This window comes from Microbacterium sp. NPDC089189, assembly GCF_040685095.1.
In the GTDB taxonomy this organism is placed as follows: domain Bacteria; phylum Actinomycetota; class Actinomycetes; order Actinomycetales; family Microbacteriaceae; genus Microbacterium.
Map to the genome: position 1 here is coordinate 1 of NZ_JBFBHG010000014.1, position 53,915 is coordinate 53,915.

Here is a 53,915-nt window from a genome sequence, read left to right on the forward strand (position 1 = left end):
GTTTAACCCACTGTGTCGGCGCGAAAGCGCTGTCTCGCGGTTCGGCGTCGGCGGGCGCGCGGAAGCGCGGGCGCCGACGGGGCGCGGAGGGAGGGCGGGTCAGGCGGTGCGACGGGCGCGACGGGCGGAGAGCTCGTCGGCGGGATCCGGCGTCTGGGCGTCGAAGTCGACGAGCGTCGACTCGACCTCGCGCAGCACCTTGCCGACGGCGATGCCGAAGACGCCCTGGCCGCGGCTGACGAGGTCGATGACCTCGTCGTTCGACGTGCACAGGTAGACCGAGGCACCGTCGCTCATGAGCGTCGTGCCGGTGAGGTCGCGGATGCCGGCGACACGGAGCTGCTCGACCGCGGTGCGGATCTGCTGCAGCGAGATGCCGGTGTCGAGCAAACGCTTCACAAGCTTGAGGACGAGGATGTCGCGGAAGCCGTACAGACGCTGCGACCCCGACCCGCTGGCACCGCGCACGGTCGGCTCGACGAGCTCGGTGCGGGCCCAGTAGTCGAGCTGCCGGTAGGTGATGCCGGCCGCACGGGCGGCGACCGCACCGCGGTAGCCGACCTCGTCGTCCATCTGGGGCAGACCGTCGGTGAAGAGGAGGTCGGCGGCGATCGGAATGTCGCCGAGTAGGTCGCCTGCGTTCATGCGGACGCCTCCCTTCGGGTGCGGTGTGCTTCCACGCTAGAGGAGCAAGAGGACTCGGGCAATGACATCGGCGTCGAGACGTCGGCGTGTCGGACGATCACGCGTCGAGCCGGTCGAGCGCGGCGCGGACGAGCGACTCCCGCACGTCGGAGATCCGACGTGCGAGCTCGGGTGCGATGTCGGCGGCACGGCCGCGGGATGCCGCGTCCGTGCGACGGCGCAGCGGCGCCAGGGCGGATTCGACGAGGGCGACGTCGCGCTCGGCGCTCTGCTTGAGGGCGCGCAGATGACGGGGGCCGATGCCGTGGCGATCCAGCGCGACGAGGGCGCGCAGCATCCCGAGCGCCTGGTCGTCGTACGTCTCGCCGCCGGTGATGAATCCGGTGCTCAGCGCGTCGTTGAGCAACTGCGTACCGGCTCCGGCCGCGCGCAGCAGCTCATCTCGCCGGTACCGCCGCGCGGCGGGCACGATCGAGCGCGGCACCGAGCCGCTCGGCGGAGCCGGGTCGCGTCCCGCGTCGAGATCGTCGAGATACTCGCGGATGACGAGCAGCGGGAGGTAGTGATCGCGCTGCAGCGTGAGCGCGAGACGCAGCCGCTCGAGATCGGCGGGGGTGAACTTGCGGTACCCGGTCTCGGTGCGGCTCGGCGTGACGATGCCCTGCACCTCGAGGAACCGGAGCTTGCTGGAGGTGAGAGCCGGGAACTCCGGGGTGAGCCGTGCCAGCACCTGACCGATGCTCAGCAGGCCCGCGGCCTCGCTGCGGCCACGGGCGGGGACAGCTGCCATCAGGCGTCGGCCGCGGCGAGGTCAGCGGGCGAGACGAAGAAGTTGAGACGGAACTTTCCGATGCGCACCTCGGCACCGTTCGCGAGCGTGGCGCGGTCGACGCGCTCGCCGTTCACGTAGGTGCCGTTGAGCGAGCGCTGATCGACGATCTCGAACGAGCTGCCCACGCGGGTGATCTCGGCGTGACGACGCGACACGGTCACGTCGTCGAAGAAGATGTCGGCGTCGGGGTGGCGGCCCACCGTCGTCACGTCGGTGTCGAGGAGGTACCGCGCTCCGGCCGCGGGGCCCGAGCGCACGATGAACAGCGCCGCACGGCTCGGAAGAGCTTCGATCGCCTCCATCTCGGCGTCGCTGAGCTCGCTCCCGAAGGGGATGAAGGAGAGGTCCGAGTCGTGCCCGAACGTCTGCGTCGTGTCGTGCGCGGGCAGTGCCGCATCGCCGTCGCGTCGGATACCGTCCGGCCGGTGTGTGTACTGCTCGTCCACGTGGTCCTCCCTGAGATCTCAGCCTAACGGATCGCTCGACCCGCCCGTCATCCCTCCGGCCCCATCCGTGCATCGCGATGCACTCAGGATGCCCCCGGTCGCACGGGTTTAGGCTCGGCCGGGTGAGCGCACAACAGCCCCTTCGCATCCCCCGCCGTCTCGCCGCCGCCGTGGCCGGTCTCGCCCTGGCCGCCGTGGGCGTCCTGACGGTCGCGGCCCCCGCATCCGCGCACGACGAGCTCGTCTCGACCGATCCGGTCGCCGGCTCCACGACCACGGGCCTGCCCGAGCAGCTCACGCTGACCTACAGCGCGGCTCTGCTCTCGGATGCCGGCGGCACCGTCGTGGAGGTGACGGATGCGGCCGGCACCTCCCTCGTCGACGGCGCCCCCGTCGTGGCGGAGAACGTCGTCACCCAGGCACTGACCGGCACCGCCGACGGGCAGGTGAACGTCGTCTGGCGCGTCGTGTCGAGCGACGGCCACCCGATCTCGGGCGAGTTCTCGTTCACCGCGACCCCCGAGGCGACCGCCGAGCCGTCGCCGTCGGTTCCGGCCGAGCCGACGCCCGAGGCGAGCACCGAGCCCAGCCCCGAGATGACGACGATGGCGCCGCCCGCCGACACGAGCGACGACGCGGCTCCCGCCGTCTGGCCGTGGGTCATCGGCGCCGTCGGCCTCGTCGTCCTCATCGCCCTGGTGGTGTGGCTGCTGGGCGCCCGGGCGCGCCAGCAGAAGCAGCTCGACCGCGACCGCACGGCCGGTCGGGGCGGCCCCGGCGAGCGATAGGCTGAAGACATGCCTCATTACGACGTCGTCATTCTCGGCGCCGGCCCCGGCGGGTACGTCGCGGCCGTCCGAAGCGCCCAGCTCGGCCTTTCCACCGCGATCATCGAGGAGAAGTACTGGGGCGGTGTGTGCCTGAACGTGGGCTGCATCCCCTCCAAGGCTCTGCTCCGCAACGCCGACCTGGCCCACACGTTCCACGCGCAGGCCGACCTGTTCGGCATCTCGGGCGACGTGTCGTTCGACTTCGGTGTCGCGTGGGATCGCAGCCGCAAGGTGGCGGATACCCACGTCAAGGGCATCCACTACCTGATGAAGAAGAACAAGGTCACCGAGTACGACGGCCGCGGCACCTTCCTCGACGCGAACACGATCGAGGTCGCCAAGGCCGACGGTGCGACCGAGAAGGTCACCTTCGACAACGCGATCATCTCGACCGGTTCGACGGTGCGTCTGCTCCCCGGCGTCCAGCTCAGCGAGAACGTCGTGACCTACGAGGAGCAGATCCTCAACCGCGACCTGCCCGAGACCCTCGTCATCGTCGGCGCCGGTGCGATCGGCATGGAATTCGCCTACATCATGAAGAACTACGGGGTGAAGGTCACGATCATCGAGTTCCTCGATCGTGCCCTCCCCAACGAGGACGTCGAGGTCTCCAAGGAGATCCAGAAGCAGTACAAGAAGCTGGGCGTCGAGATCCTCACCTCCACCAAGGTGGAGAGCGTCGTCGACGGCGGAGACAAGGTCACCGTCACCTACACGCCCAAGGACGGCGCGCAGGCCTCGATCGAGGCCGACCGCGTGCTGATGTCGATCGGCTTCGCCCCGCGCGTCGAGGGCTTCGGCCTGGACAAGACCGGTGTCGCGCTGACCGAGCGCGGTGCGATCGACATCGACGACCACATGCGCACCAACGTGCCGCACATCTACGCGATCGGCGATGTGACCGCGAAGCTGCAGCTGGCCCACGTGGCCGAAGCGCAGGGCGTCGTCGCCGCCGAGACGATCGGCAAGGCCGAGACGCAGACGCTGGGCGATTACCGGATGATGCCGCGTGCGACGTTCTGCAACCCGCAGGTCGCCAGCTTCGGTCTGACCGAGCAGCAGGCGCGCGACGCCGGCTACGACGTCAAGGTCGCGAAGTTCCCGTTCTCGGCCAACGGCAAGGCCAACGGCCTGGGCGAGCCCATCGGCTTCGTCAAGCTGATCGCCGACGCGGAGCACCTCGAGCTCCTCGGCGGGCACCTCATCGGACCCGACGTGTCGGAGCTGCTGCCGGAGCTCACGCTCGCGCAGAAGTGGGACCTCACGGCCCTCGAGGCCGCCCGCAACGTCCACACGCACCCGACGCTGTCGGAGGCGCTGCAGGAGGCCTTCCACGGTCTCGCGGGGCACATGATCAACATCTGATCCCGTTCGTACGAGAGAAGGGCCCCTCCGCGTCGGCGGAGGGGCCCTTCTCTCGTACGGTGTCGCGAGCGGTCAGCGCCCGAGGGCGCGTCCGAGCTTCGAGTCGGATGCGGCGGGTCGTCCGCCGGCCGCATCCACCAGCGCGGCGACCGCCGCGAAGAACGCGGCCCGCCACTGCGGATCGGCGGGGGCCGCGGGACCGAGTTCCACTTCCCACTCCCGCCACGCGGTGACCGCGCCGGTGCGCTCGGCGGTGGCCGTGACGTGGTCGTCGACGACCTCGGCGATCACTCCCCCGACGCCGGTCAGCGCGTACGCGATGCGCCGGTTGCGGATGCGGGCGAGCGCCGTGAAGGGCGGAGACGCCCACGGCTCGAGGGAGGCGACGACGGCATCCGGGACGTCGGCGGAGTCGCCGAGCGGCCACTGCCATTCGTGCCGGCCGTCGGCGGCCGAGCTCTTCACGTGCCACCCCTCATCCGGGCCGCCCGTGCGTCGTCGGAGCGCCACGCGGGCGCGCGCGAGCGCGAGGTCGTCGGTGTCGAGGTAGCGGGCGTCGAGCTCACGGACCTCGGGGGCACCCACCTCGTCGACGTCGGCGAGCTGCGTCCAGTCCGGCATCGACGCGTGTTCGTCGACGTCGAACTTCTCCTCGACCTCGACCGCGCGGGCAGGAGCGTCGGAGACGGCGTCGTCGCTCACGCGTCGGGGACGTCGTCCAGCTCTGCGGCGGTGACCGTCAGCGGCTCGGTGGACTCGACGTAGGCGAAGTTCGCCTCGGTCGGGCCGTCGGACGGGCCCGTGTTCACGTCGTCACCGACGCGGCGGTAGATGATCTGCCCTTCTCCGTAGGACGCGATGTAGTCGTCGCCCACGATGTCGTCAAGAGGAATGATCTGCCCGTCGAGCGGGCCTCCGGTCAGTCGTGCGATAGCCATGACGTCAGCCTAGACCCCGCCCCCGACCCGGCCGCGGGGCACCCGCGGTGACCTAGAATCCGGGGGTGAAGCCCTTCGTACTGCTCGCCACGCGCGCCGAGGACGTCCCCGCCGACGAGGAGTACGCCCTGATGCGCCGCTTCACCGGGCTCGCGGAGCAGGACCTCATCCGCATCCGGCTCGAGCAGGCTCCGATGCCTCCGCTCGACCTCGACGACCTCTCGGGGATCATCGTCGGAGGCGGGCCGTTCAACGCATCCGACACCGACGGCGCGAAGTCGCCCGTGCAGCACCGGGTGGAACGAGAGATCGGCGCACTGCTCGACCGTGTCGTCGAGGCGGACTTCCCGTTCCTGGGCGCCTGCTACGGCGTCGGGACGCTCGGAGTGCACCAGGGGGCGACGATCGACCGCACCTACGCGGAGCCGATCTCGGTCGTCCCGGTCTCGCTCACCGAGGCCGGCCGCGACGATCCGCTCTTCGCCGGGATGCCCGCGACATTCGATGCGTTCGTCGGGCACAAGGAGGCCGTCCGGGCCCTGCCCGCGCATCTGACCCTGCTGGCCGGCTCCCCCGCCTGCCCGGTGCAGGCCTTCCGCTCCGGGCGGAACGTGTACGCGACCCAGTTCCATCCCGAGCTGGATGTGGACGGCATCAGCACCCGCATCCGCGCCTACGCCGGCTACGGGTACTTCGCCCCCGACGAGCTCGACGCGACGCTCGCGGCCGTCCGGCGCGGGGCCGTCACGCATCCCTCGCGGATGCTGCGGACGTTCGCGGAACGCTACGCGCGCTGACGCTCGGCGGCCGCGGTGCGCTCCGCATCCACGGCCTCCTGCGCCGCCCGCAGCTCGTGCGTCGCCGCCTGCACGGCGTCTTCCGCGCGCTGCAGCCGGCGCTGCGGGAAGGTGAGGGCGCCGAATCGGCGCCGCACCCGATCGGTCGACTCCGCCGTCGCCGTCACGATGTAGGCGCTCGCGAGCAGGATGACCTGCGCCGAGAGGTTGAACCAGAGGAGCAGCGCGATGAGGGACGCGAACGTCGCGAGGAGCGGATTGGCCGAGGCGCCCCCGACGAAGAGTCCCGACAGCTGCTGGAGGACGGTGAGTCCGACGCCGCCGATGAGCGCCCCCGTCCACAGCGCCTTCTTGGGCGCCTTCACCCCCGACAGCACCACGAAGGCCAGCACGATGACCAGGACGTCGAGCGCGAAGACGGCGAGGATCGACACGGTCCGGGTCGCGACGACCGCCCCGGTGGAGTCCGCCGGGAGGCCGACCCATCCCATGAGCGTCTCGATGGATGCCGCTCCCAGGAAGCTCGCGGCGGCGGAGGCGATCAGCAGCACGCCGATCGCGATGGCGAGACCGAGGTTGCGCAGCAGCACCCAGATGAACAGGACGTCCTCGGTGAGGTTGTCCGCGATGCTCCGCAGGGCGTTGCGAAGCGACCCGATCGCACCGATCGCCGCTCCGATCAGACCGATGATCGAGATGACACCGGCGATCGTGAAGCCGGCGGGAGCATCGACCGCGGTGGGGTCGATCAGGCCGTCCTTGCCGACGAGCCCAGGGATGACCGCGTCGACCGAGGCGATGAGCGCGTTCCAGGCCGGCGGGTTGCCGGCCAGCCACAGCGCGGCGACCGAGAACCCGAGCAGCACGCCCGCGAACACGCTGAACAGCGTGCGGTACGTGATGCTGTCGGCGAGCTGCGGTCCCCGGTGCTCGGCGTAGAGAAGGTACGACCGCACGAGCCGGCGTTCGAGGGCCCAGGCGATCGCACGCGGCACGAAGCCCTGCGGCGCGCCGGACGGGGAGGTTTTCTCGGCCATTCCGCCAGGCTAATCGGCAGCGGGAGCCCGCACGCGCGCCTTGACACGGTGCGGGGTGCGGATCAGAGCACCGCGTGCGCGCCGATGGCCAGCCAGGCGCCGAGCAGCATCCACGGCCCGAACGGGATGGCGGTGCGGCGCGTGGCGCGGCGGGCGGAGAGCAGGAAGACGCTGTAGAGGCCACCGGAGAGGAACCCGGCGAGCACTCCCCAGAGCACCGCATCCCAGCCCAGGTACCCGAGGACGAGCCCGACGACGGCGGCCAGCTTCACGTCGCCGCCGCCCATGCCCCGCGGCTGCGCCCACCGCAGCAGGAGGAAGAACACGAACACCGCCACGCTCGCCAGCACGGCGGTGAGCAGCGCCGGATTCGTCCCGAGCGCGGCCGACGCCAGGACCAGGAGGAGCAGGAGGACCGGGTACGCGGGGAGCACGAGACGGTTCGGCAGCCGATGGGTGCGCGCATCGATGATCGCGAGCGCGACGCTCAGCACCGCGAACCCGGCATAGGCGAGGAGCACGGAAGCGTGCCCGAAGAGCGCGGCCCCCGACACCGGATCAGCCCTCCAGCACCTGCAGGTCCACCGACAGGGTGTCGCCGTCGCCCGCGTCTGCCGCATCACGGACCGCGCGCTTGACCGGCAGGATGTAGACGCCCTCGGAGGTGCTCGGGAAGATCGAGGTGCGCCAGGTGAGCCCCGCCGCGGACACCTCGACGCGGACCGCACCGAAACCGCGCGTCGGGCGCGGGATCTCGCGGATCATCTCGCTCGCGTCCTCCGGCAGCGACACGAAGAACCAGTCGGCGTCGCGGCGTGCCTCCCAGCGGAAGAGGACGGCGTCGAAGGCGAAGCGCATCCGCCCAGGGTAGACGGTCGTCGGGCCCGCGCGGGCGCCGTCCCCCGCGATCAGCCGGTGATGATCACCGGCGTCCCGAGCGGAAGTTGGGCCAACCGGTCGATGGCGGGTCCGTCCAGTCGCAGGCAGCCGTTCGAGATGGCTCCCGATCGGCTGTCGTGGTAGTGGAACGCGGTGACGGCGACATCCGCCCCGGCGAACCCGGCCAGCGTCGGGGATTGCACGCCCAGGTAGACCAGCGGATGCCCCCGGGTGTACCCGAACTCGGGCACGATCTGGGTGTGCATGATGAAGGTGCGCCCGAGCGGGGTCGGCGTGGCATCGGTGCCCCATCCGAAGTCGGACGCGACCGGCTCGACGCCCGACGGCGACACGATCGACACGGTGCGTGCCGACAGGCTCACCTCCACGCGCGTCTCATCGGGCACGAGCGCGACGTCGGCCACCCGCAGCCAGCCGCTCAGCTGCGCGGGGTCGCCCTCCGGCGGCACCCCTTGGCGGCCCGAGAGGAGGACCCGCACCCAGTGGGCGTGCTGTTCGACCACGGGCACCGTCGTGCCGCCGAACGTCAGCGTCTGCGGAAGACGGGCGACGGGGGCCTCGCCGGGCGCGGCGAACACCGGGATGTCGGCACTCAGCGGGGTGGCCAGCGCCCCGGCGGTCGGCGCGGTGGGGTCGGCGTCCACCGGCAGCTGCGGGATGACGGCGAAGACCTCGGCGGCCGGCAGCGCCGACACGTCGTAGACGGTGGCGTCGGCGGGCGGGCCGGTGGGGGTCGGTGTGGGCGTCGGGGTCGGGGTCGGCGTGACGCGGGGCGTCGCCGTGGGCGTGGATGCGGTGGGCTCGGCACGCTGCCCCGTGACCACGAACACGAGCACCAGCGCCACGATCACGACGGCGACCGTCGCGATCACGAACGGCAGCGCGCGGCGGAGCGTCACGGGGGCCATGGGTCCATGTTCTCCCGCCCGCGGCCCCGCGGCAATCCGGCGCCCTCCGCGCGTCGGCGTGCGACGCCGCGCACGAGGGCATCGACGACCGCCGCGGTCGCGCCCGCGAGCACGTAGATCACGAGGTCGCGGGCGTCGAACACCGTGCCGAGCACGAGCACGACCGGCGGGAACGAGGACGCCCACGCGAGCGGCCAGCCGGTGAGCTGGAAGAGCTCCACCAGCACGCACCAGCCGACGCCCACCCCACCCGCCACCCACGACGGCGCACGCGGCAGGACGACGACGGCCAGGAGCACGGTGAGCACCGCGTACAGCGCGTCGCCCGCGATGTCGCCGGCGGCGTTCTCGGGCGCCAGGCGGTGCACCGCGAGTCCTGCGGCGACGGTGAGCACCGCCACGAGGGCGGCGACGACCCGCCGCCCCGCGATCGGGCTCACCAGTGCGGGTGGATCGCGTCGTGCAGTCGGCGGGCGTACACGTCGCGGACGACCGCGTCGAAGGCGTCGAGGTCGAAACCGTCCTCGAGCAGGTCGGCGGCCGCCGCGTTGGCGCGGGCCTGCTCCGGCGTCCGCGCGCCGGGGATGACGCTCGTCACGCCCGGGAGGGCGGCGATCCAGGCGAGGGTCGCCGCGGGCAGCGTGACACCGTCGGGCAGCGCGTCCGCCAGCTCCCGCGCGGCGGCGAGACCGGTGTCGTAGTCGACGCCGGAGAAGGTCTCGCCGCGGTCGAAGGCCTCGCCGTTGCGGTTGTAGGAGCGGTGGTCGTTGGCGGCGAACGCCGTCTGCGCGGTGTAGCGGCCGGACAGCAGCCCCGAGGCGAGCGGCACGCGGGCGAACACCGCGACGCCGGCATCGGCCGCGGCGGGGAGCACCTCGTCGAGCGGCTTCAGCCGGAAGGGGTTGAGGATGATCTGCACGTTCGACGTGCCGGGGCGGGAGATCGCGGAGAGCGCCTGCGCGCACGTCTCGACCGAGACGCCGTAGGCCGCGATGGCGCCCTCGGCGACGAGCGCGTCGAGGGCCTCGTAGGTGGCCGGATCGTCGATGACCTCGCTCGGCGGGCAGTGCAGCTGCACGAGGTCGAGCGTGTCGACCCCGAGGTTCCGCCGGGACCGGTCGGTCCAGGCCGCGAAGTTCTCGGGCGTGTAGTTCGCCTTCTCCTGCGGCAGGCGGCGGCCCATCTTCGTCGCGACGGTGATGCCGTGGTCGGCTCGCCCGGAGAGGTATCCCCCGATGATCTGCTCGGAACGGCCGTCCCCGTAGACGTCCGCGGTGTCGAACAGGGTCGTTCCGGCGCTCGCCGCCGCGTCGAGCACCGCGTGCGCGGTGGCCTCGTCCACGTCGCCCCAGTCGGCGCCGAGCTGCCAGGTGCCCAGGCCCAACGCGGATACGGATCGGCCGGTCGCTGCCAACGGTCGCTGTTGCATGCCGCCAGCCTACGGCGTGCGACCGCGTCGGACGCGTGCCGACAGGACGGCGACGACGGTGCCGATCGCGACGCCGACGAGCGTATCGAGGATGCGGTCGCGGATGAGCAGCGCCGGGTCGGCCGGCACCGCGAGTTCGATCATGAGCAGCGCCAGCGGTGTCACGAACACCATCGCGATGCCGTAGTTGCGTCCGACGAACAGCTCGGCGCCGACCTGGAGAAGGACGGCGGCCGCGATGATCAGCAGCGGCGGCAGGTGGAGCGCCAGGAGCCCGGCGGCCAGCAGGATGCCGACGACGGTGCCGAGGAGCCGCTGGAATCCGCGGACGACGCGCGCCGTCACGCTCGCTCCCCCGAGCGCCGCGACGGCGGCGACCATCGCCCAGTACCAGTGCGTGCCGAGCAGGGCGAGTCCGGCGAGCCCCGCGAGCGCGCTTCCCGCACCGACGGCGATGGCCATCTCTACGGCGGTCGCGCCCAGTCGTGCCCGTGCGATCCTCCGGCCGTCGCGGAGCCCGCCGCGGAGGGCGGCGAGGGCGACCGTCAGGAGCAGGGCGAAGAGCGCGCCGGCGCCCGCGACGATCAGCACGGCGGCGAAGGATGCCGCGGTCGCCGGCAGCGTGGCGCACGCGCCGGCCGCGAAGACGGCGAACAGGGCCCCGGGCGGGTGCCAGCGGCCCGCGGCGGCGACCAGGGTGACCACGGCCGCGACGAGGGCGACGACCAGCACGCGGACGGCGGCAGGAGCCCCCACGACCGACAGTGCCGTGCCGATCAGCATCGCGCCGATCAAGGTCAGCGCCGCGGCCGCCTGCATCCGGATGCGGTCGCCGAACGCGTCGGCGCGACCGTAGAGCGCGGCGAACGCGCCGAAGCTGGCGTAGATGCTCAGATCGAGACGGCCGAGCCCCCACAGCACGAGGAGGGGGACGGCGATCGAGACGGCCGCGCGGAGGGCGACCCGGTGTGCGCCGCGGTGCGGGGCGACGGCGACGAGGCCGGCACCGAATGCCCGCAGTCGCTCACCCACTCCCCCAGGTTACGCCGCTCCCCGCGCCGGAACACTCGCCGCCGACCGCTCCAACGATGCCTCGATGCCGGGCAGCACCTTGCCGAGGAGGCGCGCGAGGGCGGCCTGCTCGTCGGCGTCGAGACGATTCGTCACGAGGTCGCGGATCTGCGCCACGTGGGCGGGCGCCGCTCCCCGCAGGATCTCGCGCCCCTCGTCGGTCAGCCGCGCCGACTGCGTGCGTCCGTCGCTGCCGCACGCCGAGCGGCACACCCATCCGCGCGCGACGAGCGCGTCGATCGCATGGCTGAGGCGGGACCGACTGAGCCCGGCGATGCGGGCGAGCTCGGTCATCGTGGGGCGCTCGACCTGGGCGAGGGTGATGAGGATCGCATAGTGGGCGTGGTTCAGACCCGAGGCATCGCGGAGCGTCCGGTCCAGGGTCTGCGGCAGCAGCTGCGCGGTGCGGATGAGGGGCAGCCACACCGCCATCTCGGCGTCGTCGAGGCGCCGCGGGTGGCGCTGTGCCTCGCCCGCTCCGGTCGTGCTCTCGTCGGTCATGCCGCCGGCAGGACGATGTCGTGGGCGGTGTGGTCGCGCTTGGCGGCCAGGTAGCGCGCGTTCGCCGGCGACAGGTGCACGGCCGTCCGCACCCGCTCGGCGACCGAGATCCCCAGCGCCTCGAGCTGCGTCGCCTTGTCGGGGTTGTTGCTGAGCAGGCGGATGCGGTCGGCTCCGACGGCCCGCAGCATCTGGGCGGCGACGGTGTAGTCGCGCTCGTCCTCGCCGCGCCCGAGGGCGACGTTGGCCTCGTAGGTGTCGAGACCGGCATCCTGCAGGGCGTAGGCGTCGAGCTTCGCGTAGAGGCCGATGCCGCGTCCCTCCTGGCGCAGGTAGAGCAGGAACCCTCCCTCGGCGGCGATCCGTTCGACCGCCTCCCGCAGCTGCGGCCCGCAGTCACAACGCTCGGAGCCGAACACGTCGCCGGTCAGGCACTCGCTGTGGGGGCGGACGAGCGGCGCGGGGCCGCCGTCGCGACCGCGCTCCAACGCGCCCCGCCAGTCTCCGAGACCGATGAGCAGATGCTCCTTGCCGTCGACGAGACCGTCGAAGGTGTGCACATCGCCGTCCGTGCGGAATCCGTCGGAGAAACGCAGGGGGACGGACACGCGGACGCGTTCCGACGCCGCCGGCACCGGTCCGCGTCCGATCACCGGGAACTCGGCGACATCGATGTGTGAATTCTCAACCATGTGGAGGATCAAGCTCCGCGTGACATGCAGTATTCCCGGTCTCCGACACGATCCGTCATCCGGCTGCGGGCGGACACTGGGGTCATGCGCCGGGTGCCCGTCTACTACTACTCGTCGGTCTCCAATCTCACGCGCCGTTTCGCGGTCGGGCTCGCGACGCACGACGGCCGGCCCGTCCGGGACCTGGCCGATGCCGCGGTGCGCGCGAGCGAGGTCGACGGGCCCTGGGTGCTGCTCACCCCGTCGTACAAGGCGGGGAACGCCGAGGAGGTGACACTGCCCGCCGCGGTGCGGCGCTTCCTCCGGTCCGCGACCAACCGCCGGCATATGGTCGGGGTCATCGGGTCGGGCAACCGCAACTTCGGCGTGTACTACCAGGCCGCCGCGCGCGAGCTGGCGCAGATCTCGGGGCGCCCCGTCCTGTTCGAGTTCGAGCTGTCGGGAACCCCCGAGGACGTCGTCGAGTGCGCGCGGGTGCTGGCGGACGTCGACGGACTGCTCACGGCTCCGGGTGGCTGAGCGCCGTCAGGCCGCCGCCCGCGTCCGGCGCCCGAGGCGCCACAGGACGCCGCGCGTCGGGCCGGCCAGGTACACCAGGGCGAAGACCGCCCCCTGCACGAGGACGACGAGCCCGCCCGGCGACGCGTCCACCCAGTAGCTGAGGTACAGCCCGACTACGGAGGACACCACCGACATCACCGGTGCGATCAGCAGCATTCGCCCGAACCGGTCGGTCAGCAGATGCGCGGTGGCCCCCGGGATGATGAGCATCGCGACGACGAGGATCACGCCGACGACCTGCAGCGCGACGACGGCCGTCAGCGCGAGCACGCCGAGCAGCAGCGCACCGAGCACACGCGGCGACAGGCCGATCGCGAAGGCGTGCGTGGGATCGAACGCGTACAGCGTCAGGTCGCGGCGCTTGACGGTCAGCACCGCGAACGCGATGGCCGCGAGGATGCCGATCTGCACGAGGTCGCCCGTGGAGACCCCGAGCACGTTGCCGAAGATGATGTGGTTGAGGTCGGTCTGACTGGGCGTGATCGAGATGAGCACGAGCCCTAGCGCGAACAGCGTCGTGAAGACGATGCCGATCGCCGCATCCTCCTTGACCCGGCTCGTGCCGCGGATGAGGCCGATCAACGCCACCGCCAGGAACCCGAACACGAGCGCGCCCAGCGCGAACGGCGCACCGAAGACGTAGGCCAGGACGACGCCGGGCAGCACCGCGTGCGAGACCGCGTCGCCCATGAGCGACCAGCCGACGAGCACGAGCCAGCACGAGAGGATCGCGCACACGATCGCGGCGATCGAGGTGGCGGCGAGCGCGCGCAGCATGAAGTCGTACTGGAGCGGTTCGACGATCAGATCCCAGAGGGTCATCGCGACTCTCCGTCCGCGAGCGGGTCGAGCCCGAACGCCTGGGCGAGCCGCTCGGGGCGAAGCGCCTCGGCCACGCTCCCCTGAAAGACGATGCGCCGGAGCAGCAGGATGGCCTCATCCGCCAGCTGCGGCAGAGCGTGGAGGTCGTGGGTCGACACGAGGATCGCGCGCCCGTCGGCGGCGAGTTCGCGCAGCAGCCGCACGATGGTCGCCTCGGACCTCTTGTCGACGCCGGCGAACGGCTCGTCGAGCAGCAGGATGTCGGCGTCCTGCGCGATGCCGCGGGCGACGAAGGCGCGTTTGCGCTGACCGCCCGACAGGCGTCCGATCTGGCGGTCGGCGAGATCGGTGAGCTCGACGCGGGCGAGCGCCTCGTCGACGGCCGCGCGATCGGCGCGCGAGGCGCGGCGCGTGATGCCCTGTCGCCCGTAGCGGCCCATCATCACCACGTCGCGCACCGACAGCGGGAAGTCCCAGTCGATGTCCTCGCTCTGGGGCACGTACCCCAGGCGGCCGCTCCGCCGTGCGGCCGCGGGGGTCATGCCGTCCAGCCGCACGCTCCCGCTCTCGGGGCGCACGGTGCCGACGATGGACTTGAACAGCGTGGATTTGCCCGAGCCGTTCATGCCGATGAGTCCCACCACCTGACCGCCTTCGACGTGCACGGTCGCGTCGTCGAGCGCGAGCACCTCGCCGTAGCGCACGCTCAGGTGCTCCGCCGCGATCGCGACGCTCACGACGCCTCCCCCGTGAGTCCGTCGATGATGGTCGACGCGTCGTGGCGGATGAGGTCGAGGTAGGTCGGCACGGGACCGTCGGCCTCGGACAGCGAGTCGACGTAGAGCACCCCGCCGAGGGTCGCGCCGGTGGCCTCGACGACCTGCTTCATCGCGCTGTCCGACACGGTGGACTCGCAGAACACCGCCGGGACGTCGTTGTCGTCGACGAAGCGGATGAGGTCGGTGATCTGCCGCGGCGTCGCCTGCTGCTCGGCGTTGACCGGCCAGATGTAGGCCTCGGTGAGCCCCGCGTCTCGGGCGAGGTACGAGAACGCGCCCTCGCAGCTCACCAGTGCGCGCTGGTTCTCGGGCAGCGCCGCGAGCCGGCCGACGAGGTCGTCCTGGACCCCCTGCAGCTCGGCCTTGTACGCCTCGCCGTTGGCGGCGTACGCGTCGGCGTTCTCGGGGTCGAGCTCACCGAAGGCGGCGACCATGTTGTCGACGTAGATCTGCACGTTGAGCGGGCTCATCCACGCGTGCGGGTTGGGTTTGCCCGCATAGGCGTCCTCGGTGATGTCGATCGGGTCGATGCCGTCCGACACCACGACGTGCGGCACGTCGACGGACTCGACGAACTGCGAGAACCAGGCCTCGAGGTTCAACCCGTTGTCGAGGATGAGGTCGGCCTGGGCGGCACGTCGGATGTCGCCGGGGGTGGGCTCGTAACCGTGGATCTCGGCGCCGGGCTTGGTGATCGACTGCACGACCAGGTGTTCACCCGCCACGTTCTGGGCGATGTCGGCCAGGACGGTGAATGTCGTCAGCACCACCGGGCGATCGTCGTCCGGGGCGGCGGGCCCCCCGCATCCGCTGAGGGCGACGGCCGCGGCGCCCAGGAGCGCGAGCGCGACGAGACGGAGGGGACGACCAGACTTCGGCATACCGAAACCCTATAATTTCGGTCACCCGAAAACAACAAACGGCATCGGCGTGCGCTCCGCCGTCCGACACGGGCGGGTCGCGCGCTCCGGCTCGGGCTGGAAGACTCGTCCGGATGCATACGCTCCGTTCGTCCGCGCAGGGCCCGAGGTGAGCGCCGCGCACCGCATGGGCGAATCGCGGTACCTCTCACTCGACGACGGCAGGCGCCTCCACCACCGCCGCGCCGGCACCGGCGCCGCGACGGTCGTCTTCGAGTCGGGGATGGGGTTCTCCAGCGCCGCCTGGGGGCGCGTGCAGCCGGCGGTCGCCGCGCACGCCGCGACGCTCGTCTACGACCGTGCGGGCATCGGCCGGAGCGAGGTCGACACCGCACCGCGGACGTTGGCGCGGGCGGCGGCGGACCTCTCGCAGCTGTTGTCGAGCGTGGCGGGCCCGCTGGTGCTCGTCGGACACAGCTGGGGCGGCCCGATCGTGCGCACCGTGGCGGCGGGCGGACGCTTCGACGTGCGCGGCGTCATCCTCGTCGACCAGTCCGACGAGAACGTCGACGCGTACTTCGCCCCCGCCGTCGAGAGACGGATGTCGCAGACGGGCCCGCTCTTCGCCCTCGCGATGCGGCTGAGCGTGACCCGGTTGCGAGCGCAGGCCACGCGCGGCCAGTCCCCCGAGGTCGCCGCGGAGCTGCGGCGGGACCTCGCCGTCGTGGCGCAGACGATGGGCGCCGAACTGGGAGATTTCCTCCCGGCGCTGCGCGATCTGCGCGCGCATCCCGAGCGGATGGATCCGCTCCGCGACCTCGACGTCACGGTGATCACGGGCCTCCGGGCGGGGCTGACCGATCGGCGCCAGCGGTCCGACCTCGCCCACGGACACCGCCTCACCGCCGAGCGCCTCGGCGCCCGCCGGGTGGCGGCGCCGCGGAGCGGTCACAACGTCATGTTCGACGAGCCCGACCTCCTCGTCCGGGAGATCGTCCGCTCCCTCCCGCGGTGACACCACCCTCTTGCGCGCAGGGCGGGCCCACGCGCTAACGTCGGGCGCAGCGAGCGGGCGCACCGGGGCACCGCCGGGCGGGCGGAGGCCGACATGGAGCACATCGACACGATCGTCGTCGGGGCCGGTGTGTCAGGACTCACCGCCGCGCGGCTGCTGCAGGGGGCGGGCCGCCGCGTCGTCGTGCTCGAGGCCCGTGACCGCGTGGGCGGGCGCGTGTGGACCGACCGCACGGGAGGACGCGTGACCGATCTGGGGGCGTCCTGGATCCACGGCATCACCGACAGCCCGGTCGCCGCCCTCGCGGATGCGGCGCGGATGCGCACGGTCGAGTTCACGGTGGGCGGCTACCAGCCCGACAGCCGTCCGATCGCGTACTACGGACCGGACGGCCAACGCCTCTCCGAGGCGGAGACCCGCGCGTTCATCGCCGACATCCACACGGTCGACGCCGCGCTGCGGGATGCGGTCGACGCATCCGCTGCCGATGCGTCGTACCGCGATGCGACGGAGGTCGCCCTCGAGGCCCAGGGGTGGGGCGGCGAGCGCACCCAGCGCGTGCGCGAGTACCTGGAGCACCGGTCGGAGGAGCAGTACGGGGCGTGGATCGAGGACCTCGCGGCGCACGGGCTCGACGACGACGCGATCGACGGCGACGAGGTCGTCTTCCCGGACGGCTACGACGGCGTGCCGCTCGCCCTCGCGGCGGGTCTCGACATCCGCCTGGGTCACGTCGTCTCGCATGTGCGCTGGCGCGAGGGCGGTGTGTCGGTGACCGTCGGCGGCGAGACGCTCGAGGCCGCCACCGCGGTCGTCACGGTGCCGATCGGCGTCCTGCGCTCGGAGGACCTCCTCATCGAGCCGCCCCTGCCGCAGCCGGTGGCGGGCGCACTCGACCGGCTCACCATGAACGCGTTCGAGAAGGTGTTCCTGCGCTTCGACACGGCGTTCTGGGATGCCCACGTCTACGCCATCCGCCAACAGGGTCCGGAGGGACGCCGCTGGCACTCCTGGTACGACCTCACCGCCCTGCACGGCACACCGACGCTGCTCACCTTCGCCGCGGGACCGACGGCGGCGGAGATCCGCCGATGGAGCACCGACGAGGTGACCGCGTCGGTGCTGGCGCAGCTGCGTCGGCTCTACGGCGACCGCGTCGAGGAGCCGGTGCGCGTCGACGTCACCGCGTGGCAGGACGATCCGTTCGCGCGCGGGTCGTACGCCTACATGACGCTCGGTTCGACGACCGCCGACCATGACGACCTGGCGACGCCGATCGGCGGCGTGCTGCACCTGGCCGGCGAGGCCACGTGGACCGACGACCCCGCCACGGTCACCGCGGCGCTGGAGTCCGGACGCCGCGCGGCGGTGAACATCCTGGGCACCGACGTGCCGGTCGCCGCGTTGTGGGCGCCGGGCTGAGTGCCGCGCGCGGCGCGATCACCGAACCGCCGCGCCCAACCACTCCTGGGCCCGGCCGATGAGAGCCTGCGCGACCGGCGTGTGCTTCGCCCAGTTCTCGAACCCGTGCGCTCCGCCCACGACCAGGTCGACGTGGACGGGCACCCCCGCGGCGTCCAGCGCGTCGGCGTACGCGCGGTTCTCGTCCGCGAAGAGCTCGGTGTCGGTCCACGTGAGGAACGCTGCGGGCAGGCCCGCGACATCGGTCGCCCGCCCGGGCGCGGCGTAGCGGGGCGGCGTGAGGGTGCCGGGCTCGGCACCGAGGTAGGCGCCCCATCCGGCCCGGTTCTTCTCGTTGTCCCACACGGCGTGCCGCCGGGCGTCGAGCGAGCGATCCGCCGCCGTCCGGTCGTCGAGCATGGGCGCGAACAGCCACTGCGCGACCGGCTGCGTGCCGCCGTCGTCGTGGAGGCGCTGCGCGACACCGGCGGCGAGACCGGCGCCGGCGCTCTCGCCCCCCACGGCGATCCGGGTGGGATCGACGTGGAGCTCGTCGGCGTGCGCCAGGAACCAGTGCCAGGCCGCGAGGACGTCGTCGTGCGCGGCGGGGAACGGATGCTCGGGCGCGAGGCGGTAGTCGACCGACACGATCACGATGCCGAGCCGCTTCGCCGTCGACAGGCAGAGGCTCTCGTCCTGCGTGGCCGCGCCGAACAGCAGGCCCCCGCCGTGCACCCAGAGCAGGCCAGGTCCGATGCCGCGCCGCGCGGGCAGGTAGATCCGCAACCGCATCGGACCGACCCGCACCGCACGCACCCGCACCTCGGGATCGCGCGGCACCGGCATGACGCGCAGCGCTGCTCGGATCAGCCACCGCGGCAGCGAGACGTCGGTGCGCCGCAGCGGCTCCCGCAGCTCGGGAAGGATCGTGTCGTCGCTCATGCGGCCGGCCGACGCGGGGGGCGCGTCAGTCCTCGTCGTCGTCGAACGCCTCGGGGTCGGCGATCGCGTGCGCGTGGGTGGCGACCATTCCGGCGAAGAACTCCCCCGCCGACTCCTCGTCGTCCTCGACCGCCTCGATGTCGGCGCGGAAGTCGGCCCAGATCGACTCGAGAGCGGCGTTGAGCGCGTCCTCCTGGCTCAGGCGCGTGAAGAGGCGGGCGACCAGGTCGCCGTCGTACCGGGAAGTCTGCGTGTCAGCCATGTCGCCATCCTAGGCGCGCCCCCGTCGGCATCCGCCGGGAACAGCGGGTGAACAGCGCGGCCGCGTCCCGGCGGTTCCGCGCGGGAAGCGCCACCCCGGCCCTCGTGTCGGCGGCGCCGCCTAGGCTTGCCCGATGCCCGAAAACCTGCGCGACCCCGCCGATGCGTTCGTCCGCGTACGCGGGGCGAACGAGAACAACCTCCGCAACGTCGACGTGGACGTGCCGCGCGATGCGATCGTCGCGTTCACCGGCGTCTCGGGCTCGGGCAAGTCCTCGCTCGCGTTCGGCACGATCTTCACCGAGGCGCAACGCCGCTACCTGGAGTCCGTCGCGCCGTACGCGCGCCGCCTCATCCAGCAGGGCCACGATCCCCACGTGGAGTCGATCACCGGGCTCCCTCCGGCGGTGGCACTGCAGCAGCGGCGAGGAACCCCCAGCTCGCGTTCCAGCGTCGGCACCGTGACGACGCTCTCCAACTCTCTGCGCATGCTCTTCTCCCGTGCGGGCACCTTCCCGGACGGGTTCACAGAGCGCCTCGACTCCGACGCCTTCTCCCCCAACACCGCTGCCGGCGCATGCCCGGAGTGCCACGGCATCGGCGTCGCGCACACCGTCACCGAGGACACCCTCGTTCCCGACCCGTCGCTGAGCATCCGCGACGGTGCGATCGCCGCGTGGCCCGGCGCCTGGCAGGCGAAAAACCTGCGCGACATCACGATCGCGCTCGGATACGACGTCGACCGGCCGTGGCGCGAGCTGGACCGCGCCGACCGCGACTGGCTGCTGTTCACCGACGAGCAGCCGGTCGTGCAGATCACGCCCCAGCGCGACCGCGTGGCGAAGCCCTACAACGGCATGTTCTGGAGCGCGAAGAAGTACGTGTTCCACACGCTCGCCGATTCGAAGAGCCAGACGATGCGCAACAAGGTGCTGCAGTTCGTGCGCACCGGCACCTGCCCGCTGTGCCACGGCACGGGCCTGCGCGCCGAGGCGCTCGCGGTGACCTTCGCGGGGCGCACGATCGCCGAGCTCAACGCCCTGTCGCTGACGGCGCTCGCCGACGTCCTCCGTCCCACAACGCTCCTGACGGATGCGGCGCCCGCCGTGCCGACGACGCGCTCGGGCGAGCGCACCGATGTGGCCGTCGCCCTCACGACCGATCTGCTCACCCGCATCGAGGTGCTGACCGACCTCGGGCTCGGCTACCTCGGGCTCGGGCGCGGCACGACGACGCTGTCGCCGGGTGAGATGCAGCGACTGCGGCTCGCCACCCAGCTGCGGTCGGGGCTCTTCGGCGTCGTCTACGTGCTCGACGAGCCGTCGGCCGGCCTCCATCCCGCCGACGCGGAGCCGCTTCTCGAGGTGCTCGAGCAGCTCAAGAACGCGGGCAATTCCGTGTTCGTCGTCGAGCACAACATGGACGTCGTGCGCCACGCCGACTGGATCGTCGATGTCGGTCCGGATGCGGGTGAGGGCGGCGGCGCCGTGCTCTACAGCGGCGTCGTCGACGGGCTGGCCGACGTCGACGCCTCCGCGACGCGACCGTTCCTCTTCCCCGCCACCGCCCCCTCGGGCGACGACGCGCGCGTGCCGCGGACACCCGCGGCGTGGATGTCGGTCGCGGGGGTGACCCTTCACAACCTGGTGGATGTGGAAGCGTCCCTCCCGCTCGGAACCCTCGTCGCCGTCACGGGCGTCTCGGGGTCGGGCAAGTCGACGCTCGTCAGCCGCGTGCTGCCCGAGGTCGTCGGCGCGCACCTGCGGGAGCGTGGCGGCGAGCGCAGCGGGGCACCGGCATCCGACGACGTGGACGGCGACGCCGTGCTCGACGCCGCGGCACAGCACGACCGCCTCGACACGATGACCGTGCGCGGGACGTCGGGCCTCGAGCACATCGATCGATTGGTGCGCGTGGATCAGAAGCCGATCGGCCGCACGCCCCGGTCCAACCTGGCCACCTACACCGGCCTGTTCGATGCCGTCCGCACGCTGTTCGCGGCCACCGACCTGGCGCGCGAGCGCGGCTACACCGCGGGGCGCTTCTCGTTCAACGTCGCGGGCGGGCGCTGCGAGACGTGTCTGGGCGAGGGCTACGTGTCGGTCGAGCTGCTGTTCCTGCCGGGCAGCTACGGGCGCTGCCCCACCTGTCACGGCGCGCGCTACAACCCGGAGACGCTGGAGGTCACCGTCGCCGGCAAGAACATCGCCGAGATCCTGGCGCTCACCGTGACCGAGGCGGCGGATGTGCTGGCGTCGGTGCCGGCGGCGGCGCGGAGCCTCGGGACGCTGCTCGATGTCGGGCTCGGCTACCTGCGCCTGGGGCAGCCCGCGACGGAGCTCTCCGGGGGCGAGGCGCAGCGCATCAAGCTGGCGACCGAGCTGCAGCGGGTGCGGCGCGGCCACACCCTCTACCTGCTCGACGAGCCGACCACGGGACTGCATCCCGCCGACGTCCGACGGCTGCTCGCGCAATTGCACGCGCTCGTCGATGCCGGCGACACGGTGGTCGTGGTCGAGCACGACATGGACGTCGTGGCGGCCGCCGACTGGGTCATCGACCTGGGCCCCGCGGGCGGGACCGCCGGCGGGCGCATCGTCGCGGCGGGGACGCCGGACGCCGTGGCCGCCGACCCCGCGAGCCGCACCGCGCCCTACCTCGCCCGGCGGTTGCCGGCGCGCTGAGGCCGGGGCGAGCGGCCGATCAGGCCAGGGACTGCGCGCCGATGACGGCGAGGAGCTGGAGCTTCTGGTGGCTCTCGCTGCCGGGCTCGGCGGTGTAGACGAGAAGTCGGTGGGACTGATCGGGGTCGAGGAGCGTCTGGCAGTTCAGGGCGAGCGTCCCGACCTCCGGATGGGTGAACCGCTTGACCTCGGGCGGATGCACCCCGACCTCGTGGGTGTCCCACAGGGCACCGAACTCCTCGCTCTCGGCGCGCAGGGATTCCGCGAAGCGCACCGCTCGCGACCCCGGCCCGCGCAGGGTGGCGATCTCGCGCAGGCCGGCGGCGTACACGCGTGAGAGCAGCGCGGCGTCCTCCGGGCCGTACGCGAGCCTGGCCGCGGGATCGGTGAACCAGCGGTAGCCGAGGCTGCGCTCGAGCCCGGTGTACCGGCTCGCATCCCCGGTGAGAGCGACCCCCAGGGGTGTCTGCCGGAGGGTCTCGCCCAGTTCGTTCACGATCTCGGCGGGGGTGTCGTGCAGACGATCCAGGATGCGCAGCATCCCCGGGCTGATGTGGTCGCTGTTCGCTCCGCGGGCGGGCGGATGGTGTCCGGCCAGGCGGAAGACGTGATCCCGTTCGTCGAGCGAGAGATGCAGCCCCTGCGCGATCGACGCGATCATCTGCTCCGAGGGCTGCGGACCCGTTCCGCGTTCGAGGCGGGAGTAGTAGTCCGTCGACATGTGGCAGAGCGCTGCCACCTCTTCGCGGCGGAGCCCGTTCGTCCGGCGCCGCGGGCCGCGCGCGAGCCCGACGTCCTCGGGTTGCAGCTGCTCGCGCCGGTGTCGGAGGAACGCCGCCAGGCCGGGCCGATCGATCACGGTGTTCTCCTCGCCATCCGGTGCGCGTGGTTCCTTTCTATCCGGTGACCGGCACCGTAACCACGGTCTCGCGATCAGTGGATACGGCGGCACTGAATCCGCTCGGCGGGAGCGCGCACTCTGATCTTCAGCGGCGCCCACCGCGGCCGACACCCACGACGAAGGAGACCTCATGGCTCGCACGACCCACACCCCCCTCCCCGACCTGACCGGAAAGCTCGCCGTCGTGACGGGAGCGAGCGACGGCATCGGGCAGGTGATCGCCGCCGACCTCGCCCGCGCGGGCGCCGAGGTCATCATGCCGGTGCGCTCGGCGGCGAAGGGCGAGAAGGCGGCGTCCCGCATCCGCACGCAGACGCCGGGTGCCGAGATCGGCATCCGACCCCTCGATCTGTCCTCGCTCGACTCCGTCGCGGCGCTCACGGCAGACCTCGTCGCGGAGGGCCGGCCGATCGACATCCTGATCAACAACGCCGGCGTGATGACGCCGCCCGAGCGGCAGGAGACAACGGACGGCTTCGAGCTGCAGTTCGGCACGAACCATCTCGGGCACGCCGCCCTCACCCTGGGGCTGCTTCCGCTCCTGCGCGCGGGTGGCGCGCGCGTCACGCATCAGACCAGCATCGCCGCGCGCCGTGGCGAGATCGACTGGACCGATCTGAACAGCGAGAGGTCGTACGACGGGATGACGGCCTACAGCCGATCGAAGATCGCCGTCGCCCTGTTCGCCCGGGAGCTCGACGCCCGCAGTCGCGCCGCCGGCTGGGGTATCTCGAGCAATCTCTCGCACCCCGGCGTCTCACCGACGAACCTGCTCGCCGCGCAGCCCGGCATGGGCCGGCAGAAGGAGACCGGGGGGCGCCGGATGATCCGCACGCTGTCGCGGATCGGTATTGCCGGGACGGTGGGCAGCGCCGCACAGCCCGCGATCATGGCCGCCGCGAGCCCCGACGCGCGCGGCGACGAGTTCTACGGACCCCGGCGCACGGTGGGCGGCCCTCCCGCCCGACTCGAGCTGTGGCCGCCGATGCGGCGGATGGATGACGCGCGCCGACTGTGGGACGAGACCGCGCGGCTGGTGGGCGCACGCTTCACCGGCTGATCGCCGGCGCACACGCCGAGCGGCGAGGGTCAGCGGGTCTGCCTGGGGGAAGCGACGCGCTGAGGCGGGCGAGCGGTACCGTGGATCGATGACCTCCCGTCGTCACCGCGGCATCACGCACGGCGGGTTCGCCGTGACCCTGGTCGCGTCGGCGTTGCTGGCGACCGGGTGCACGCCGATGGCGGATGCCGCTCGTGATGCCGTCCCGAGGGTCGAGCGGATCGTCGGCGACAGCGGAGCGGTGTCCGCATCCACCACGGAGAGTCGCGTGAACGTCGCACCGACGTGCTCCATCCGGGTCCGGCTCGGAGGCGATGCCGCTGCGGCTGAGATCTCGCACGTGCTGGAGGCGGTCTGGGCAGCGCCGGGGGACGCCGCGTGCGTGGTGTCGGCGGTCGAGCTCACGAGCCGCTCGTCGGTGGTGGGGTACCCCGCTGCGGCCATGCCTGCGGACGTCGCGGCGGCGACGGCGGACGCGCTTCTCCGCGTCGAATCCATCACGATCAACGTCACGGACCCGGAGAGCGCGACGGTGACCGCGACGTCGCACGCGGGCGGTTTCGCAACCGCCGCGGACCTCGTGCGCCAGGCCGCCTCCTCCGCCGCCCTGGACGAGGCGTGGGGGCGGGTGTTCTGGTCTCTCGGCTGGTCGCGGGAGGACGCGCCCTACGACTCCGTCACCATCGTGTCCGATGCGGCACCCTCCGCCGGCCTCGTCGACGTCCTCACCGGCCTGGACGATCTCCGGGCGTCGGGAACACTCGGCCAACCGGGAACGGCTGGCCAGACCGACGTGGACGCTCCGATCATCGGAATCTCGATCGGCTCCGTCACCGAGTCGGGAGCGACCACGCTCACCGTAGGATTCACGGTGGAAGGGTGGGATGCCGCCGAGCTCGACGAGCGCGGCGACACGCTCGTCACCGCGAGTCGCGCCGCCGACGCCGCGCGCTCTATCGCCGAGATCGCCGAGCGCTCGGGCGTCTCGGTCGACAGCATCACCGTCAACGACTCGGTGGATCTTCTGCCCTCGCGGTAGGGCGACGAACCGATGACGGATCACGGCGACCTGGGCGCGCACACGGGCGCGGGCAGCAGGTTCACCCAGCATCCTGCGGGATCGAGGGAAACCCCCGTCGAGGCGATCCTCGACGCCGCCGTGGTGTCGTGGTACCCTCCCTATCAGGCGGAGGTCCACGCCATTCGCGAGGGCCTTCGCGCCGACGTGAAGCAGGAATTCGCCGCCGATACGGCGCGGCTCCTCGCGGAGGACCCAAGTCGTCGCGATCTCCTGGCACCCGCGGCGTGGCGAGACGCGCTTCGACTGCTCGGGTTCCTCGCGGGCGCCACGACGATCGCCTGCATTCTCACGGCCTTGGGCTTCGCCCGCCGCAACGAGCCCATCGATGCGTCGACGGTGGCCGTGACCGTCGCGGTGGCGAGCACGATCGCCCTCGCCGCTCTCGGGGCGTCTCTCCTCTTCCCCTCGCGCATGGGAGTTCCGAGTCGGCTCGCATCGATCAGCCTGTGGCTCGCGACCGTCGGCTCCCTCGGGTCGGCTGCCGCGTTGCCGAGCCGACCCGACACCTGGGATGCCGCAACGCCGGCGCTGTGCGTGCTGACGGGCGTGTCAGGGCTCGCGCTCCTCGTGCTCGCGGTGCGCGTGTCCTACGCCCGCCGACCGCGCGCACACGGGCCGGCGCACATCACGGAGGAGGACGTGACGGCATTGCGTCTGGCGGTGATCACCGCCGCGCTCGATCGGTCGACAGCGGCCGTTCGGTCCGCCTGGCAGCGCCTCGACGCGCGGACGCGACGCGCTCTCGAGCGCGAACGGGACGACGCGATCGACGCGCTCGAGGAACGGGACCCGAGCCGCATCGATGCCGCGTGGATGCGCTCCGTCCCGCCAGGGGCGCACGGACTGCCCGCTCTCGCCGACCAGATCCACGAGCTCATGCACCTGGGCGATGCGCAGGCCGTCAGCCGAGCGGAACCGGGACGGTACGGCCACTTCGTGAAACGGAGTCGTCGCCTCTCATCGCAAGACGGATGAGAGCGCGCGGTCCGGCTCGGATCGGGGCGAGGGTCAGGGCGCTGTGAAGCCGGGGCGCGTGTGACGCGTCTCCGCCTCCTCGAGTTCCTGGAACAGCGTGATCTCGAGGTCTGCGGGGGCGTGCAGGCGCGAATTGAGCGAGCGCCAGGGGGTCTCCCGCGGGGAGGCGATCAGCTGCGCGCCGGCCTGGACGAGTTCGTCGGTCGTCGTGCTGCTGTCGTCGACCTCGAACGCGATCCGGATGCGGGCGCTGGGACGCCCGTCGGCTTCGACGGCGTCGATCATGCGCACCTGCGCGGGGTTGGAGAGTTCGAGGGTGGCGGCACCGGCGTCGAGGATCGCGACGCGGGCGTCGCCGTCGCCCTCGAACGCCGCCTTCTCCGTGAGGCCGAGGACGTCACGGTAGAAGGTCAGCGCGGCGTCGAAGTCCTCCGCCTCGACGACGAGGCGGAGCTGCGTCACGCGGGGGCGCGGGTCGGTGTCATGCGAGAGATCTGTCATGTCGCTTACGGTAGAACCTGACATCAATGTGAGGGGCAAGCGATGCGCGTCGGTGAGCTTTCGCAACGCACCGGCGCGAGTGTGCGCTCCCTGCGCTACTACGAGGAACGCGGTCTCATCGAGGCGGATCGGAGCACGAGCGGGCAGCGGCAGTACGACGCCGCCGTCGTGGACCGCGTGCTCCTCATCCGCCAGTTGCTGACGGCGGGGCTCGGGACGGCAGCGATCGTGGACGTGCTGCCCTGCATGGCGGAGCCCGCATCCCAGACGTCCCTGCTCACGGCACGGCTGGTGGCGGAGCGCGACCGGCTCACCGACGAGATCGCCCAGCGCGTCGCCACGAGGGACGCGCTGGAGCAGATCATCGGCGCTGCGCCGCCGTTGCAGGGCTGACCTACCGGAGGCGCGCTCCGCGGGTGTGCTCGGCCAGACGTTCCAATCGGAGTCGCGGGAGCGTGCGAAGGGTGTGCGCGAGGACAGCCGCGAGTGCGCCCTGGCGTTCGACCGTGTGCGCGACCGCCGTTCCCGCCCGCCCTCGCGGCCGGAGTTCCCAGATGCCCTGTTCGCTCAGCATCGGCACCCGCCAGGAGAACGCGATTCGGTGCTCCTCGACCTCGGTGTAGGTGAGCGTGCCGCGCAACCCACGGATCACCTCCACCTCATACACGGAGCCGAGCGTCGCCCGGGCGGCACCGGCGACGCGCACGAACGCGGGGTTCCACTCCGGAAGCCGCGGTGCCGCGAGCAGCGCCTCTCGCACGACAGCGAGCGGCGCGTCGATATCCGCGGCCCCGTGCGCGCGGCTCATGCGCGGACTCGTCGCGGGGTCGCCGCACGCCGAGCGATCGCATCCCCCGCCGGCGTGCCGTTCACCAGACCCTCCAGCGCAGAGGCGAGGACACCCAGGTCGACGCTACGGAGCGCCTCTCGCATGCGGTCGTGCAGGCGCCTCTCGACCCGTGCAGCCTCGCGCTGACGTTCCCGTCCTCGATCCGTGAGACGGAGCAGGATCTGTCGCGCGTCATCGGCTACTCCCTGCTTCTGCACCAGCCCCGCGTCGATCAACCGACCCACCAAGCGACTGGGGTTCGTCCCCGACTCGCACACCAGCAGCTCGCCGAGGCCCGTCAACGTCAACGGCTCGTCATCGACGAGCACACGCAGTACCTCCGCCTGTGCGGGCGTCAGGGCCAGCGGAGCCAATTCCGCGGCGAGCGCTCGGCTCCCTTCGCGCTGCGCAGCCAGCACGAGATACCGGATGCGTTCGATGTCGTCGTCTCCGCCGGAACTCATGTTCAGATGATACGACATGTATGTCGTATCATCTGACCGATCTCTGTTGCGCGCCACCGCTCACCGAATGCGACGGTCGAGCTTCTTCTGTGCGTCGCGGGCTGCGGCTGCCGATGCTCGGCCCCGAGGTCGTCACGGCGACCGATTACCATCGGACCCCATGGGTTTCGCGTTCATCCTGCCGACGTCCCGCCGGCTGCTGGCCGGCCGGGACCTCGCGGCAGAGGGCAGAGCCGATACCGCGGCTCGTGCGGCCGCTCTCCGACACGACTACGAACGCTGGTCCCGATGGTTGCTGGGACTCGTCGCGTTCGTCGTCACGATCGTCGCCGGCTTCGTCGCGACAGGCATGGTGGCGATCATCGCTGCGTTCGACTCCATCTCGACGGTGGATCTCGTCGTCGTGTGCGCTGCCGCCATCGTCTGCGTCGCCGGCGGAACGACGCTGGTCGTCCTGTGGCGCAGCGGCCGAGTGCTTGCACGGGCCGCATCCACAGGATTGCGCGCCGTTTACGGCGGCGAAGATCTCTCGCCGTCGTTCTGGCGCTGGGCGCGGGTGCGGCTCGTCCACGGCGAACCACGCGTCCTCGCGCGTCTCATCTCGGGGACACTCGCGCTCCTGCTGGCCGTCGGGGGCTTCGCACTCGTCGTGAGAGATCTCGCGGCCGGAGCGTCTCTCTTCACACTTCCGACGTTGCTGGTGGCCGTGTGTTCCGCGCTCAGCGGAGTCGGGCAGATCGGGGGCGTCATGCGCATCGTCCAAGGGATGAGCGCCGGAGACCCGGTGTACGCGCGACGGCACCGTCGCTAGCTACGCGGCGTGCGTCACCGAGAAGGGCGCATCCTCGCGACCGCGTTCCCGACGGGAGAACGCAGGATGACGATGCCGCTGCGCTAGCCGCCGCGAGCCCGCTCGGACCTCTGGGGCGCTCCCTCAGCGGCGCCGGTCGCACGGAGCCTCGAGGCACCCCACCCGCCCTGACTATAAACGGATATTCCATCCGTTTATGACGTAGAGTGGTCGCATGTCTCCTCGGGCCGACGCCGTGCGCAGTCGCGAACGCATCCTGGATGCCGCGCGAAGCCATGACGTGCGCGCTCTCCGACTGAACGACATCGCCCGCGATGCCGGAGTCGGCATCGGAACCGTCTACCGGCATTTCCCCACCGTGCGCTCCCTCATCGAAGCCCTGAGCCTGGACTCGCTCGCGCGGCTGACGAATGCGGCGGATGCGGCCGCTGAAGACCCGGACCCTCAGCGGGCGCTGCAGCGATTCCTCGCGGACGCTCTCGACCTGCAGCTCGCCGATGCGGGGCTCGAAACGGTACTCACCGACCTGGGCCGCGTCGATCCGGCGGTGCACAATGAGTGCGCTGCAGCCCGCACCACGATCTTGACGGGATATGCGGCGGTGCTCACGCGGGCGCAGCACGCCGGAGCCGTCCGCAGGGACCTGTCCCCCGCCCAGCTGCAGCAGCTCGTATGCGGCATCGAGCACGCCGTCAGACTCGGCCATCCGGCAGACCGCACGGTGCTGCTCGACATCCTCCTCGTGGGTATCCGCCCCGCACCCGCTCCGGCCCGTTCCTCGGCCGACTGAAAGGACTCTCGTGGATTACGGACATCGGATCGAGTTCGGCGCCTTCATCACCCCGAGTGCAGCGAACCCGCAGAGCCCGGTGGTGCTCGCGCAGGTGGCCGAGGCAGCGGGGCTCGACCTGGTCACCTTCCAGGACCACCCGTACCAGCCCGCGTTCCTGGACACCTGGACGCTCATGAGCTACATCGCGGCGCGCACCGACCGCATCCGGATCGCACCGAACGTGCTGAACCTGCCCCTGCGTCAGCCCGCCGTCGTCGCCCGGTCAGCGGCGAGCTTGTCCCTGCTCTCGGACGGCCGCTTCGATCTCGGCTTGGGCGCGGGCGCATTCTGGGACGCGATCGAGGCGATGGGCGGCACCCGGCTGACGCCCGGCCAGGCCGTATCCGCGCTCGAAGAGGCGATCGGCGTGATCCGCCTGCTGTGGGACACGAGCGAGCACCGTGGCGTGTTCACCGATGGGGCGTATCACCGGGTGCACGGCGCCAAGCGCGGCCCCCGCCCGGCGCACGACATCCCCATCCTGATCGGTGCATACAAGCCGCGCATGCTCGCGCTCACCGGTCGTAAGGGCGACGGCTGGCTGCCGTCGCTCGACTACTTGCAGCCCGGCGACCTCGCACGCGGCAATGCCGCGATCGACGAGGCGGCGGCGTCCGTAGGGCGCGCGCCCCGCGAGATCCGCCGACTGCTCAACATCGGGCAGCTCGCGGCTGACCCCTCTGAGTTCGCCGAGCGACTGGCGACGCTCGCGCTCGAAGACGGAGTGTCCACGTTCATCCTCGCGGGAGACGATGCCGCGCTGCTGCAGTCCTTCGGCGATCAGATCGCCCCCGCGGTCCGCGAGATCGTGGCGCTCGAGCGCCGTGCACACGGCACGGTCGACGCGTCCACCCGGTCGACGGCAGCGCTCGCCGCACGCCGCGACGGCATCGCGTACGACGACGTGCCCGAGGGGCTGCGCGCCATCGAGCCCGGTGACTTCGCTTATGCGGAGGTACGAGCGACCTACATGCGCGGCGGTGCTCCCGGGATCGTCCTGCAGCCCGACTCGCCGCAGCAGGTGGCGGAGGCGATCGCGTTCGCCCGCCGGCATCCGGATGCCCCGCTCGCGGTTCGCAGCGGGGGCCACGGCATCAGCGGCCGCAGCACCAACGATGGCGGCATCGTCATCGACCTGCGGCGGCTCGACGAGATCGAAATCCTGGACGAAGAGCGTCGGCTGGTGCGGATCGGACCCGGCGCGCGATGGATGCAGGTCGCGACGACGCTCGGCGAGCACGGCTGGGCGCTGAGCTCCGGCGACTACGGCGGTGTCGGGGTGGGCGGGCTCGCGACCGCCGGCGGTATCGGTTTCCTGGCCCGCGAGCACGGCCTCACCATCGACCACCTGCGGGCGGCCGAGGTCGTGCTCGCCGACGGCTCGCTGGTACGGACGGATTCCGAGACTCGACCGGATCTGTTCTGGGCGATCCGCGGCGCCGGCGCCAACATGGGCATCGTCACCGCCTTCGAGTTCGAAGTGGACGAGATCGGCGAGGTGGGCTGGGCTCAACTGGCGTTTCAGGTCGACGATCTCGCGGCCTTCATGGAGGGCTACGGACGGATTGTGGAGGCGTCGCCGCGCGATCTGACGATCTTCCTGCTGACGGGCGGTCGGCGACCCGGCCGGCCACTGCTCGTGCAGCTATACGGAGTGGTCGACTCCCCCGATCCCGACACGATCATCGCGCGTCTCCAGCCCTTCGCAGAGCTCGCCCCCGTGGTGCAGCAGTCGGTTCAGCTGGTCTCGTACGCGCAGGTGATGTCCAACGCCGACCTCGGCCCCCAGCACGGTGCGGGCGAGCCGTATTCACGCTCGGCGCTCGTCGACCACATCACCCCCGCGTTCGCCGAGGCGGCGGCGCGGCTGGTCGAGTCGGGGGCGGCGCCGTTCTTCCAGTTCCGCGCCGTCGGAGGCGCGGTCTCGGACGTGGCCGACGACGCGACCGCCTATGCGCATCGCTCCGCGAACTTCTCCGTCGTCGGCCTGGGCGCCGACACGGACCGGCTGGATGCCGCGTGGCAGACGCTCGACGATCACACCGCCGGGATGTACCTCAGTTTCGACTCGACCCTGCGTCCCGAGCGCATCGCTGAGGCGTTTCCGCCCGCCACACTCGCCCGGCTGCGGGCGATCAAGGCCAAGTACGATCCGCAGTCGGTCTTCCGCGATAACTTCGCGATCGAGCCGCTCGCCACCGGCCCCGCCTGAACACACCCCGCGTGCCACATCCGGCATCCGCATCCGACACATTCGTTGCTGCGCTGACGCGCGACGCGGCTGACCGGCCCCTCCCACTCCCCCGAGACGCCGTCGCTCACTCCTCGCCCGCACCATCCTCATCGTCGACGGGCGCCGCGGCGGCGATGTGCGAGATCGGGCGCCAGACGAGCAGCAGCGTGATCGCCGCACCGACGAACGCGAACCACCACGGTCCGGTGAGCCCCCACACCTGCGCGATGATGCCGCCGAGCGCCTGGCCGATCACGAGTCCGCCGAAGATGCCGACCATGTTGACCGACGCGATCCGACCCTGCAGTTCGTGCGGCACGAGTCGCTGACGCACGGTCGTCGAGATCGTCGCCCACACGAACGCGTAGGCGCCGAAGGCGATCATGATGACGAAGGCGACGGCGCCCGACGTCGTGAGCGCGAACGCGAGGTGCATGAGCACCTCGGCCGACAGGCACACGCGCATCAGCGTCGCGAACGAGAAGCGGCGTTCGAGGCGGCCGTACAGCACGGTGGCCAGCAGTCCGCCGATCGCCGACGCCGTGGTCAGCGCACCGTACCCGACGGGGCCCATCTGCAGATACTCCGTCGCGTACAGCACGAGCACACCCCAGGGTGCCGCCCACGTGACGTTGAACGCGAGGATGATGACGACGAGCGTGCGCACCGGCGGGTTCTGCCAGAGCCACCGGATGCCGCTCGCGATGTCGGTGTGCACCGCCGGCCGCTCGCGCTCGGCCCGCGTGGCCTCGGCGCGCGTCGTGGCGGTGATCCGCGAGATCAGGATGACGGCGAACGCCACGCAGATCGCCTGCACCGCGAACGGCCAGAACGAGCCGAGCGCGAAGAGGAATGCGCCCAGCGGCGGGCCTCCGAGCTGGTTGGCGACGAGGAAGCCCGCCTGCAGTCGCGCGTTGCCGATGCCGAGATCCGGCTTGGTCACCATCATGGGCAACAGGGTGCTGCTGGTGGTGTCGACGAACACCTCGGCGGTGCCGTAGAGGAAGGCGACGACCAGCACCATCCAGATGCTCGTGATGCCGGTCACCAGGAACACGCAGAGGCCGACGAGCACCAGGGCACGGATGCCGTTCGCCACCATGATCAGGGCGCGCCGGTCGACCCGGTCGGCGATGGCCCCGGCGTGCAGACCGAACAGCAGCCAGGGCAGGAACTGCATGATCGCGCCCGATGCGACGAGGACCGGCGAGTCGGTCAGCGATGCGATCAGCAGCGGGGATGCCGCGAGGGCGATCCCGTCGCCGATGTTGCTCGTGACCGACGACGCGAACAGCCATCGGAAGTCGCGTCCCAGCCGTCGCGGCGCGACCCACTCCCCGATACCCACCGCACGAATCTAGGGCACTCCTGCGACACCGCCGGTGTCGGCCGCCCCGCGCCCGTTCGCATACCGTGGTCCCGTGCGCGCGATGGTGATGGACGGGTTCCGGCAGCAGGTCGAGGTTCGAGAGGTTGCGGACCCGCAGCCGCCGGCGAACGGGGTGGTCGTGGAGGTGCGCGCGGCGGGGCTGTGCCGCAGCGACTGGCACGCGTGGGCCGGCCACGACGACATCGCGCTCCCCCACGTGCCGGGTCATGAGCTCGCCGGGGTCATCGTCGCCGTCGGAGCCGATGTGCGCCGCTTCGCGCCCGGCGACCGCGTCACGGTGCCCTTCGTCTGCGGATGCGGCGTCTGCGAGTGGTGTCGGGCGGGCGATGCCCAGGTATGCCCGCACCAGCAGCAGCCCGGTTTCACCCACTGGGGCGCGTTCGCCGAGCGGGTCGCGCTGCACGCAGCCGACACCAATCTCGTCACCGTCCCCGACGCGGTCTCGTTCGAGGCCGCCGCGGCTCTCGGATGCCGATTCGCAACGGCGTTCCGCGCGCTCACGGCCCGTGCCCACGTGCGGGCCGATGAGTGGGTCACGGTCGTCGGTGCCGGCGGGGTGGGGTTGAGCGCGGTCATGATCGCGAAGGCCCTGGGTGCCCGCGTCGTCGCCGTGGACCGCAATCCCGCCGCCCTCGGGGTGGCGCGCACGCTCGGCGCCGATCACACCGTGCTCTCCGACGGCGCCGTGCCCGATCGGGTGCACGCGCTGACGTCGGGAGGCAGCCACGTGTCGGTGGATGCGGTCGGCAGTGAGCAGACGTGCGCCGACGCGATCATGAGCCTGCGCCGACGCGGACGGCACGTGCAGGTCGGGCTGCTGCCGACCGCGACCGGCCTGTCGGGCGTGCCGATGGGCCGGGCGATCGCGTGGGAGCTCGACCTACTGGGCAGCCACGGCATGGCCGCGGTGGACTACCCGGCGATGCTGGCCCTCATCGCGTCGGGCAGCCTGCGCCCACAGGCGCTCATCGAGCGCGTCGTCGGCCTGCACGAGGCGGCATCCCTTCTCACCCGCATGGACACCGCCTCTCCCGCGGGCATGACGATGATCGACCCGCGACGCGGCGCCGCGTGACGGTGGCCGGTTCACCGATCTCGGACGAAATCCTCGACGGACGCGCCCTCGAACCCGAAGAATGCCAGATATGCGGGCACCATCTCGAGCAGCATGTCGCGGCCGGCTTGGATCCTGCAGCCTCTTCGCTGGGCCTCCACCAAGAACGGGGTGAGCTCGGGTTTGTTGACGGCATCCGCGACGAAGGTCGTGCTCTCGACGCCGTCAAGGTCGAGGGGCAAAGGATCGCCGGCACGTACACCCAGAGACGTCGCGTTGACGATGAGATCCAAGCCTCTTGAATCCCGTGTTCCAGGACGAGTGTCCACGTGCGGATAGTGAGCCCGGAGACGCTTCGACAGTTCCTCCGCCGACTCCGCATGGCGATTGACGAGGCTGATGCCTCCGACGCCCTCGGCCGCGAGCGACGCGGCGATGGCGGACCCCACCCCGCCGGTGCCGACGATCATGACGCGTTTGCCGGCGCAATCAAACCCTTTGTGGGCGAGGGCTCGCACGAATCCGGCGCCGTCGAACTGGTCGGCGAGGAGGGAACCGTCCTCGCGCTTGACGACGGCGTTCGTCGCGCCGGCAATCGCGGCCGCGGGACTGATCTCGTCGACGAGCTCCATGGTGGTGACCTTGTGGGGCATGGTCACGAGAGCGCCGCGGAGGTTGGTGAGGGTGAAGAGCGCACGGAACAGATCGGGGTAGCCCTCAGCGCGAGCGGACATCGGGATGACGGCGGCGTCGAATCCGTTCCGATCGAGCCAGGGGTTGCACAGCGACGACGAGGCGAACGTGTCCGTCGGGTATCCGATGTGGGCGATGAGTGTCGCTCTACCGGTGATCATGGGGTCCTCTCGGGATGACAGCGAACGGAAAGCAGGTTCATTGGGGACCTTCGCTCGTGCGCGAGGCATCGACCGCAACCAGCTGCACGTCGTCGTAGTCGCCAGCCGCGACCTGGTCGAACCGCACGGGCTTCTTCAGGGTCGACGAGACGTAGATCGATCGGATGACGGCCATCGCGTCGTACGCGTGTTGGACGGTCACGGCGGGCTGGACGCCCGAAGCGATGGCGTTCACGACATCCAGATACTGCCGGTGATGACTGGTCGGGTCGAGGCTGTACTGACCCGCGGGCGCCGGCGGAAGGTCGAAACCGAGACGGACCGTTCGCCCGCCTTTGTCGACGGGCACGGTGCCGACCTGATTGCCATCCGCGGATGTCAGACCCATCGGCCCGATGTCGACTCCCGGTCTCTCTGTGACATGGAAGTAGGTCAACACGTCGTCTTCGATGATGGCGGAGCCTCGAGATCCCATCACCTGGAGCCGTGTGGACAGTCCGGGGTATGCCGCAGTCGTCGCGTGCACGGCCGCGATCGCCCCTGACTCGAACCGGATCGTCCCGACGACCGAATCCTCAACCTCGATCCCACGGTGAGCGAGGAGGGCCATCTGCCCCGAGACCTCCACGGGTCGCCCGAGAAACGAGAGCAACAGGTCGATGTTGTGGACACCCTGGTTCATCAACGCGCCCCCGCCGTCCAGGGCCCACGTTCCGCGCCAGTCGGCGGAGTCGTAGTAGCTCTGGGGCCGCCACCACGCGGTCGAGGCGATGGCCGATGTGACCCGCCCAAGACGGTGCGACCTCACCGCGTCCGCGACGACGACCGACGCCGCATCGAATCGGTGCTGACTGATGACCGTCGCGACGCACCCGTCGCGCGCGGCATCGGCAGCACGGTCGGCCAGCACTCGAGCTCGGCTCAGATCCACGTCGAGCGGCTTCTCGAGGATCACGTGTCGCCCCGCGTCCAGGGCCAGCGTCGCTTGGGACACGTGCAGTCCGCTCGGCGTGGTGATCACCACCAGGTCGACCTCCGGCGACGCGAGGGCATCGTCGAGCGTCGAGTACTCGCCGGGACGCCGGTAGCCGGCCGCTTCGAGTCGGGCGGCGACGCCGGCGGTGGCGTCCGCAAACGAGTCGACCACCGCGACGACCTCGAGTTCGTCGATTCCCGATGCGATCGCGGCGTGGACCTTTCCCATGGCCCCCGCTCCTACGAGTGCCACACCGATGGTGTCCTTGCTCACGGCATCCTCCTCGAGTGGATGTAGTTCGGGCGGATGTCGGTGCGTACGCTCTTCCTGGGCGGAAGAGCTCCGGCCGCACTGAGCTACCCCTTGACGCCGCCCGACGTCAGGCCAGCGATGAACCACCGCTGGAAGGCGGCGAAGATCGCGAGGACGGGGACGAAGGCGACGATGACGAAGGCGGAGAACAGTCCCCAGAAGTTGCCGAATCCGGTTTGGATGTAGCGGACGATGCCGTTCTGCACGGTCTTCATGTCTTCCGTGGTTGCCAGGACGGTTCCGACGAGGAAGTCATTCCACACGAAGACGAAGATGAAGATGGCGATCGCGGCGATACCGGGGCGGATCAGAGGGATGACGATGCGCCACAGGATCTGGAATCGGGAGCAGCCGTCGATAGCGGCGGCCTCTTCGATCTCGACGGGAATGTTCTCGATGAAGTTGCGGAGGAACAGGATGGTTTGTCCGCAGATGATGGCGGTGTAGACCACGATCAGCATCGGGTAGGTGTTGATGAACGAGGTCTTCACGAACATCGAGTACAGCGCGATGAACACGACGATCGCGGGCACCATCGATAGAACGAGGATGGCGGTCATCAGTGCTTCCATCCGCCGGCTCCGATAGCGGGTGGCGACGTACGCGGCCGGAATGCAGATCGCCAGCGCCAGGACGATCGAGCCTCCGGCATAGACGAGCGAGTTGATGAAGAAGCGGACGTTCGTGGTGGTGTAGATGCCAGCGAAGGATTCGAACGTGATGGGGTCCGGGATCCATGTCGGCGGGAAGGCGATGGTGTCGGCATCCGGCTTGAGCGCGGTGGAGATGATCCACGCGATCGGCGGGAGCACGATGGCGGCCGAGATCACGATGTAGGCCCACGCCGGAATGACGCGCAGCCAATCGGTGCGCTTGCGACGACGCGGCGCGGATCCGGCGGTCAGGATGCGTTCTGTTGCAGTGCTCATAGTGCTTCCTTCCGGCGGAAACGGATGGCGACGAGAGTGAGGGCGGTGTTCACCGCGAAGAGCAGGATCGCGGTCGCTGACGCGCCGGAGAGGTCGAAGTCGAGGAACGTCTGGTTGTAGACGCGCATGGACAATGTCTCCGTGGCATTGAGGGGTCCGCCTCGAGTGGTCACCAGAATGATGGTCACCATCTGCACGTAGAGCATGAGGAGCACGACGGTCACGGAGACGATCGTGTTCCGGAGGAACGGCAACGTGATGCTGACGAATTCCCGCCAGAGGCCCCCTCCATCCATCTTCAGGCTCTCGCGGAGTTCCCCCGGGATGGTCTGCAACGCACCCAGGAACAGGAGCATGGCCTGCGGGTACGACCACCACGCGGTGATGAGTGTGACGGCCACAAGAGCGGAGGTGGGAGAGGAGAACACATCCGTGGGCCCGAACCCGAGAGAGGTGGTGATGTACGACGCGGGGCCGTAGTTGGGGTTCAGGAACCACAGCCAGATGACACCGGCGATCGCCTGCGACATCAACCACGGCAGCAGGAACAGACTGCGCACGGTCCGCTTGAACCGGTGCAGACCGTTCAGCACGATCGCCGAGATCAGACCCGCCGGCAGAGCGATCGCCAGAGCCCCCAGCGAGAAGACGAGGGTGGTGCCGATCTGCGTCGGGAGGTCGGGGTCGGAGAACAGCTCCACGAAGCTGTTCAGCCCGGAGAACGCGCCGATCTGGTAGTACGTCGTCTCGTGAAGAGCGGTCCACGCGGTGTAGATGAGCGGGCCGATGAAGACGAACGTGAACACCAGCACGACCGGGACCGCGTACATCCACACGCGCCAGTCGGCGCGGCGCCGGCGGACGCTGGTACTCGGATCGGGGGTGTTCGCTGCGTCGCGAATGCCGGAGGGGACCCCGACGATGCCGCTGGAGAGAGTCATGATGTTCCGATCTCCGGGGAGCCCTCACGGGCTCCCCGGATGCGCTTTCGGTTACTTGTTCGCGGCGTCTTGCGCCGCGCTGATGAACTCGCTGCCCGACAGGCCGTTCAGATACATCGCCTGCCCTGCCTGCGAGAGCCCGGTGGCGAGAGCGATCCAGTTGTCCTGGTACGGGTGCGGCTCGCTGTTGCTCTCGACGTATTCCGCGATGGAGTTGACCGCGTCAGCGTCGGGGGTGGAGAAGTACGGGTCGTCGTAGCTGGACGAGCGGGTAGGGACCTCGCCGCCGCTTGCCAGCCCCGTCGCGGCCTGAGCGCCGGTCATGTACTCGATGAACGTCCATGCGGCGTCCACCTTCTTGCTCCCCGCGCCGATGCCCATCGTCCAGCCGAACGTGGAACCGGTCTCTCCGCCCGTCGAGGCGGTCGGGAGTGCGCTCCACTTGATATCGGGGTTGGTGTTGCCGAAGGTGACGATGCGCTCGGTGCCGAGGATCGACATGGCGACGGTCCCGTTCGCGAGCCCGTCGGTGACGGTCGAGTACGTGTCCGAGACCACGCTGCTGCCCAGCGCATCGGCATCCCGAAGCTTGGTCAGGAACTCTCCGAATTCGTCGGCCTTCTCACCGGCGTAGTCCACGTTCCCGTCCTCATCCCAGATGTCCTGACCGACCTGGCTCATGAAGCAGTCGAAGAAGGTCGCGATGATGGCGGAGTTGTCGGTGTCGGAGAATCCGGTGCCGAAGCCGGTGTAGCCGGCGGCAGCGGCCTTGGCGGCGACGTCGACGACCTCGTCGTACGTGGTCGGCGCGGTGGCACCGATCTGGTCGAGGATGTTCTGGTTGTAGTAGAGCGCGCACGTGCGGTACTCGTAAGGCACGGCCACCTGCTGCCCGTCGGGCCCCGCCAGGGTGTCAGCCGGGCGGAGCCAGTCGTCCACCGCGAGAGCGTCGGCGGGGAGCGGGGTGTAGGCACCGGCCGCCGCCATCTGCGGCACCTGCGGGGTGAACATCTTGAAGACGTCGGGCGCCTGACCGGCGGCCGCTGCCTGCGGCAGACGACTGATCATGTCGCCCAGGGCGACGACCGACAGGTCGATCTTGATGTCGGGGTTGGCTTCTTCGAACGCTGCGATGTTCTCTCGCAGAGCGTTGGATCTGGGGTTGTCCTGGCTGGGGTCCAGGAAGTCCCAGTAGGTCAACGTCACGGGGCCACCTTCACCGCTCGATCCCCCACCACCGGCGGAATCGTCCGCCGGTGCACAGGCGGCCAGCGTGAGGCTCGCCGCCGCAGCGGCTGCCAGCGCGATGCTCCATCGCTTCTTGATCATGTCCTTCTCTCCTTTGAGATGTGTTCGCCTGGTTTGGCTGCTGTGTGCCCGGGAAAGCGAGTGGCCCGTGTCCGTGGTGCGCGGCCCGAGCACGTGCCGGCGCGCGGGCCATGTCAATGGCTATGCCTTCGACGTGGGTTTGCCGGGGATGTGGCTGAGGATCGACTTGGTGAAGCCTCCATCGACGCAGACGTCCTGTCCGGTGACGTAGCCCGCGAGGGGGCTGATGAGGAACTCGATGACGTTGGCGATGTCGATCGGCTGTCCGATCCGGGCGAGCGGAATGATGGCTTCCCGCCCCTCCTTGATCGCGGGATCACGATAAAGCTCGGTGTTCATCCCCGTTCTGGTCATCCCGGGCGACACCACGTTCACGCGGATCCCATCCGGAGCCCACTCCAACGCGAGAGTCTGCGCAAGCAGCGTCAACGCAGCCTTCGTCGGACTGTAGGCGCCGGACCCGGCGTGCGGGATCTGCCCCGACATGGATGAGGTGAACACCGCCGCACCTTCACTGTCACGCAGGTGCGGGTAGCTGGCCTTCGCCAGAAGCCACGCTCCACGGAGGTTGACGGAGAACATGTTCTCCCAGTCCTCCAGCGTGACGTCGGTGAGGGCACCCGGCTTGGCGATACCCGCATTCGCCACGAGAGCGTCCAGCCCCCCGAACTCCTCGACGGCAGCGGCGACCAGCGTCGCGGGAACCTCGGGGTCGCGCAGATTGCCTGTCAAGGCGATCGCGGTGCCGCCGGCGGCGCGGACGGCTTCGACGACCTCTTCGTGCTGCGGACCGGAGGTGTGCCCGCACACCGCGATCATCGCGTCCTCGCCGCGCGCGAGGGCCGCTTCGGCGATCCTCACGCTGGCGGCGGCACCGATTCCGCTGCTTCCTCCGCTGACCAGAGCTCTCATCGCACGACCTCCTCGGCGCGGTTGTTCTCGACACTCCACCCCGCGGCGTTCAGATCCCGCAGCGCGGTCGCGAACTCCTCGAGGGTGTTCTCGTCACGAATGACTTCCAGGACGACGTTGTCGACTCCGAGCGTCGCGTCGACGACAGCGCCCAACGCGGCCCAATCGATGACGCCCGTGCCGATGGGGTCGTGCCCCCAGACATCGGTGCCGGTGTCCGAGATGTGGATGAGCGGGATCAGGTCGCGGTACTCCCGCAGAGCCGCAACGGGGTCTTCCCCGATGTAGGCGGCGTTGGCCACGTCGTACACGATCTTCAGTGCGTCATCGTCCACCGTGCGAACCACCTGCGCCAGGGTCTCGATGGTGGGGGTGAAGCAGTAAGGGGTCTGTTCGAAGAGCAACCGCGTTCCCGCGCGCTTCGCCCGGGGAACGAGGGTCTCCAGGCTGTCGTGGAGCCATCCGTGCACCTGTTCGAGACTCGGAGAGATCATCGGGCGACGCGTACCCGGGGAGATGATGATCTCCCCGACGTTCCACTCCGCGGCCAGGTCGATGACGGACGTGATGTGCTCGATGCTCTTGTCCCGCATGCTGGCAGCAGGGCTGGCGAGATTGAGGTCGTATCCCCCGGCGTTGAGCGAGCGGATGCCGGCGCCTGCATCCTCAAGCGTGCGGCGGATCGCAGCGCGGTCAGCGCTGGAGGTCTCCACGGGCCAGCAGTGCGGCGAGCTGATCGGCACCTCGAACGTGCGGTACCCGTTGTCGATCAGCTCCGTGATCGCTTCGTGGGCCGATGCCTTCCAGAGGTACGAGAACGTGTTGATGATCATGCGGGGTGTCCTTTCCGTTCTGCGGTGGTCACTGCTCGGTGGTCACTGCTCGGCGATCACGTGAGGCGCGAGTGTCGCGGCGACGCGCGTCCGACACCGTGACGGCCGGATCGTCCGCCACGACCGAGATGCTGTCCGTTGCCGAGACGGTGGCCCGCGGTGCCCGGCTGCCGGTCTCCGGCAGGGTGAAGTAGATGATCAGGCAGATGGTGACGACGACGATCATGTAGACCGCGACTCCCATAGGGTTTCCGGCGCCGACGAATGCTGCAGCGATGAGGGGCGCTGTTCCGCCGAACACGGCGATCACGATCTGGTGGGCGAAACCGATCCCGGAGACACGAACCGCGGCGGGGAACAGCTCCGCCTGAATGGTGGGGTACACGGACTGCCAGATGCCGAGGACGACCCAACCGGACGCCGCTACGAGCACGTAGATCCAGAAGCCCGGCGTCTGCAGAAGAAGCAGCAACGGGAAGAAAAGGACGATCATGCCGATCGCGCCGACGATGGGGAAGATCTTGCGTCGGCCGAGTCGGTCGGAGATGTACCCGCAGGTCGGGACGACGATCACGAGCAGGACGAGGCCGATGACACTGCCCGCCAAAGTGGAGGACAAATCGCGACCCGAGGTGAGGTTCGCGTACGTCGGCAGGAACGTCGCCCAGGTGTAGTAGGCCACGGCGGGGGCCGAGAGGGCCGCGGTCTGCAGGATGGCCTTCGGGTGATTGCGCAGCAGTTCGAGGAGTTTCTTGGGCGCGGACTTCTGCTCGGCCATCGCGCTGGCTTCGAACTCGGGCGACTCGTCCGAGCGGGCGCGGAGCACGAGTCCGGCCACGCCGAGGATGCCGCCGACGATGAAGGGGATTCGCCATCCCCACGACGCGAGAACATCGGGGGCGAAAGCCGAGGTCACGATGGCCGCGGCTCCGGTGGCGGCCAGAGTCGCCAGGCCACTGGCCATATTGGTGAAGGAGCCGAAGAGGCCACGTCGATTCGCGGGTGCGTGTTCGACCATGAACGCGATCGCGCTCTGTCCCTCAGTTCCGGCGGAGATGCCCTGAAGGATGCGAGCGACGACGAACATGATCGGCGCGAGGTAGCCGACGACGGCGAAAGGCGGTGTGAGGCCGATGATCAGGGCACCCAGGGCCATACCCGACACCGCGAGGGAGAGAATCCGGCGGCGCCCGTACCTATCTGCGAGCGGAGAGAGGATGATGCCGCTCAGTGGGCGAACGATGAACCCGATGGCGTAGGTCAAGAACGCGGCGATGAGCGACGCGAACGGGGAGTCCGACGGGAAGATCTGCGAGGAGAAGACCGCCGCGAGGAGGCCATACACGTACCAGTCGTACCATTCGACGAAGTGCCCGACGGTGCCGGCCAGCAGGTTGCGTGCCTGGCCCTTTCGGACGGGGCGTCCGGTTATCTCGGCAGCAGGTTCGCTGGCGGTACGGGGAGCCGAAGTCATCGAGCTTCTCCTTCGAAGGCGCGCGCCGGCTCACCCGGAGCCGACCGTGGACATGGTTGACAGCGGCTGATCGCGTCGGATCAACCGGAAAGTGGAACGATTCTCGGCGGGTGGGCGAGAACTAGGCGGACAACTCCTCGCTCGCCACGAGGTAGGCGTAGCTCGGCCAGCTCTTGGCGATCTCCGCCGCTGAGGCCAACAGCAGCGGGGAGAGCTCGGCCATCCGCGCGCGCGTCATCCGCACGGACGGGCCCGCGATGCTGATGGTGCCCGTCGCCTCGCGTCCCGTTCCCGCCCCGAAGATGGGAGCGGCGACAGCATTGATGCCGAGGTCCATCTCCTCGAACGTCGTCGCGTACCCGCGGTGTCGCACTTCGTCGAGCTCGGTGCTGAGCGCAGGTCGGTCGAGGGAAGACCGGGATGTCACACTCAGGCGGTCCTCATGATCCAGGACGGTCTCTATGCGCTCCGCACTGAGCGTGGCCAGCCAGGCCTTGCCGGATGCGGTCGCGTGCGGAACGACATCCTGCCCCATCACAGGATCCAGACGGAGCGATGAGTTGGAGCCCTGGGCTTTGGCGATCCATTGCATGGTGTCGTTGGTGGCGACGGCCAAACGCACGAGCTCCTCGCAATCAGCGGCGAGAGAATCCAGCGAGCGCTGCGCCCATGTCCCCACGCCCGATGAGGAAAGTTGACGCAGGCCGAGGGCGCCGAGGCTGTGGGTGGCCACATAGCTCGAAGTGCGCGCGTCCTGAAGGACGTATCCCGCGTTCATCAGCGCTGCGAGAAGGCGGTGAGCGATGGCCTTGTTGACGCCCAGCCGCTCGGCGATCTCGCTGACGCGCCGGCCCTCAGGCCGCGAAGCCAGCAGCTCGAGCGTGTGCATCGCGTGCGCAACGTCTTCCGCTAGTGCCATGGTGTGATTCCTCATCGTCGGGGATCAGTAACAGCGTTTCCGTAACGCCGTTACTGACGATCGCATGCCTCCGTGGATCTGTCAAGGATCCGCTGGAGATGTTCGCGGACCCGCTCGCTCGGCGTCAGATCAGCGCGGCCAGACGTTCGAGCGCGGAGTCGTCGTCGTTGGACACGCTCACGTGCTCCCCCGTGCTCCAACGGCAACGCAGAGTGCCGTACCTCGCCCAGTAGGCGTCCCAGTCGGCGAGCTTGACGCGGTCACGGGCGCTCCCGCGTTCGATCAGACGCCGTCGAACGACGTCGCGTGACGTCTCGACATGGATCACCCGAATACGGGTCATCGGCCATTTCGCGTTCTCAGTGGCACGGCGCAGAAAGTCCTCATCGTCCAGATAAGCGACGAAGGGTGCGTCCAGGACGACGGAGAGCCCTAGTTCGAGATTGCGGCCCGCAGTGTCGAAGAGCGTCTCGTACTCCGCCGGCATGACTTTCTCGAAGTACAGCGCGTTCGATTCACGGTCGGACGGGTCCTGCCCGAGAGCCTCGAGCGCGACTCGCACGAGCGGGCCGGCGAGGGTGTCCTTGTCGAGGTAGACCGCCCCGGCGAGCCTGCTGAGATACGCGGACAGAGTCGATTTTCCGGATCCCGCACCACCCAGCGTGATGTACGCGACCGGAACGACCGCCTCCTCGGACGTCGTCACCGCTTCACTCGCGCGATCGCAGCGACGAACTCTGCGGCCGCGTCGGTCACCCTGGCCATGTCGCCGTTCGGGCGTCCGGCCTTGGTGATGGCGCTGCCCACTCCAACGGCCGTGACGCCGGCGCTGAACCAGTCGCCCACGTTGGAGGGAGTCACCCCGCCCGCCGGGAGGAGCGGGATGTGGGCGAGGGGCGCGAGCACCGCCTTGGTGTACGGGATGCCTCCGGCTTCGGTCGGGAACAGCTTGACGATATCGGCGCCCGCCTCGGCGGAGTCGAGGATCTCCGTGGGCGTGTAGGCCCCGCTGATGGTCGCGACCTGATAGCGGTTGGCGACCCGGATCATCGCGGGATTCAGGTTGGGGCTGACGAGGAACTGAGCCCCGGCTTGGATGCTCGACCAGGCGGCGTGCTCGTCGAGGACGGTGCCCGCGCCGATGACCACATCATCCTGAGGGAAGCGTTCTGCGAGACGCCGGATGACGTCGACCGCACCGGGGATCGAGAGCGTGATCTCCAGCGCGCGGATGCCGCCCGCCACCGCCGCGACGGCGACCTCGTAGGCCTCCTCGGCGGTGTCGAGGCGCACGATCAGCACGTTGCCGGAGTCGCGGATGGTCTGGAGGACATCGATTTTGGTGAACATGACTTCGAGGAATACACCACTTCGGAGAGTTGCGCGAGTGGACGATCGGGTGTCGTTGACAGCGTCGAGGCACGTGTGCCACGATTTCTGAGATCGATCTCAGCAATCGATCTCATTTCTGAGAGTGTGCTAAGACGAGAGAGGGAGAAGTCACAGGCGATGAAGCCCGAAACGAAGGATGTGCGCCCCATGGCCGTTCTGGTGGGCGTCGCGCATTGGCATGCGCCGCTCTACCTCGACGGTCTTTCGAGACGGTTCCGCGTTGTGGCCGTGCAGGACGCCCACCTGGCCACCGCCGAACGGTTCGCCGCCCGGCTGGACGCCTCCGCCACATCAGACGTCGACGTCGCCCTCGATCACGAGAGGATCGACGTCGCGTTCGTCTTCAGCCCCCACCATCAGATGCTCGCGAATGCTCGGAAACTCATCCGACGGCGCATTCCGTTCGTGATCGAGAAGCCCGCCGGCGTCGACCTGGGCGAGCTGAGACAGCTGGAGCAAGAGACACGCCTGGCCGAGGTCGCAGTGACCGTCGCACTGGTGCAACGCGGCGCGCCCATCGACTCCTGGCTGCGCCAGGCTGGAGACATCGTCTACGAGCGGATGGCTTTCGTCGCCGGGCCCGCGCATCGGTACCGTCGGAACGGGAACCCGTGGATGCTGGATCCGGCGTTGTCGGGGGGCGGCAGCTTGATGAACCTCGGCCCGCATTTCGTCGACATGGCGCTTCGCCACATCGGCCACCCCACCGAGGTCGTCCGCCGTCGATCCTCGGCGCTGCACGGAGAGGGCGTAGACGATCACGCAACACTCATGTTGCGCACCAGCGCGGGTCGAGAAGCCATCGTGGAGGTCGGATACGCCTTTCCCGACTCACCGCTGAAACGCTATTGCAGCTTCACCGCGGCCGGCACCCGCGGGTTCGCCGCCGTCGACACCACCGGCAACGCCTCCTTCACCGACACCTCCGGCGTGACGACGACCGCCATCCTCGAGGTCGACAGCGACCCCCTGTACGAGAAGTTGGTCGACGACGTCGCCGATACCCTCGCGAGCGGATTCGCGGGCATGTCGACCCTGTCGGAGCTCCTGTCCGCGATGGAGCTCATCTGGCCACCCGAAGAAGACGAGGCGGACCCCCATGGCTGAAGTGAGCATCGACGATGTCGCCGAGGCGGCGGGTGTCCACCGCTCCACCGTGTCTCGTGCGTTCTCGCGGCCGGACGCCGTTCGCACCGCCACACGGGAGCACGTACTCCAAGTAGCCGCCCGGCTGGGCTACTCGATGAACCCGCTGGCCCAAGCGCTTCGCCGCGGCTCGAGCAATCTCGTCCCCCTGATCGTCCCGGACATCACGAATCCCTTCTTTGCTGAGCTCGCCCGCGCAACAACCGCGGCCGCCGAGGCACGCGGATACCAGCTGCTGCTCTGCATTACCGGGGGCGATACCGGCCAGACCGCCGGCTACCTCAGTTCGATGCGCTCGATGTACTCCCCGTTCGGCGTCGTCGCTCCGTCCACTCGCGTCGATCTCGAGGCGCTGCGTGAGTACACATTCCAGAACAGGATCGTCGTCATCGACCGCGTGGAAGACGACCCCTCCGTTCCCACCGTCACGGTCGACAGTGCGCACGGCATCGACCTCGCCTTCGACCATCTCCTCGGCCTCGGTCACACGCGCATCGCTTACGCGCCGGGCATCATCGGTACGCACACGGCGCAAGACCGCTGGGACGCCTACCATCGCGCGGCCCACCGCCACGACGTCGCGCCGGTGGCGTTGGAAGCTGCCGCGGACGCCGACCTGGCTGCCGGGATCGTCGACCACTGGTTACGCGAACCGGATCGCCCCACGGCGATGATCGCGAGCAACGATGCGATCGCGTTCGCGGTGATCTCCGAACTCGGCGCCCGCGGGTTCACCGTGCCGGGCGATCTGTCCGTCGTCGGCTTCGACGGGCTCGACTCCGGAGCGCACTTCAATCCCCGGCTCACCAGCGTCCGCCAACCCGTCACCGAACTCGGTCAGCTCGCGATCGAGCTGGGAGAGGCCCTGCTCGCAGAGGGTCCGCCCGAACACGTCGTCCTCCAACCGACTCTCCTCATCCGCTCATCGACCCAGAAACTTCACCGATGACTCCCACCTCTCCGGGCCTTCCCGGTCTGCAGTACGTCGACCATGTGGCGTTCACCGTGCCCGATCTCGACGACGCCACCCACCTGTTCACTGTGCTCCTCGGCGCCGAGGTGCTGTACGAATCCACCCGCGGCCCTGATGCGGCCGCGATGCCGGAACACTTCGGGGTACCCGCCGATGCGCATTTGAGACTGCGTATGTTGCGGCTGCCGCCCAACCTCAACGTCGAACTGTTCCAGTGGTGGAGCGCGGATCGCTCGCCGGTGTTCCCCCGCGCCAGCGACGCCGGCGGCCACCACCTCTGCTTCGTGGTGAACGACGTCGACGACGTTGTCACAGCCGTGGCCGACCTCCCCGATATCGAGATCCTCGGTGCCCGCAAAGAAGTCGCCGGGGACAGTCCCGCCGTCGCCGGCAACCGATGGGTCTACGCCCGCACATCGTGGGGGCTGATCCTTGAGTTCGTCGACAGGTCACGCGTCGCCGATCCTCCCCCTCTCGTCGGTCCTCGCGATTGGCACGCCCACTCCCCCTCGATCACCACGGAGGCATCTTCATGAGAATCGCCGGACACACCCTCGGCACCCCGCACCACACCGTCCCCGAGGCGCTCGCGCTTTTCGGGCGCTCAGGTCTCGACGCGGCCGAGATCATCTACCAGGACGACTACATCAGCGGCCTCCCGATCGGCGACACCGCAGCCGCGGCTGAAGCAGCACGCGTCGCAGCGGGCGAGGGCGTTCCCATCATCGGCCTCACCCCGTACACGACGGCCATCAACGCGACCGACGAACGCACGCGAGCGGAGGCCGTAGACGAGCTGAAGTCCGCCATCGATATCGCCCACACCCTCGGAGCGACCCGCATCCGGATCTACTCCGGAGCCTGGCAGCCGGATCACACCGACCATGCCGCACACTGGGCGCAGCTCGTGCGCTCGCTCCGCGAGCTCGCCCATCCGGCCGCTCAGGCGGGAGTCCTTCTGTGTGCGGAGAACCACTTCGGCACGATGACGCAGACCGCCAAGGCCACGGCTGACCTCGTTCGCGCTGTCGACTCCCCCGCTGTTCGGGTGCTCTACGACCAGGCCAACCTCACCTTCACCCACGATGAAGACATCGACGCCGCGTTCGCGACGCAGGGCGACCTGATCGGTCACGTGCACGTCAAAGACCTCGTGTTCAAGGACCCGGACGCCCCCTTCGTCGCATCCGAGACCGCCCGCGTGCACGCCTCGGAGCGGGCCGTGATCTCCCGCGTGGTCGGGGATGGCTCTCTCGACTGGGCCCACGTGCTCCGGCGCCTTCGCGATGTCGGCTACGACGATGTGCTCACCCTCGAGTACGAATACCGCTGGCACCCCCAAGACCTCGACGAGCCGGAGACCGGGTTCCGGCGGGGCGCGGAGAACATCAGACGTCTGCTGAGCCAGATCGACAGCGCCACCGCGGCTCGCAACACCGGGACCGCATCGTGACCGCGCTGAGGGTCGGCGTCGTCGGTGCGGGCAACATCGCTAGTATTGCGCAACTTCCCACTCTCGTGCAGCGTGAGGATGTCATCCTGCAGGCCTTGGTCTCCCGCCGCGACGACCCGAGCACGCTGCAGCGTCGATGGGGATTCGCGCACGTCTACCGCTCCGTGGACGAGATGCTCGCCTCCGAGCGACTCGACGCCGTCTTCGTCCTCACTCCGCGTTCCGAGCATGTCGCTGCGGTCGAGAGCGCCCTGCGTGCCGGCGTCGACGTGTTCTGCGAGAAACCGTTGGCCACCTCCACCGCCGACTCGGTACGACTCGCCCAGCTCGCGGACGATCACCGCCGGATTCTCATGGTGGGACTCAACAGACGTTTCGCGCCCGTGTACGTCGCGGCACGCGAAGCTTTCGGAGCTGGCGGTGCGTCCTTCTGCGTCGCGCAGAAGAACCGAGCCGGGTCCGAGTATCGCGCCACCTTCGAGAACGCGATCCACATGGTGGACCTGCTGCGTTGGTTCTGCGGGGGCGACGTCGTGGATGTGTCGGCCGCGGCTGCCGGGACCGACCCCTGGGAAGAAGACGGCACGGCCGCTCTCGTGCGATTCTCCACCGGCAACACCGGTGTGCTCGTCGCAGCGCGCGCCGCAGGGGCGTGGGGCGAGAAGCTCGACGCGTACGGCCAGAGGCGATCCGCCGAGGTCCTGGCCCCCGACAGTGTCGCGGTGACGGTGGACGGCGTCAGGACTGTCCGCTCGATGAGCCCCGAAGCGTTCGGCTGGGCCACGGCGACGGAGACATTCGGCTTCGCCGACGCGGTTCGACACTTCCTCGATCGGGTCCGAGACCGTCAACAACCTCTCACCTCGGGGTGGGAGGCGGCGAAGACTCAACAGCTCCTCGATCAGATCCTCGCCGCTGCCGGTCTTCCGACCGAAGAACAGGAGGGCCGCGCATGGTCGAGCATGGCAGTGAAATGACCTCCACCCATGAGCCTCAGGTCGTCCTCGTCACGGGATCCAGCGGGGGCATCGGCGCGGCTGTCGTCCTCGCGCTCCAGGCGCGTGGTGACATCGTTCTCGGGGCGGATCGTTCGCCCCTGGCCGGACAGATTCTCTCCCGCTTCTTCGAGCTCGATGTCACCGATGAGGTACGAACTGCCGAGGCTGTTCGAGAGGTCGTTGCCGCGCACGGGCGCATCGATGTCCTCGTTCACGCGGCAGGTGTACTCGGCGGCACGCCCGATCCGTTGACCACGACGACCGAGGAGTTCGACCGCATCATGCGCATCAACGCCACCGGCACGTTCACGATCACTCGCGACGTCGGTAACGCGATGCGAGACGGCGGCACGAAGGGCACGATTCTTCTGTTGTCCTCGGTGGCGGCGAAGGAAGCGCGCGTCGATTACCTGCCGTACAACGCGAGCAAGATCGCCGTCCTGCACATCATGTGGTCGATGGCGAAGATCCTCGGCCCGAGCGGCATCTCGGTCAACGCGGTGAACCCGGGTCCCGTCAACACGCCGCTCTGGTCGCAGCTTGCCGATCAGTCGGGCGCCGCTCAGGCCGCGCGCGATGCTCGCGCGGCGCAACTGCCCATGGGCCGGTTCGCCGAGCCCGAGGAAGTCGCCAACGCGATCAGATTCCTCACCGATCCGGACAACAGATACATCACGGGGGTTTCTCTCGACGTCGCAGGTGGAGCGCACCTCGGCATCGGGTCCTGACCCCCGGCACCGCGAGTGCGGCAGTGGCGTGTGATCGGCACGTCACTGCCGCCGTTGCTGTCCATCCCGATTCGGTCCCCCGGGCCGACCGAAGAGGGGCGTCGGTGTCGATCGTTGTCCGAAGGAATGTCGACCAGGCGCGCTGGCAACCGGAGAGAAGGGTCGTGGCGTGCGGGTAATACGAGCACGACGGAGCGAGCCTGCCGGCCAAGAGTCACCGCGAGTGCCCGCACGGGGAGAGCTCGGGTCAGGCCGAGGCGGATGCGCCGTTGAAGTGAAGCTCGATGCCGTCAACGGTCCCTTGGTGCAGCTTCACGAACTCGGCGGCGATCACGTCGGGATCGAAGTCGGTGCCCCGAGCTGTGGGGCCGTTCACCGTGAGGATTCCGACCCGCACGCCGCTCCCGGCGATGTCCTGCGCCAAAGTCAGGGCCACCGATCGCATAGCGGCCTTCCCCGCGCTCAGCGTGCCAAAGCCGCTGCCTGTCGGGAACTCCCCGAACGCGTTGCTGGTGAACAGCAACGACCCCTCTCCTGCGGCAAGGAGTGCCGGTGCGAAGCGGTGCACCAGGTGCTGTGCCGCCCCGGCGTTCACGATGAGGCTCCGCGAGAATGCTGCAGGATCGACCTTGTGCGTCAGGCCCGCGGGCTGGGAGGTGAACGCGTTGAACAAGACGACACTCGGGTCACCCTTCGCCCAGACTCGGATGTCATTGACGGCGGTGTCGATGGAGTCGCCGTCCGCGGCGTCGGCCACGAACGCCTTCGCGGTCGCGCCGTCCGCCTCGAGCTGTGCGACAAGCCACGCGAGCGTCGACCTGGTGCGCGCGATGAGAGCGATCTTGTAGCCGAGCGTTGCGAACTCGCGGGCGGCCGCCGCTCCGATGCCGGGGCCCGCGCCGAAGATGACAGCGGTGTTGCTGAGTGTCATGGAATGTCTCCTGGTGCTCGAAGGAGTCCTCTTTGGCGAAGTGCCGTTTAGTTCGCGTTGTGGGTGGGGTAGTCGGTGTATCCATCGGGCCCGACTCCGTAGAACAGCTCGGGGCGAAGCGCGTTCTCGGGTGCGCCTTCTCGCCACCGAGTGGCAAGGTCGGGGTTTCCGATCAGGGCGCGGCCGACGACGACCGCGTGGACGTGGGGCAGCTCGATCAACGTTGCGGCGTCCTCGCGAGTCGTCGGGACCTCCCTGAATCCGCCGCTGATGAGTGTCTTCCCGCCGAAGTGCTCCGCGAGGGTACGGACGAGGTCGCCGTCGGGCTCCCCGTGCAGGATAGACACATAGGCAAGCCCCAGCGGACGGAGGGACGTCAGGAGGGCGCTGTAGGTGGCCAGCACATCGGGCCGGTCCGTTTCGTTCGTGTCTTGAATCATGTTCTCGGGCGAGATCCGAATTCCGACGCGATCGGCACCGATGGCGTTGGCGACAGCCGTGACCACCTCAACGACGAAACGGGCGCGGTTCTCGGGAGAGCCCCCGTACTGGTCGGTGCGCTGGTTCGCTGCAGGGGCCAAGAACTGATGCAAGAGATACCCGTTGGCGCTGTGGATTTCGACCCCGTCGAGTCCTGCATCGATGGCGCGGCGGGCGGAATCGACGAATTCCTCGACGATACCGGGCAATTCGGCCTCCGTGAGGGCTTCGGGCTGCGCGTGCGCCTCTTGGCCTCTCTCGGTGAAGGTCTGCCCCTGAATTGCGATAGCGCTGGGTGCAACGACTCGGCGGCCACCGTTGATGTTCGGATGTGCACTGCGCCCGCCGTGCATCAGCTGCACGACAATACGCCCGCCGTTGTCATGGACCTTGTCCGCAACGAGCTTCCAGCCGGCCGCCTGTTCTGCGTCGGCTATGCCAGGCTGCCCGACATAGGCCTGCGACCCGTGGGAGGGGTAGGCCCCCTCGCTGACGATGAGGCCCACGCCCGCACGCTGCGCGTAGTACTCAGCCACCAATCCGGTCGGAACCCCCGCGGCACCAGACCGAGTGCGAGTCATGGGCGCCATCACGATGCGATTGGGCACCTCGATAGCTCCAAAAGCGGTGGGCTCAAACAATGCCGACAGCGTGGCGGTAGTCACAATTGACCTCTTCTTCACACGGACTCGTCAGAGCGGATGCCCTGCACAGGCACACTACGGCATCTACGCGTTGACGCGTAGATGGAAAATCTCTGCGGCATAGGTCAAGGGGTCTCACCGGACAGACCGGCCAGGCAGGGAGGAAGGGTCACGCCCGGCGGTAGGGCCCCGGTATTCGGCTCTGTTCAGGGCAAACGCCCGCTGGATGCCGAAGGCATGCGGAACCTACCGTGACGTTCGACCGGCTGTCGGTCGTTCGCTCAGAGCTTCACCGACGGTTCTGGCCGCAGCATCAACGACCACCTAGGCGGCCAGGCACAACGCCATCTCAATCACCGCAACGACAACGAGCAATGCGCAAGGGCGACTCCCCCGCAGAGGCGGTTCGGTCAGCGCCTCTGCGGCGCGAGAACCGGGTCGCTATCGGCTGGCGTGACATACGGCACGACGCGGCCCGCAGCCTCTTTCAGAACGAGGTCGATCAGTCCGGGAAACCGCTGATCGAGATCGTCCTTCCTGAGCGTATTGATGCGGCGGATGCCGATATCGTGCTGTCGAATCAGGCCCGACTCGCGCAACACGCGAAAGTGTCGGGTAAGAACAGATGCGGTGACATCCTGCGTGAAGCCGCTGCATGCCAGCCCCGGGGACGAAGCCAGGGTCACGACGATCGTGAGCCGGGTCGTGTCGGTCAGCGCGCTCATGATCGCAAAGAGATCGAAATCGTCTACGTCGGGGTGGATGAGCGGGGACGCGTATCGACTCGGCATGCAAGGAATGCTAGTCCGCCATCACATGTTCACGTCCGTTCGTACATCGTATGACGTACAGGATCACCCCGATCCTGCCCCGTCCTAGCCCATCGGGTCTGACCGGTCAGTGTCGCCGGGCCACCGAGTAAAGAGACACCGAGTCGGCGGGCACGGTCAGCCCGAACGCGTTCCGGGCGCCCATCGGGCTCGCCGGTGCGAGCAGAGCTGTTGGCCCAGCTGGTCGGCCCCTCGTGGATCGACCGATTCGGCGACGCCGCCTTCGACGATCGCTACACCGCCTGGACCACGATGCTGTTCGAACAGCGCCAGGCTGCCCGCCCACGGTCGACGAGCGAGGAACCGGAGCGTCGCTCCCTGACCGCGCTCGTGCCGGCGTGGGAGGCCGGGCTCACGAGGATCGTCACGATTCCCTGCCGGGGCGAGCACACCCGGGTCATCAGCGACTCCGCACTGCTGGTCACTCAGACGACCCGCGCCGACCCTGCCCTGTATTCGGCCGCGCTCACGTCGTTCGCGCGGCAGTCCGGGTCGGTGAGCTGAGCCACGCGCCCGCCACGCCCGGCCGACGCGTCAGATGCTCCGCAGCGCCGCGGTCGGCGAGAGCCGTGCCGCTCGGACCGCGGGTTGCAGCCCGGCGATCGCGCCGACGACGACCGAGAGCACGGGACCGGCTGCGAGCGCTTCCGGCGGGATGACGACGGGATGACCTGCGACGCCCGCGATGAGGCTCGCGGCGGCAACGCCGAGGACGAGACCGCCGACACCGCCGATCAGGGAGAGGACCACCGCCTCCGCGACGAACTGCCCGGCGATCTGGCCGGGTCTCGCGCCCAACGACCGGCGCAGGCCGATCTCGCCGCGTCGTTCGAGGACGGCGACGATCATGGTGTTCGCGATGCCGACACCTCCCACCAGGAGCGCGATGCCGGCCAGCGCGAGGCCGAGGGTGGCGAGGGAGTCGTCCGTGGTCGCCCGTGCTCCGGCGAGGTCCGAGAGCGTGGTGACGGCGACATACGGCGAGCCGGGCGATGCGGCGGCGGCCAGGATGTC

The 53,915-nt window shown here is 69.7% G+C and carries 61 protein-coding genes (1 of these 61 running past the window's edge); 22 read left to right on the top strand and 39 right to left on the bottom strand.

Annotated features, from left to right (window positions below; translation table 11 throughout):
- Nucleotides 1-99: 99 nt before the first annotated feature.
- From AB0N73_RS09440 to AB0N73_RS09450, 3 genes are all read right to left on the bottom strand, one after another.
- Nucleotides 100-645: a MerR family transcriptional regulator gene (locus tag AB0N73_RS09440; RefSeq protein WP_363562729.1), complete on the bottom strand. Its 546-nt coding sequence runs from the start codon at nt 643-645 to the stop codon at nt 100-102.
- 97 nt (nt 646-742) lie between these two features.
- Entirely contained in the window at nt 743-1,435 is a 693-nt protein-coding gene (locus AB0N73_RS09445) for a MerR family transcriptional regulator (protein ID WP_363562731.1), read from the bottom strand.
- On the bottom strand, nt 1,435-1,866 hold the full coding sequence (locus tag AB0N73_RS09450) for an FHA domain-containing protein (RefSeq protein WP_363562928.1): 432 nt from the start codon (nt 1,864-1,866) through the stop codon (nt 1,435-1,437). Before AB0N73_RS09450 ends, AB0N73_RS09445 begins: the two co-directional genes overlap by 1 nt.
- 179 nt (nt 1,867-2,045) lie before the next feature.
- Between AB0N73_RS09450 and AB0N73_RS09455 the strand changes: the two genes are divergently transcribed.
- Both AB0N73_RS09455 and lpdA read left to right on the top strand, forming a co-directional pair.
- The gene (locus AB0N73_RS09455; protein WP_363562733.1) at nt 2,046-2,711 is read left to right on the top strand and encodes a copper resistance protein CopC; all 666 of its coding nucleotides are present in this window, start codon (nt 2,046-2,048) and stop codon (nt 2,709-2,711) included.
- Between the two features lie 9 nt (nt 2,712-2,720).
- Nucleotides 2,721-4,118 (top strand): dihydrolipoyl dehydrogenase, encoded by a 1,398-nt coding sequence (gene lpdA, locus AB0N73_RS09460; RefSeq protein ID WP_363562735.1) that lies wholly within the window; start codon nt 2,721-2,723, stop codon nt 4,116-4,118.
- Nucleotides 4,119-4,190: 72 nt separating this feature from the next.
- Here the strand turns inward: lpdA and AB0N73_RS09465 are convergent, their stop codons facing one another.
- Together AB0N73_RS09465 and AB0N73_RS09470 are read right to left on the bottom strand one after the other, a co-directional pair.
- Nucleotides 4,191-4,820 (bottom strand): CYTH domain-containing protein, encoded by a 630-nt coding sequence (locus AB0N73_RS09465; protein ID WP_363562737.1) that lies wholly within the window; start codon nt 4,818-4,820, stop codon nt 4,191-4,193.
- Nucleotides 4,817-5,056, bottom strand: a complete 240-nt coding sequence (locus tag AB0N73_RS09470) for a response regulator (RefSeq protein ID WP_363562739.1) — start codon at nt 5,054-5,056, stop codon at nt 4,817-4,819. Before AB0N73_RS09470 ends, AB0N73_RS09465 begins: the two co-directional genes overlap by 4 nt.
- A gap of 65 nt (nt 5,057-5,121) precedes the next feature.
- On the opposite strand from AB0N73_RS09470, the gene AB0N73_RS09475 reads away from it, so the two are divergent.
- Nucleotides 5,122-5,853 carry a glutamine amidotransferase gene (locus AB0N73_RS09475; protein WP_363562741.1) on the top strand — a complete coding sequence of 244 codons (732 nt, stop codon included), beginning with the start codon at nt 5,122-5,124 and terminating at the stop codon, nt 5,851-5,853.
- Here AB0N73_RS09475 and AB0N73_RS09480 read toward each other — a convergent pair.
- The 9 genes from AB0N73_RS09480 to ribA all read right to left on the bottom strand — a co-directional run bounded on the left by AB0N73_RS09480 (nt 5,841) and on the right by ribA (nt 12,391).
- Nucleotides 5,841-6,890 carry a YihY/virulence factor BrkB family protein gene (locus AB0N73_RS09480; RefSeq protein ID WP_363562743.1) on the bottom strand — a complete coding sequence of 350 codons (1,050 nt, stop codon included), beginning with the start codon at nt 6,888-6,890 and terminating at the stop codon, nt 5,841-5,843. The two genes, AB0N73_RS09475 and AB0N73_RS09480, sit on opposite strands and share 13 nt — an antisense overlap.
- A 62-nt stretch (nt 6,891-6,952) precedes the next feature.
- Nucleotides 6,953-7,411 (bottom strand): A24 family peptidase, encoded by a 459-nt coding sequence (locus tag AB0N73_RS09485; protein ID WP_363562745.1) that lies wholly within the window; start codon nt 7,409-7,411, stop codon nt 6,953-6,955.
- A gap of 37 nt (nt 7,412-7,448) precedes the next feature.
- On the bottom strand, nt 7,449-7,748 hold the full coding sequence (locus tag AB0N73_RS09490; RefSeq protein WP_363562747.1) for a DUF1905 domain-containing protein: 300 nt from the start codon (nt 7,746-7,748) through the stop codon (nt 7,449-7,451).
- A 50-nt stretch (nt 7,749-7,798) separates the two neighbouring features.
- The gene (locus tag AB0N73_RS09495; RefSeq protein ID WP_363562749.1) at nt 7,799-8,698 is read right to left on the bottom strand and encodes a L,D-transpeptidase; all 900 of its coding nucleotides are present in this window, start codon (nt 8,696-8,698) and stop codon (nt 7,799-7,801) included.
- Nucleotides 8,686-9,138: a DUF2809 domain-containing protein gene (locus tag AB0N73_RS09500; RefSeq protein ID WP_363562751.1), complete on the bottom strand. Its 453-nt coding sequence runs from the start codon at nt 9,136-9,138 to the stop codon at nt 8,686-8,688. Before AB0N73_RS09500 ends, AB0N73_RS09495 begins: the two co-directional genes overlap by 13 nt.
- On the bottom strand, nt 9,135-10,127 hold the full coding sequence (locus AB0N73_RS09505) for an aldo/keto reductase (protein ID WP_363562753.1): 993 nt from the start codon (nt 10,125-10,127) through the stop codon (nt 9,135-9,137). Before AB0N73_RS09505 ends, AB0N73_RS09500 begins: the two co-directional genes overlap by 4 nt.
- Before the next feature lie 9 nt (nt 10,128-10,136).
- Nucleotides 10,137-11,159: an FUSC family protein gene (locus tag AB0N73_RS09510; RefSeq protein ID WP_363562755.1), complete on the bottom strand. Its 1,023-nt coding sequence runs from the start codon at nt 11,157-11,159 to the stop codon at nt 10,137-10,139.
- Nucleotides 11,160-11,168: 9 nt separating this feature from the next.
- Complete coding sequence (locus tag AB0N73_RS09515) at nt 11,169-11,699, bottom strand: MarR family transcriptional regulator (protein ID WP_363562757.1); 531 nt, start codon at nt 11,697-11,699, stop codon at nt 11,169-11,171.
- Nucleotides 11,696-12,391 carry a GTP cyclohydrolase II gene (gene ribA, locus AB0N73_RS09520; protein WP_363562759.1) on the bottom strand — a complete coding sequence of 232 codons (696 nt, stop codon included), beginning with the start codon at nt 12,389-12,391 and terminating at the stop codon, nt 11,696-11,698. The genes AB0N73_RS09515 and ribA overlap by 4 nt, the downstream gene beginning before the upstream one ends.
- 84 nt (nt 12,392-12,475) lie before the next feature.
- Between ribA and nrdI the strand changes: the two genes are divergently transcribed.
- A complete protein-coding gene (nrdI, locus tag AB0N73_RS09525) occupies nt 12,476-12,910 on the top strand; it encodes a class Ib ribonucleoside-diphosphate reductase assembly flavoprotein NrdI (protein WP_363562761.1) in 435 nt (144 codons plus the stop codon).
- 6 nt (nt 12,911-12,916) lie between these two features.
- Here nrdI and AB0N73_RS09530 read toward each other — a convergent pair whose 3' ends face one another.
- The 3 genes from AB0N73_RS09530 to AB0N73_RS09540 are packed head-to-tail and all read right to left on the bottom strand — an operon-like array spanning nt 12,917 to nt 15,434.
- Entirely contained in the window at nt 12,917-13,774 is an 858-nt protein-coding gene (locus AB0N73_RS09530; protein ID WP_363562763.1) for a metal ABC transporter permease, read from the bottom strand.
- A complete protein-coding gene (locus tag AB0N73_RS09535) occupies nt 13,771-14,511 on the bottom strand; it encodes a metal ABC transporter ATP-binding protein (RefSeq protein WP_363562765.1) in 741 nt (246 codons plus the stop codon). Before AB0N73_RS09535 ends, AB0N73_RS09530 begins: the two co-directional genes overlap by 4 nt.
- A complete protein-coding gene (locus AB0N73_RS09540; RefSeq protein ID WP_363562767.1) occupies nt 14,508-15,434 on the bottom strand; it encodes a metal ABC transporter substrate-binding protein in 927 nt (308 codons plus the stop codon). The genes AB0N73_RS09535 and AB0N73_RS09540 overlap by 4 nt, the downstream gene beginning before the upstream one ends.
- Before the next feature lie 148 nt (nt 15,435-15,582).
- Between AB0N73_RS09540 and AB0N73_RS09545 the strand changes: the two genes are divergently transcribed.
- Both AB0N73_RS09545 and AB0N73_RS09550 read left to right on the top strand, forming a co-directional pair.
- On the top strand, nt 15,583-16,428 hold the full coding sequence (locus tag AB0N73_RS09545) for an alpha/beta hydrolase (RefSeq protein ID WP_363562769.1): 846 nt from the start codon (nt 15,583-15,585) through the stop codon (nt 16,426-16,428).
- Between the two features lie 93 nt (nt 16,429-16,521).
- Entirely contained in the window at nt 16,522-17,850 is a 1,329-nt protein-coding gene (locus AB0N73_RS09550) for an NAD(P)/FAD-dependent oxidoreductase (protein ID WP_363562771.1), read from the top strand.
- 18 nt (nt 17,851-17,868) lie between these two features.
- On the opposite strand, the gene AB0N73_RS09555 is transcribed toward AB0N73_RS09550, so the two are convergent.
- Together AB0N73_RS09555 and AB0N73_RS09560 are read right to left on the bottom strand one after the other, a co-directional pair.
- Nucleotides 17,869-18,771 (bottom strand): alpha/beta hydrolase, encoded by a 903-nt coding sequence (locus tag AB0N73_RS09555; RefSeq protein WP_363562773.1) that lies wholly within the window; start codon nt 18,769-18,771, stop codon nt 17,869-17,871.
- A 25-nt stretch (nt 18,772-18,796) separates the two neighbouring features.
- On the bottom strand, nt 18,797-19,033 hold the full coding sequence (locus AB0N73_RS09560; protein ID WP_363562775.1) for a hypothetical protein: 237 nt from the start codon (nt 19,031-19,033) through the stop codon (nt 18,797-18,799).
- Between the two features lie 133 nt (nt 19,034-19,166).
- On the opposite strand from AB0N73_RS09560, the gene AB0N73_RS09565 reads away from it, so the two are divergent.
- Entirely contained in the window at nt 19,167-21,716 is a 2,550-nt protein-coding gene (locus AB0N73_RS09565; RefSeq protein ID WP_363562777.1) for an excinuclease ABC subunit UvrA, read from the top strand.
- A gap of 19 nt (nt 21,717-21,735) precedes the next feature.
- On the opposite strand, the gene AB0N73_RS09570 is transcribed toward AB0N73_RS09565, so the two are convergent.
- Nucleotides 21,736-22,575: a helix-turn-helix transcriptional regulator gene (locus AB0N73_RS09570; RefSeq protein WP_363562779.1), complete on the bottom strand. Its 840-nt coding sequence runs from the start codon at nt 22,573-22,575 to the stop codon at nt 21,736-21,738.
- Between the two features lie 172 nt (nt 22,576-22,747).
- Here AB0N73_RS09570 and AB0N73_RS09575 point away from each other — a divergent pair, with 172 nt between their 5' ends.
- The 3 genes from AB0N73_RS09575 to AB0N73_RS09585 all read left to right on the top strand — a co-directional run bounded on the left by AB0N73_RS09575 (nt 22,748) and on the right by AB0N73_RS09585 (nt 25,733).
- On the top strand, nt 22,748-23,677 hold the full coding sequence (locus AB0N73_RS09575; RefSeq protein ID WP_363562781.1) for an SDR family oxidoreductase: 930 nt from the start codon (nt 22,748-22,750) through the stop codon (nt 23,675-23,677).
- An 88-nt stretch (nt 23,678-23,765) separates the two neighbouring features.
- On the top strand, nt 23,766-24,716 hold the full coding sequence (locus tag AB0N73_RS09580) for a hypothetical protein (protein WP_363562783.1): 951 nt from the start codon (nt 23,766-23,768) through the stop codon (nt 24,714-24,716).
- Between the two features lie 12 nt (nt 24,717-24,728).
- On the top strand, nt 24,729-25,733 hold the full coding sequence (locus AB0N73_RS09585) for a hypothetical protein (RefSeq protein ID WP_363562785.1): 1,005 nt from the start codon (nt 24,729-24,731) through the stop codon (nt 25,731-25,733).
- A 33-nt stretch (nt 25,734-25,766) separates the two neighbouring features.
- Here the strand turns inward: AB0N73_RS09585 and AB0N73_RS09590 are convergent, their stop codons facing one another.
- The gene (locus AB0N73_RS09590; protein WP_363562787.1) at nt 25,767-26,234 is read right to left on the bottom strand and encodes a VOC family protein; all 468 of its coding nucleotides are present in this window, start codon (nt 26,232-26,234) and stop codon (nt 25,767-25,769) included.
- 42 nt (nt 26,235-26,276) lie between these two features.
- Here AB0N73_RS09590 and AB0N73_RS09595 point away from each other — a divergent pair, with 42 nt between their 5' ends.
- Nucleotides 26,277-26,627 (top strand): MerR family transcriptional regulator, encoded by a 351-nt coding sequence (locus tag AB0N73_RS09595; protein WP_363562789.1) that lies wholly within the window; start codon nt 26,277-26,279, stop codon nt 26,625-26,627.
- Between the two features lies 1 nt (nt 26,628).
- Here the strand turns inward: AB0N73_RS09595 and AB0N73_RS09600 are convergent, their stop codons facing one another.
- Nucleotides 26,629-27,042, bottom strand: coding sequence for an SRPBCC family protein (locus AB0N73_RS09600; protein ID WP_363562791.1), 414 nt, complete (start codon nt 27,040-27,042; stop codon nt 26,629-26,631).
- Entirely contained in the window at nt 27,039-27,527 is a 489-nt protein-coding gene (locus AB0N73_RS09605; protein ID WP_363562793.1) for a MarR family winged helix-turn-helix transcriptional regulator, read from the bottom strand. Before AB0N73_RS09605 ends, AB0N73_RS09600 begins: the two co-directional genes overlap by 4 nt.
- 160 nt (nt 27,528-27,687) lie before the next feature.
- Between AB0N73_RS09605 and AB0N73_RS09610 the strand changes: the two genes are divergently transcribed.
- From AB0N73_RS09610 to AB0N73_RS09620, 3 genes are all read left to right on the top strand, one after another.
- Nucleotides 27,688-28,338: a hypothetical protein gene (locus tag AB0N73_RS09610; protein WP_363562795.1), complete on the top strand. Its 651-nt coding sequence runs from the start codon at nt 27,688-27,690 to the stop codon at nt 28,336-28,338.
- A gap of 214 nt (nt 28,339-28,552) precedes the next feature.
- On the top strand, nt 28,553-29,128 hold the full coding sequence (locus AB0N73_RS09615; RefSeq protein WP_363562797.1) for a helix-turn-helix domain-containing protein: 576 nt from the start codon (nt 28,553-28,555) through the stop codon (nt 29,126-29,128).
- A 10-nt stretch (nt 29,129-29,138) separates the two neighbouring features.
- The gene (locus AB0N73_RS09620) at nt 29,139-31,382 is read left to right on the top strand and encodes an LLM class flavin-dependent oxidoreductase (RefSeq protein WP_363562799.1); all 2,244 of its coding nucleotides are present in this window, start codon (nt 29,139-29,141) and stop codon (nt 31,380-31,382) included.
- Nucleotides 31,383-31,488: 106 nt separating this feature from the next.
- Here AB0N73_RS09620 and AB0N73_RS09625 read toward each other — a convergent pair whose 3' ends face one another.
- A complete protein-coding gene (locus AB0N73_RS09625; RefSeq protein WP_363562801.1) occupies nt 31,489-32,751 on the bottom strand; it encodes an MFS transporter in 1,263 nt (420 codons plus the stop codon).
- Between the two features lie 73 nt (nt 32,752-32,824).
- Between AB0N73_RS09625 and AB0N73_RS09630 the strand changes: the two genes are divergently transcribed.
- Entirely contained in the window at nt 32,825-33,868 is a 1,044-nt protein-coding gene (locus tag AB0N73_RS09630) for an alcohol dehydrogenase catalytic domain-containing protein (protein ID WP_363562803.1), read from the top strand.
- A gap of 11 nt (nt 33,869-33,879) precedes the next feature.
- Here AB0N73_RS09630 and AB0N73_RS09635 read toward each other — a convergent pair whose 3' ends face one another.
- The 11 genes from AB0N73_RS09635 to eda form a co-directional block, all read right to left on the bottom strand.
- On the bottom strand, nt 33,880-34,701 hold the full coding sequence (locus AB0N73_RS09635) for a hypothetical protein (protein WP_363562805.1): 822 nt from the start codon (nt 34,699-34,701) through the stop codon (nt 33,880-33,882).
- Nucleotides 34,702-34,738: 37 nt separating this feature from the next.
- A complete protein-coding gene (locus AB0N73_RS09640) occupies nt 34,739-35,950 on the bottom strand; it encodes a Gfo/Idh/MocA family oxidoreductase (protein ID WP_363562807.1) in 1,212 nt (403 codons plus the stop codon).
- 83 nt (nt 35,951-36,033) lie between these two features.
- Entirely contained in the window at nt 36,034-36,918 is an 885-nt protein-coding gene (locus AB0N73_RS09645) for a carbohydrate ABC transporter permease (protein ID WP_363562809.1), read from the bottom strand.
- Nucleotides 36,915-37,859 (bottom strand): sugar ABC transporter permease, encoded by a 945-nt coding sequence (locus tag AB0N73_RS09650; RefSeq protein WP_363562811.1) that lies wholly within the window; start codon nt 37,857-37,859, stop codon nt 36,915-36,917. Before AB0N73_RS09650 ends, AB0N73_RS09645 begins: the two co-directional genes overlap by 4 nt.
- Nucleotides 37,860-37,910: 51 nt before the next feature.
- Complete coding sequence (locus tag AB0N73_RS09655; protein WP_363562813.1) at nt 37,911-39,188, bottom strand: extracellular solute-binding protein; 1,278 nt, start codon at nt 39,186-39,188, stop codon at nt 37,911-37,913.
- A gap of 120 nt (nt 39,189-39,308) precedes the next feature.
- The gene (locus AB0N73_RS09660; protein WP_363562815.1) at nt 39,309-40,100 is read right to left on the bottom strand and encodes an SDR family oxidoreductase; all 792 of its coding nucleotides are present in this window, start codon (nt 40,098-40,100) and stop codon (nt 39,309-39,311) included.
- Nucleotides 40,097-40,933 carry a sugar phosphate isomerase/epimerase family protein gene (locus AB0N73_RS09665; RefSeq protein WP_363562817.1) on the bottom strand — a complete coding sequence of 279 codons (837 nt, stop codon included), beginning with the start codon at nt 40,931-40,933 and terminating at the stop codon, nt 40,097-40,099. Before AB0N73_RS09665 ends, AB0N73_RS09660 begins: the two co-directional genes overlap by 4 nt.
- Before the next feature lie 28 nt (nt 40,934-40,961).
- A complete protein-coding gene (locus AB0N73_RS09670; protein WP_363562819.1) occupies nt 40,962-42,407 on the bottom strand; it encodes an MFS transporter in 1,446 nt (481 codons plus the stop codon).
- A gap of 121 nt (nt 42,408-42,528) precedes the next feature.
- On the bottom strand, nt 42,529-43,326 hold the full coding sequence (locus AB0N73_RS09675; protein WP_363562821.1) for an IclR family transcriptional regulator: 798 nt from the start codon (nt 43,324-43,326) through the stop codon (nt 42,529-42,531).
- Between the two features lie 124 nt (nt 43,327-43,450).
- Nucleotides 43,451-44,032 (bottom strand): AAA family ATPase, encoded by a 582-nt coding sequence (locus tag AB0N73_RS09680; RefSeq protein ID WP_363562823.1) that lies wholly within the window; start codon nt 44,030-44,032, stop codon nt 43,451-43,453.
- Nucleotides 44,029-44,676, bottom strand: a complete 648-nt coding sequence (gene eda, locus AB0N73_RS09685) for a bifunctional 4-hydroxy-2-oxoglutarate aldolase/2-dehydro-3-deoxy-phosphogluconate aldolase (protein WP_363562826.1) — start codon at nt 44,674-44,676, stop codon at nt 44,029-44,031. Before eda ends, AB0N73_RS09680 begins: the two co-directional genes overlap by 4 nt.
- A 189-nt stretch (nt 44,677-44,865) precedes the next feature.
- Between eda and AB0N73_RS09690 the strand changes: the two genes are divergently transcribed.
- The 6 genes from AB0N73_RS09690 to AB0N73_RS09715 are packed head-to-tail and all read left to right on the top strand — an operon-like array spanning nt 44,866 to nt 50,016.
- Nucleotides 44,866-45,825 carry a Gfo/Idh/MocA family oxidoreductase gene (locus tag AB0N73_RS09690; RefSeq protein ID WP_363562828.1) on the top strand — a complete coding sequence of 320 codons (960 nt, stop codon included), beginning with the start codon at nt 44,866-44,868 and terminating at the stop codon, nt 45,823-45,825.
- On the top strand, nt 45,818-46,813 hold the full coding sequence (locus AB0N73_RS09695; protein ID WP_363562830.1) for a LacI family DNA-binding transcriptional regulator: 996 nt from the start codon (nt 45,818-45,820) through the stop codon (nt 46,811-46,813). Before AB0N73_RS09690 ends, AB0N73_RS09695 begins: the two co-directional genes overlap by 8 nt.
- Entirely contained in the window at nt 46,810-47,373 is a 564-nt protein-coding gene (locus AB0N73_RS09700; RefSeq protein ID WP_363562832.1) for a VOC family protein, read from the top strand. Before AB0N73_RS09695 ends, AB0N73_RS09700 begins: the two co-directional genes overlap by 4 nt.
- Nucleotides 47,370-48,290, top strand: a complete 921-nt coding sequence (locus AB0N73_RS09705) for a sugar phosphate isomerase/epimerase (protein ID WP_363562834.1) — start codon at nt 47,370-47,372, stop codon at nt 48,288-48,290. Before AB0N73_RS09700 ends, AB0N73_RS09705 begins: the two co-directional genes overlap by 4 nt.
- Entirely contained in the window at nt 48,287-49,267 is a 981-nt protein-coding gene (locus AB0N73_RS09710; RefSeq protein WP_363562836.1) for a Gfo/Idh/MocA family oxidoreductase, read from the top strand. The genes AB0N73_RS09705 and AB0N73_RS09710 overlap by 4 nt, the downstream gene beginning before the upstream one ends.
- Nucleotides 49,243-50,016 carry an SDR family oxidoreductase gene (locus AB0N73_RS09715; protein ID WP_363562838.1) on the top strand — a complete coding sequence of 258 codons (774 nt, stop codon included), beginning with the start codon at nt 49,243-49,245 and terminating at the stop codon, nt 50,014-50,016. Before AB0N73_RS09710 ends, AB0N73_RS09715 begins: the two co-directional genes overlap by 25 nt.
- A gap of 247 nt (nt 50,017-50,263) precedes the next feature.
- On the opposite strand, the gene AB0N73_RS09720 is transcribed toward AB0N73_RS09715, so the two are convergent.
- The 3 genes from AB0N73_RS09720 to AB0N73_RS09730 all read right to left on the bottom strand — a co-directional run bounded on the left by AB0N73_RS09720 (nt 50,264) and on the right by AB0N73_RS09730 (nt 52,862).
- Entirely contained in the window at nt 50,264-50,947 is a 684-nt protein-coding gene (locus AB0N73_RS09720) for an SDR family NAD(P)-dependent oxidoreductase (RefSeq protein ID WP_363562840.1), read from the bottom strand.
- Between the two features lie 47 nt (nt 50,948-50,994).
- Nucleotides 50,995-52,092: an alkene reductase gene (locus AB0N73_RS09725; RefSeq protein WP_363562842.1), complete on the bottom strand. Its 1,098-nt coding sequence runs from the start codon at nt 52,090-52,092 to the stop codon at nt 50,995-50,997.
- A 389-nt stretch (nt 52,093-52,481) separates the two neighbouring features.
- Nucleotides 52,482-52,862, bottom strand: coding sequence for a helix-turn-helix transcriptional regulator (locus AB0N73_RS09730; protein ID WP_363562844.1), 381 nt, complete (start codon nt 52,860-52,862; stop codon nt 52,482-52,484).
- A gap of 210 nt (nt 52,863-53,072) precedes the next feature.
- Here AB0N73_RS09730 and AB0N73_RS09735 point away from each other — a divergent pair, with 210 nt between their 5' ends.
- Nucleotides 53,073-53,405, top strand: a complete 333-nt coding sequence (locus AB0N73_RS09735; protein WP_363562846.1) for a hypothetical protein — start codon at nt 53,073-53,075, stop codon at nt 53,403-53,405.
- Nucleotides 53,406-53,435: 30 nt separating this feature from the next.
- On the opposite strand, the gene AB0N73_RS09740 is transcribed toward AB0N73_RS09735, so the two are convergent.
- Nucleotides 53,436-53,915: the 3' end of an ABC transporter permease gene (locus AB0N73_RS09740; RefSeq protein WP_363562848.1), read on the bottom strand. 708 nt of this gene lie beyond the right edge of the window; 480 of the gene's 1,188 nt are visible here — the last part of the coding sequence; its start codon lies beyond the right edge, outside the window; its stop codon occupies nt 53,436-53,438.

Excerpts from the sequence above, each read along its gene's own strand:
- AB0N73_RS09440 (WP_363562729.1), bottom strand. The coding sequence starts at position 645 with ATGAACGCAGGCGACCTACTCGGCGACATTCCGATCGCCGCCGACCTC.
- AB0N73_RS09445 (WP_363562731.1), bottom strand. The coding sequence starts at position 1,435 with ATGGCAGCTGTCCCCGCCCGTGGCCGCAGCGAGGCCGCGGGCCTGCTG.
- lpdA (WP_363562735.1), top strand. The coding sequence starts at position 2,721 with ATGCCTCATTACGACGTCGTCATTCTCGGCGCCGGCCCCGGCGGGTAC.
- AB0N73_RS09470 (WP_363562739.1), bottom strand. The coding sequence starts at position 5,056 with ATGGCTATCGCACGACTGACCGGAGGCCCGCTCGACGGGCAGATCATT.
- AB0N73_RS09480 (WP_363562743.1), bottom strand. The coding sequence starts at position 6,890 with ATGGCCGAGAAAACCTCCCCGTCCGGCGCGCCGCAGGGCTTCGTGCCG.
- AB0N73_RS09490 (WP_363562747.1), bottom strand. The coding sequence starts at position 7,748 with ATGCGCTTCGCCTTCGACGCCGTCCTCTTCCGCTGGGAGGCACGCCGC.
- AB0N73_RS09495 (WP_363562749.1), bottom strand. The coding sequence starts at position 8,698 with ATGGCCCCCGTGACGCTCCGCCGCGCGCTGCCGTTCGTGATCGCGACG.
- AB0N73_RS09505 (WP_363562753.1), bottom strand. The coding sequence starts at position 10,127 with ATGCAACAGCGACCGTTGGCAGCGACCGGCCGATCCGTATCCGCGTTG.
- AB0N73_RS09515 (WP_363562757.1), bottom strand. The coding sequence starts at position 11,699 with ATGACCGACGAGAGCACGACCGGAGCGGGCGAGGCACAGCGCCACCCG.
- ribA (WP_363562759.1), bottom strand. The coding sequence starts at position 12,391 with ATGGTTGAGAATTCACACATCGATGTCGCCGAGTTCCCGGTGATCGGA.
- nrdI (WP_363562761.1), top strand. The coding sequence starts at position 12,476 with ATGCGCCGGGTGCCCGTCTACTACTACTCGTCGGTCTCCAATCTCACG.
- AB0N73_RS09530 (WP_363562763.1), bottom strand. The coding sequence starts at position 13,774 with ATGACCCTCTGGGATCTGATCGTCGAACCGCTCCAGTACGACTTCATG.
- AB0N73_RS09540 (WP_363562767.1), bottom strand. The coding sequence starts at position 15,434 with ATGCCGAAGTCTGGTCGTCCCCTCCGTCTCGTCGCGCTCGCGCTCCTG.
- AB0N73_RS09550 (WP_363562771.1), top strand. The coding sequence starts at position 16,522 with ATGGAGCACATCGACACGATCGTCGTCGGGGCCGGTGTGTCAGGACTC.
- AB0N73_RS09555 (WP_363562773.1), bottom strand. The coding sequence starts at position 18,771 with ATGAGCGACGACACGATCCTTCCCGAGCTGCGGGAGCCGCTGCGGCGC.
- AB0N73_RS09560 (WP_363562775.1), bottom strand. The coding sequence starts at position 19,033 with ATGGCTGACACGCAGACTTCCCGGTACGACGGCGACCTGGTCGCCCGC.
- AB0N73_RS09565 (WP_363562777.1), top strand. The coding sequence starts at position 19,167 with ATGCCCGAAAACCTGCGCGACCCCGCCGATGCGTTCGTCCGCGTACGC.
- AB0N73_RS09575 (WP_363562781.1), top strand. The coding sequence starts at position 22,748 with ATGGCTCGCACGACCCACACCCCCCTCCCCGACCTGACCGGAAAGCTC.
- AB0N73_RS09580 (WP_363562783.1), top strand. The coding sequence starts at position 23,766 with ATGACCTCCCGTCGTCACCGCGGCATCACGCACGGCGGGTTCGCCGTG.
- AB0N73_RS09585 (WP_363562785.1), top strand. The coding sequence starts at position 24,729 with ATGACGGATCACGGCGACCTGGGCGCGCACACGGGCGCGGGCAGCAGG.
- AB0N73_RS09590 (WP_363562787.1), bottom strand. The coding sequence starts at position 26,234 with ATGACAGATCTCTCGCATGACACCGACCCGCGCCCCCGCGTGACGCAG.
- AB0N73_RS09595 (WP_363562789.1), top strand. The coding sequence starts at position 26,277 with ATGCGCGTCGGTGAGCTTTCGCAACGCACCGGCGCGAGTGTGCGCTCC.
- AB0N73_RS09600 (WP_363562791.1), bottom strand. The coding sequence starts at position 27,042 with ATGAGCCGCGCGCACGGGGCCGCGGATATCGACGCGCCGCTCGCTGTC.
- AB0N73_RS09605 (WP_363562793.1), bottom strand. The coding sequence starts at position 27,527 with ATGAGTTCCGGCGGAGACGACGACATCGAACGCATCCGGTATCTCGTG.
- AB0N73_RS09610 (WP_363562795.1), top strand. The coding sequence starts at position 27,688 with ATGGGTTTCGCGTTCATCCTGCCGACGTCCCGCCGGCTGCTGGCCGGC.
- AB0N73_RS09615 (WP_363562797.1), top strand. The coding sequence starts at position 28,553 with ATGTCTCCTCGGGCCGACGCCGTGCGCAGTCGCGAACGCATCCTGGAT.
- AB0N73_RS09635 (WP_363562805.1), bottom strand. The coding sequence starts at position 34,701 with ATGATCACCGGTAGAGCGACACTCATCGCCCACATCGGATACCCGACG.
- AB0N73_RS09645 (WP_363562809.1), bottom strand. The coding sequence starts at position 36,918 with ATGAGCACTGCAACAGAACGCATCCTGACCGCCGGATCCGCGCCGCGT.
- AB0N73_RS09650 (WP_363562811.1), bottom strand. The coding sequence starts at position 37,859 with ATGACTCTCTCCAGCGGCATCGTCGGGGTCCCCTCCGGCATTCGCGAC.
- AB0N73_RS09655 (WP_363562813.1), bottom strand. The coding sequence starts at position 39,188 with ATGATCAAGAAGCGATGGAGCATCGCGCTGGCAGCCGCTGCGGCGGCG.
- AB0N73_RS09660 (WP_363562815.1), bottom strand. The coding sequence starts at position 40,100 with ATGAGAGCTCTGGTCAGCGGAGGAAGCAGCGGAATCGGTGCCGCCGCC.
- AB0N73_RS09665 (WP_363562817.1), bottom strand. The coding sequence starts at position 40,933 with ATGATCATCAACACGTTCTCGTACCTCTGGAAGGCATCGGCCCACGAA.
- AB0N73_RS09670 (WP_363562819.1), bottom strand. The coding sequence starts at position 42,407 with ATGACTTCGGCTCCCCGTACCGCCAGCGAACCTGCTGCCGAGATAACC.
- AB0N73_RS09675 (WP_363562821.1), bottom strand. The coding sequence starts at position 43,326 with ATGGCACTAGCGGAAGACGTTGCGCACGCGATGCACACGCTCGAGCTG.
- eda (WP_363562826.1), bottom strand. The coding sequence starts at position 44,676 with ATGTTCACCAAAATCGATGTCCTCCAGACCATCCGCGACTCCGGCAAC.
- AB0N73_RS09690 (WP_363562828.1), top strand. The coding sequence starts at position 44,866 with ATGGCCGTTCTGGTGGGCGTCGCGCATTGGCATGCGCCGCTCTACCTC.
- AB0N73_RS09695 (WP_363562830.1), top strand. The coding sequence starts at position 45,818 with ATGGCTGAAGTGAGCATCGACGATGTCGCCGAGGCGGCGGGTGTCCAC.
- AB0N73_RS09700 (WP_363562832.1), top strand. The coding sequence starts at position 46,810 with ATGACTCCCACCTCTCCGGGCCTTCCCGGTCTGCAGTACGTCGACCAT.
- AB0N73_RS09705 (WP_363562834.1), top strand. The coding sequence starts at position 47,370 with ATGAGAATCGCCGGACACACCCTCGGCACCCCGCACCACACCGTCCCC.
- AB0N73_RS09715 (WP_363562838.1), top strand. The coding sequence starts at position 49,243 with ATGGTCGAGCATGGCAGTGAAATGACCTCCACCCATGAGCCTCAGGTC.
- AB0N73_RS09720 (WP_363562840.1), bottom strand. The coding sequence starts at position 50,947 with ATGACACTCAGCAACACCGCTGTCATCTTCGGCGCGGGCCCCGGCATC.
- AB0N73_RS09730 (WP_363562844.1), bottom strand. The coding sequence starts at position 52,862 with ATGCCGAGTCGATACGCGTCCCCGCTCATCCACCCCGACGTAGACGAT.